56 protein-coding genes and 1 tRNA gene (2 of these 57 running past the window's edge) are annotated in these 54828 nt (G+C 74.7%); 19 read left to right on the top strand and 38 right to left on the bottom strand.

Annotated elements, in window-relative coordinates; all coding sequences use genetic code 11:
• The 3 genes in view from ASF47_RS06780 to ASF47_RS06770 are tightly spaced (at most 10 nt apart) and all read right to left on the bottom strand, a layout consistent with a single transcriptional unit that may run on beyond the window.
• Positions 1-607, bottom strand: partial view of a glycosyltransferase gene (locus ASF47_RS06780; RefSeq protein ID WP_082500141.1) — the 5' portion only. 215 nt of this gene lie to the left of the window's left edge; 607 of the gene's 822 nt are visible here — the first part of the coding sequence; its start codon is at positions 605-607; its stop codon lies beyond the left edge, outside the window.
• 10 nt (positions 608-617) lie between these two features.
• Complete coding sequence (locus ASF47_RS06775; RefSeq protein WP_056863245.1) at positions 618-1964, bottom strand: PIG-L family deacetylase; 1347 nt, start codon at positions 1962-1964, stop codon at positions 618-620.
• The gene (locus ASF47_RS06770) at positions 1958-3034 is read right to left on the bottom strand and encodes a hypothetical protein (RefSeq protein ID WP_056863244.1); all 1077 of its coding nucleotides are present in this window, start codon (positions 3032-3034) and stop codon (positions 1958-1960) included. The genes ASF47_RS06775 and ASF47_RS06770 overlap by 7 nt, the downstream gene beginning before the upstream one ends.
• A gap of 225 nt (positions 3035-3259) precedes the next feature.
• Here ASF47_RS06770 and ASF47_RS06765 point away from each other — a divergent pair, with 225 nt between their 5' ends.
• Positions 3260-4084: a sigma-70 family RNA polymerase sigma factor gene (locus ASF47_RS06765; RefSeq protein ID WP_056863243.1), complete on the top strand. Its 825-nt coding sequence runs from the start codon at positions 3260-3262 to the stop codon at positions 4082-4084.
• A 26-nt stretch (positions 4085-4110) separates the two neighbouring features.
• Here ASF47_RS06765 and ASF47_RS21000 read toward each other — a convergent pair whose 3' ends face one another.
• A complete protein-coding gene (locus ASF47_RS21000) occupies positions 4111-4734 on the bottom strand; it encodes a hypothetical protein (RefSeq protein ID WP_156697778.1) in 624 nt (207 codons plus the stop codon).
• Between the two features lie 129 nt (positions 4735-4863).
• Between ASF47_RS21000 and ASF47_RS06755 the strand changes: the two genes are divergently transcribed.
• From ASF47_RS06755 to ASF47_RS06740, 4 genes are all read left to right on the top strand, one after another.
• The gene (locus ASF47_RS06755; protein WP_056863242.1) at positions 4864-5535 is read left to right on the top strand and encodes an ANTAR domain-containing protein; all 672 of its coding nucleotides are present in this window, start codon (positions 4864-4866) and stop codon (positions 5533-5535) included.
• Entirely contained in the window at positions 5532-6233 is a 702-nt protein-coding gene (locus ASF47_RS06750) for a GAF domain-containing protein (protein WP_056863241.1), read from the top strand. Before ASF47_RS06755 ends, ASF47_RS06750 begins: the two co-directional genes overlap by 4 nt.
• 44 nt (positions 6234-6277) lie before the next feature.
• Entirely contained in the window at positions 6278-7015 is a 738-nt protein-coding gene (locus tag ASF47_RS06745; RefSeq protein WP_056863240.1) for a GAF and ANTAR domain-containing protein, read from the top strand.
• A gap of 125 nt (positions 7016-7140) precedes the next feature.
• Positions 7141-7911 carry an AfsR/SARP family transcriptional regulator gene (locus ASF47_RS06740; RefSeq protein WP_056863239.1) on the top strand — a complete coding sequence of 257 codons (771 nt, stop codon included), beginning with the start codon at positions 7141-7143 and terminating at the stop codon, positions 7909-7911.
• Between the two features lie 7 nt (positions 7912-7918).
• Here the strand turns inward: ASF47_RS06740 and ASF47_RS06735 are convergent, their stop codons facing one another.
• The 6 genes from ASF47_RS06735 to ASF47_RS06710 all read right to left on the bottom strand — a co-directional run bounded on the left by ASF47_RS06735 (position 7919) and on the right by ASF47_RS06710 (position 12616).
• A complete protein-coding gene (locus ASF47_RS06735; protein ID WP_056863238.1) occupies positions 7919-9187 on the bottom strand; it encodes a glutathionylspermidine synthase family protein in 1269 nt (422 codons plus the stop codon).
• Positions 9187-9648, bottom strand: a complete 462-nt coding sequence (locus ASF47_RS06730) for a DUF350 domain-containing protein (RefSeq protein ID WP_056863237.1) — start codon at positions 9646-9648, stop codon at positions 9187-9189. Before ASF47_RS06730 ends, ASF47_RS06735 begins: the two co-directional genes overlap by 1 nt.
• A 130-nt stretch (positions 9649-9778) precedes the next feature.
• On the bottom strand, positions 9779-10177 hold the full coding sequence (locus ASF47_RS06725; protein ID WP_056863236.1) for a hypothetical protein: 399 nt from the start codon (positions 10175-10177) through the stop codon (positions 9779-9781).
• Complete coding sequence (locus ASF47_RS06720) at positions 10174-10758, bottom strand: potassium channel family protein (RefSeq protein ID WP_056863235.1); 585 nt, start codon at positions 10756-10758, stop codon at positions 10174-10176. Before ASF47_RS06720 ends, ASF47_RS06725 begins: the two co-directional genes overlap by 4 nt.
• Positions 10759-10801: 43 nt before the next feature.
• Positions 10802-12055: a uracil-xanthine permease family protein gene (locus ASF47_RS06715; protein WP_056863234.1), complete on the bottom strand. Its 1254-nt coding sequence runs from the start codon at positions 12053-12055 to the stop codon at positions 10802-10804.
• Between the two features lie 117 nt (positions 12056-12172).
• Positions 12173-12616 carry an OsmC family peroxiredoxin gene (locus tag ASF47_RS06710; protein WP_056863233.1) on the bottom strand — a complete coding sequence of 148 codons (444 nt, stop codon included), beginning with the start codon at positions 12614-12616 and terminating at the stop codon, positions 12173-12175.
• A gap of 68 nt (positions 12617-12684) precedes the next feature.
• On the opposite strand from ASF47_RS06710, the gene ASF47_RS22180 reads away from it, so the two are divergent.
• Positions 12685-13185, top strand: a complete 501-nt coding sequence (locus ASF47_RS22180; RefSeq protein ID WP_082500089.1) for a MarR family winged helix-turn-helix transcriptional regulator — start codon at positions 12685-12687, stop codon at positions 13183-13185.
• Positions 13186-13216: 31 nt separating this feature from the next.
• On the opposite strand, the gene ASF47_RS06700 is transcribed toward ASF47_RS22180, so the two are convergent.
• Positions 13217-14848 carry an acyl-CoA dehydrogenase family protein gene (locus ASF47_RS06700; RefSeq protein ID WP_056863232.1) on the bottom strand — a complete coding sequence of 544 codons (1632 nt, stop codon included), beginning with the start codon at positions 14846-14848 and terminating at the stop codon, positions 13217-13219.
• Between the two features lie 95 nt (positions 14849-14943).
• Between ASF47_RS06700 and ASF47_RS06695 the strand changes: the two genes are divergently transcribed.
• Both ASF47_RS06695 and ASF47_RS06690 read left to right on the top strand, forming a co-directional pair.
• On the top strand, positions 14944-15669 hold the full coding sequence (locus ASF47_RS06695) for a PaaX family transcriptional regulator C-terminal domain-containing protein (RefSeq protein WP_235558664.1): 726 nt from the start codon (positions 14944-14946) through the stop codon (positions 15667-15669).
• A gap of 72 nt (positions 15670-15741) precedes the next feature.
• Entirely contained in the window at positions 15742-16677 is a 936-nt protein-coding gene (locus ASF47_RS06690; RefSeq protein ID WP_082500088.1) for an SGNH/GDSL hydrolase family protein, read from the top strand.
• Positions 16678-16680: 3 nt separating this feature from the next.
• Here ASF47_RS06690 and ASF47_RS06685 read toward each other — a convergent pair whose 3' ends face one another.
• Complete coding sequence (locus ASF47_RS06685; RefSeq protein WP_056863230.1) at positions 16681-18024, bottom strand: FAD-dependent oxidoreductase; 1344 nt, start codon at positions 18022-18024, stop codon at positions 16681-16683.
• A 1044-nt stretch (positions 18025-19068) separates the two neighbouring features.
• Between ASF47_RS06685 and ASF47_RS06680 the strand changes: the two genes are divergently transcribed.
• Entirely contained in the window at positions 19069-19716 is a 648-nt protein-coding gene (locus tag ASF47_RS06680; RefSeq protein WP_056863229.1) for a hypothetical protein, read from the top strand.
• Here the strand turns inward: ASF47_RS06680 and ASF47_RS06675 are convergent.
• Both ASF47_RS06675 and ASF47_RS06670 read right to left on the bottom strand, forming a co-directional pair.
• A complete protein-coding gene (locus tag ASF47_RS06675; RefSeq protein WP_056863228.1) occupies positions 19713-21926 on the bottom strand; it encodes a PAS domain-containing hybrid sensor histidine kinase/response regulator in 2214 nt (737 codons plus the stop codon). The genes ASF47_RS06680 and ASF47_RS06675 overlap by 4 nt on opposite strands.
• Before the next feature lie 62 nt (positions 21927-21988).
• Positions 21989-22618: a hypothetical protein gene (locus ASF47_RS06670; protein WP_056863227.1), complete on the bottom strand. Its 630-nt coding sequence runs from the start codon at positions 22616-22618 to the stop codon at positions 21989-21991.
• Between the two features lie 102 nt (positions 22619-22720).
• Between ASF47_RS06670 and ASF47_RS06665 the strand changes: the two genes are divergently transcribed.
• Entirely contained in the window at positions 22721-23095 is a 375-nt protein-coding gene (locus ASF47_RS06665; RefSeq protein ID WP_056863226.1) for an Hpt domain-containing protein, read from the top strand.
• Positions 23088-24296 carry a sensor histidine kinase gene (locus ASF47_RS06660; RefSeq protein WP_056863225.1) on the top strand — a complete coding sequence of 403 codons (1209 nt, stop codon included), beginning with the start codon at positions 23088-23090 and terminating at the stop codon, positions 24294-24296. Before ASF47_RS06665 ends, ASF47_RS06660 begins: the two co-directional genes overlap by 8 nt.
• A 10-nt stretch (positions 24297-24306) precedes the next feature.
• Here the strand turns inward: ASF47_RS06660 and ASF47_RS06655 are convergent, their stop codons facing one another.
• The 6 genes from ASF47_RS06655 to ASF47_RS06630 all read right to left on the bottom strand — a co-directional run bounded on the left by ASF47_RS06655 (position 24307) and on the right by ASF47_RS06630 (position 30331).
• The gene (locus tag ASF47_RS06655) at positions 24307-25080 is read right to left on the bottom strand and encodes a TauD/TfdA dioxygenase family protein (RefSeq protein WP_056863224.1); all 774 of its coding nucleotides are present in this window, start codon (positions 25078-25080) and stop codon (positions 24307-24309) included.
• A 72-nt stretch (positions 25081-25152) separates the two neighbouring features.
• Positions 25153-26205, bottom strand: coding sequence for a D-alanine--D-alanine ligase family protein (locus tag ASF47_RS06650; RefSeq protein ID WP_056863223.1), 1053 nt, complete (start codon positions 26203-26205; stop codon positions 25153-25155).
• Between the two features lies 1 nt (position 26206).
• The gene (locus tag ASF47_RS06645; protein WP_056863222.1) at positions 26207-27553 is read right to left on the bottom strand and encodes an ATP-grasp enzyme; all 1347 of its coding nucleotides are present in this window, start codon (positions 27551-27553) and stop codon (positions 26207-26209) included.
• Positions 27554-27556: 3 nt separating this feature from the next.
• Complete coding sequence (locus ASF47_RS06640; protein ID WP_200918978.1) at positions 27557-28378, bottom strand: O-methyltransferase; 822 nt, start codon at positions 28376-28378, stop codon at positions 27557-27559.
• Entirely contained in the window at positions 28371-29639 is a 1269-nt protein-coding gene (locus ASF47_RS06635) for a sedoheptulose 7-phosphate cyclase (protein WP_056863221.1), read from the bottom strand. Before ASF47_RS06635 ends, ASF47_RS06640 begins: the two co-directional genes overlap by 8 nt.
• Positions 29640-29662: 23 nt before the next feature.
• Positions 29663-30331, bottom strand: coding sequence for an HAD family hydrolase (locus tag ASF47_RS06630; protein ID WP_056863220.1), 669 nt, complete (start codon positions 30329-30331; stop codon positions 29663-29665).
• A gap of 276 nt (positions 30332-30607) precedes the next feature.
• Here ASF47_RS06630 and ASF47_RS06625 point away from each other — a divergent pair, with 276 nt between their 5' ends.
• From ASF47_RS06625 to ASF47_RS06615, 3 genes are all read left to right on the top strand, one after another.
• A complete protein-coding gene (locus ASF47_RS06625) occupies positions 30608-31414 on the top strand; it encodes a hypothetical protein (RefSeq protein WP_056863219.1) in 807 nt (268 codons plus the stop codon).
• 68 nt (positions 31415-31482) lie between these two features.
• Positions 31483-32373 carry a hypothetical protein gene (locus ASF47_RS21660; RefSeq protein WP_200918977.1) on the top strand — a complete coding sequence of 297 codons (891 nt, stop codon included), beginning with the start codon at positions 31483-31485 and terminating at the stop codon, positions 32371-32373.
• Between the two features lie 102 nt (positions 32374-32475).
• Positions 32476-33096 (top strand): TetR/AcrR family transcriptional regulator, encoded by a 621-nt coding sequence (locus ASF47_RS06615; RefSeq protein WP_235558663.1) that lies wholly within the window; start codon positions 32476-32478, stop codon positions 33094-33096.
• On the opposite strand, the gene paaE is transcribed toward ASF47_RS06615, so the two are convergent.
• Genes paaE through paaA form a run of 5 tightly spaced genes read right to left on the bottom strand, consistent with a single transcriptional unit; the run spans position 33054 to position 36878 of the window.
• Positions 33054-34118, bottom strand: coding sequence for a 1,2-phenylacetyl-CoA epoxidase subunit PaaE (gene paaE / locus ASF47_RS06610; protein ID WP_056863218.1), 1065 nt, complete (start codon positions 34116-34118; stop codon positions 33054-33056). The genes ASF47_RS06615 and paaE overlap by 43 nt on opposite strands.
• Positions 34118-34633 carry a 1,2-phenylacetyl-CoA epoxidase subunit PaaD gene (gene paaD / locus ASF47_RS06605; protein WP_082500086.1) on the bottom strand — a complete coding sequence of 172 codons (516 nt, stop codon included), beginning with the start codon at positions 34631-34633 and terminating at the stop codon, positions 34118-34120. Before paaD ends, paaE begins: the two co-directional genes overlap by 1 nt.
• Positions 34630-35604 (bottom strand): 1,2-phenylacetyl-CoA epoxidase subunit PaaC, encoded by a 975-nt coding sequence (gene paaC, locus ASF47_RS06600; RefSeq protein ID WP_082500085.1) that lies wholly within the window; start codon positions 35602-35604, stop codon positions 34630-34632. The genes paaD and paaC overlap by 4 nt, the downstream gene beginning before the upstream one ends.
• 12 nt (positions 35605-35616) lie before the next feature.
• The gene (gene paaB / locus ASF47_RS06595) at positions 35617-35913 is read right to left on the bottom strand and encodes a 1,2-phenylacetyl-CoA epoxidase subunit PaaB (RefSeq protein WP_056863217.1); all 297 of its coding nucleotides are present in this window, start codon (positions 35911-35913) and stop codon (positions 35617-35619) included.
• A complete protein-coding gene (gene paaA, locus ASF47_RS06590; RefSeq protein ID WP_056863216.1) occupies positions 35910-36878 on the bottom strand; it encodes a 1,2-phenylacetyl-CoA epoxidase subunit PaaA in 969 nt (322 codons plus the stop codon). The genes paaB and paaA overlap by 4 nt, the downstream gene beginning before the upstream one ends.
• A 130-nt stretch (positions 36879-37008) precedes the next feature.
• Here paaA and ASF47_RS06585 point away from each other — a divergent pair, with 130 nt between their 5' ends.
• Positions 37009-37320 (top strand): EthD family reductase, encoded by a 312-nt coding sequence (locus ASF47_RS06585; RefSeq protein WP_056863215.1) that lies wholly within the window; start codon positions 37009-37011, stop codon positions 37318-37320.
• A gap of 11 nt (positions 37321-37331) precedes the next feature.
• Here the strand turns inward: ASF47_RS06585 and paaK are convergent, their stop codons facing one another.
• Positions 37332-38639, bottom strand: coding sequence for a phenylacetate--CoA ligase PaaK (gene paaK, locus ASF47_RS06580; RefSeq protein WP_056863214.1), 1308 nt, complete (start codon positions 38637-38639; stop codon positions 37332-37334).
• Between the two features lie 191 nt (positions 38640-38830).
• Here paaK and ASF47_RS06575 point away from each other — a divergent pair, with 191 nt between their 5' ends.
• Positions 38831-39067 (top strand): hypothetical protein, encoded by a 237-nt coding sequence (locus tag ASF47_RS06575; RefSeq protein WP_056863213.1) that lies wholly within the window; start codon positions 38831-38833, stop codon positions 39065-39067.
• Here ASF47_RS06575 and ASF47_RS06570 read toward each other — a convergent pair.
• Positions 39055-39684, bottom strand: a complete 630-nt coding sequence (locus ASF47_RS06570; RefSeq protein ID WP_056863212.1) for a hypothetical protein — start codon at positions 39682-39684, stop codon at positions 39055-39057. The two genes, ASF47_RS06575 and ASF47_RS06570, sit on opposite strands and share 13 nt — an antisense overlap.
• An 88-nt stretch (positions 39685-39772) precedes the next feature.
• Complete coding sequence (locus ASF47_RS06565) at positions 39773-40114, bottom strand: nuclear transport factor 2 family protein (protein WP_056863211.1); 342 nt, start codon at positions 40112-40114, stop codon at positions 39773-39775.
• A gap of 79 nt (positions 40115-40193) precedes the next feature.
• Between ASF47_RS06565 and ASF47_RS06560 the strand changes: the two genes are divergently transcribed.
• Complete coding sequence (locus tag ASF47_RS06560) at positions 40194-40991, top strand: MerR family transcriptional regulator (protein WP_056863210.1); 798 nt, start codon at positions 40194-40196, stop codon at positions 40989-40991.
• A gap of 310 nt (positions 40992-41301) precedes the next feature.
• Here the strand turns inward: ASF47_RS06560 and ASF47_RS06555 are convergent, their stop codons facing one another.
• From ASF47_RS06555 to ASF47_RS06540, 4 genes are all read right to left on the bottom strand, one after another.
• Positions 41302-42594 (bottom strand): DUF3500 domain-containing protein, encoded by a 1293-nt coding sequence (locus ASF47_RS06555; RefSeq protein ID WP_056863209.1) that lies wholly within the window; start codon positions 42592-42594, stop codon positions 41302-41304.
• 129 nt (positions 42595-42723) lie between these two features.
• Positions 42724-43935, bottom strand: coding sequence for a formaldehyde dehydrogenase, glutathione-independent (fdhA, locus tag ASF47_RS06550; protein ID WP_056863208.1), 1212 nt, complete (start codon positions 43933-43935; stop codon positions 42724-42726).
• Between the two features lie 229 nt (positions 43936-44164).
• Positions 44165-44240, bottom strand: a tRNA-Thr gene (locus tag ASF47_RS06545).
• Between the two features lie 80 nt (positions 44241-44320).
• The gene (locus ASF47_RS06540; protein WP_056863207.1) at positions 44321-44506 is read right to left on the bottom strand and encodes a hypothetical protein; all 186 of its coding nucleotides are present in this window, start codon (positions 44504-44506) and stop codon (positions 44321-44323) included.
• Between the two features lie 105 nt (positions 44507-44611).
• Here ASF47_RS06540 and ASF47_RS06535 point away from each other — a divergent pair, with 105 nt between their 5' ends.
• Positions 44612-45538: a LysR family transcriptional regulator gene (locus ASF47_RS06535; RefSeq protein WP_056863206.1), complete on the top strand. Its 927-nt coding sequence runs from the start codon at positions 44612-44614 to the stop codon at positions 45536-45538.
• A gap of 16 nt (positions 45539-45554) precedes the next feature.
• On the opposite strand, the gene ASF47_RS06530 is transcribed toward ASF47_RS06535, so the two are convergent.
• From ASF47_RS06530 to topA, 4 genes are read right to left on the bottom strand one after another with little or no spacing between them, the layout of a single operon-like run.
• Entirely contained in the window at positions 45555-47144 is a 1590-nt protein-coding gene (locus ASF47_RS06530; protein WP_056863205.1) for an alpha/beta hydrolase, read from the bottom strand.
• Positions 47141-48301 (bottom strand): DNA polymerase III subunit delta', encoded by a 1161-nt coding sequence (locus ASF47_RS06525; protein ID WP_056863204.1) that lies wholly within the window; start codon positions 48299-48301, stop codon positions 47141-47143. Before ASF47_RS06525 ends, ASF47_RS06530 begins: the two co-directional genes overlap by 4 nt.
• A complete protein-coding gene (tmk, locus tag ASF47_RS06520) occupies positions 48298-48948 on the bottom strand; it encodes a dTMP kinase (RefSeq protein WP_056863203.1) in 651 nt (216 codons plus the stop codon). The genes ASF47_RS06525 and tmk overlap by 4 nt, the downstream gene beginning before the upstream one ends.
• 52 nt (positions 48949-49000) lie before the next feature.
• On the bottom strand, positions 49001-51802 hold the full coding sequence (gene topA / locus ASF47_RS06515; RefSeq protein ID WP_056863202.1) for a type I DNA topoisomerase: 2802 nt from the start codon (positions 51800-51802) through the stop codon (positions 49001-49003).
• 252 nt (positions 51803-52054) lie between these two features.
• Between topA and ASF47_RS06510 the strand changes: the two genes are divergently transcribed.
• Complete coding sequence (locus ASF47_RS06510) at positions 52055-52876, top strand: hypothetical protein (protein WP_056863201.1); 822 nt, start codon at positions 52055-52057, stop codon at positions 52874-52876.
• An 8-nt stretch (positions 52877-52884) separates the two neighbouring features.
• Here ASF47_RS06510 and ASF47_RS06505 read toward each other — a convergent pair whose 3' ends face one another.
• Entirely contained in the window at positions 52885-54375 is a 1491-nt protein-coding gene (locus tag ASF47_RS06505; RefSeq protein WP_056863200.1) for a DUF7059 domain-containing protein, read from the bottom strand.
• 62 nt (positions 54376-54437) lie between these two features.
• Positions 54438-54828, bottom strand: partial view of a sodium-translocating pyrophosphatase gene (locus ASF47_RS06500; RefSeq protein WP_056863199.1) — the final stretch only. Its footprint extends 1961 nt past the window's final position; 391 of the gene's 2352 nt are visible here — the last part of the coding sequence; its start codon lies off the right edge, out of view; its stop codon occupies positions 54438-54440.

The raw sequence follows: 54828 nt of genomic DNA, 5'->3' as shown, positions 1-54828 counted from the left end.
CCCGCGGCCCGCCGACGGGCACGACGCCCCCCGCCCGCAGCGCGTCGACGAGCGCGGAGTCCTCGTGCTCGGCGGCGTCGGGGAAGCCCCCGGCGGCGAGGTAGGCGTCGAGGCGCACGCCGAGGTTGGCGCCGTGGACGTGGTCGCCGGGCTCGGGCGAGGTGTGGTGGGCGCGCCAGGCCCGGGCCAGGTGCTCCTCGACGTCGCGGGGGTCGGGCACGACCCGCCCCAGCACGAGCCGGGCGCCGTGCTCGGCCAGCCGCACCTGGGCGGCGAGCCAGTCGGCGGGCACGACCGTGTCGCCGTCCGTCGCGGCGACCCAGGTGGCGGCCGGCGGGGCGCCCAGCAGGGCCGCGCCGTGCCGTACCCCGGCGGCCCGGGCCGCGCCCACCCGGCCGGCGTCGAGGGCGACCGTGCGCACGCCGTGGGACCGTGCCACCTCGGCGGAGGCGTCGGTGCAGCGGTCGAGCACCACCAGCGTCAGCAGGCTCAGGGCCGGACGGGCCACGGCCAGCAGGGCCGAGGCCGCGGCGAGCGCCTCCAGGCAGCCGGGCAGCAGCTCCTCCTCGTCGTGCACCGGCACCACGACCAGGAGCGCGTCGAGCACCGTGCCCGCCTCAGGCACGAGGGTCGGGCAGCAGGTCGGTGGGGCCGATCACGAGGATCTCGACGTCGCGGTCGACCCAGGTGCCGAGCACCTCGCCCAGCCCCGCCGCGGCGACGACGCGATGGACGTCGGGGCCGTCGAGCACCCACCCCTCGACGCGGTGGCGCCAGTGGCACAGCACCAGGACGCCGTCGTCGGTGAGGCAGGCCCGCACCCGCTCGACCAGCCCCTCGAGGTCACGGGGGCTGAGGAAGTAGCCGGTCTCGGAGAGCACGACGAGGTCGAAGTCGCCCTCGGGCCACTCCCCCGGCACGACGGCGGCCTCGAGCCGCACGCCGTCCAGAAGCGCCAGGCGGTCGCGCGCGTGGCCCAGCGCCGCCGGGCTCGCGTCGAGCGCGACGAGCTCGCGGCAGCGCGGGGCCAGCTCGGCGGTGAGCGCCCCGGTCGAGCAGCCCACCTCCAGCCCCCGCAGGAAGGAGGCGCGGGGCAGCGCGGCCAGCAGCAGGGACCGCTTGCGCTGCTCGTACCACCGCCGGTCGGTGCCCCACGGGTCGGCGTCGCGGCGGTGCACCTGCTCGAGCGCCTCGTCGGTGGCGCCGGCCTCCACGAAGAGCTCCTCGGCGCCGGTGAAGTGGGCCAGGAAGCCGGGCGCCAGCAGCGCCTCGTCGCCGGGCGCGGCGGACAGCGGGGCGACCTGGCTGCGGTGGGCGGCCATCGCCCGGGCCTTGGCCTCCCGGGCCACCGGGGAGGGCCGCACGGCCCGCAGGTCGGACCAGGGCGCCAGGTCGGGCCGGCCCCAGTGCCAGAACCACACGGGGTACTCCAGCAGGCGGGCACCGGTGCGCACCACCGCCGCGGCGGCGGCCCGCCCGGCGGCCTCGTGGTCGGGGTGCTGGTCCCCGCGCCACGGGGCGACGACCACCGTGTCGCGGCCGTCGCCGACCAGCCCGACCAGGGCGGCGACCACCTCGTCCTCGTGCGCGGCCACGGCGCCGTCGGGCAGGCCCAGCAGCCACGGGGTCGAGCCCGGCGCCAGAGCGTCGACCGCGGCGCGGACCTCCTCGCGCCGCAGCCCCGCCAGCTCGGCGGGGGTGTGGGTGGGCGAGTCGGGGTGGCTGGCCTCGCCGTCGGTGAGCACGACGACCCGCACCTCCACCCCGCGGGCGTGGGCCTCCGCCACCAGCGCTCCCGCCCCCAGCGTCTCGTCGTCGGGGTGGGCCGCGACGACCACCAGCACCGAGCCCGGTGCCGGGCCGAGCAGGCGGGCCGGGTCGAGCGCGCGCACCTGGCGGCGCCGCGGGTGGCAGCGCCACGACGGCGCCTCGGTGCCGGGGGCGTCGTGGGCGAAGGTCACCACGCCGTCGCCCCGTCCGCGCTCGTGCTCGGGGCCAGCAGCTCCCGGCCGAGGGCGGCCTGGTCGCGCTCGCCGTGGTGCTGGCGCACGTAGAGCCCCAGGTCGGCGACGCGCCGCGCGTGGCGGTGCTCGTGGGCCAGCGGGCCGGGCCCCAGGGCCCGGGCGACCCGCCCCGTCACCTCCTCCACGGCGTCGGCCACCACCTGGCGCGCCCGCAACGCGGCCAGCGCACCGCTCCCACCGGCGGCGCAGCCGGTGTCGACGTCGGTGGCGGCCTCGACGAGCACCGCCCGGGCCGCGGCCAGCGCCGCGTCCACCGCCCCGAGGTGCACCAGCGCCACCTGGTCGGGCTCGCGGCGAGCGCACTGCTCGCGCAGCCGCCGCGCGACCGCGACGGCCCCGCCGTACCAGACCGCGGCGACGCCGATGCCGCCCCAGCCGAAGCCGGCGCGCTCGAGGTACCAGCCCGGCCCGCCGACCTCGCGGGCCGGCACCCCGTCGAGCACGACGGTCGAGGTGACGGCCTCGGCCAGACCGAGCGAGGACCACGGTCCGTCCTCGACGAGCACGCCGGGATCGGCGAGCCGCACCGCGAAGAGCCCGCGGCGCTCCTCGTCGACCCAGGCGGTCACCAGGGCGTGGGAGACCTCGCGCGCCAGGGAGCACCAGGGCTTGCGGCCCGTCAGCCGGACCCCGCCGGTGGCCGGGTCGGGCACCGCCCGCAGCCGCGCTCCTGGTCCCTCGGCGGCCCAGACGCCCCACGAGGGCCTCCCCTCGTCCTCCTCCAGCAGGTCGTCGACGCCCGCGGCGGCCGGGCCGGCCTCGGCCAGCACCGCGACCGCGTCGAGGTGCGGCTCCAGCGCCCGCGCGGCGGTGAGGTCCTGGGCGGCCACCGTGGCCAGCACCTCCCAGCGCCGCAGCGTCTCCCCCGACCCCGGCAGCGGCACGTCGTCCTCGACCTCCAGCGCGAGGCGCACCATCGCCGCGACCCCCGCGTCGGCCACGTCGTACGCCGCGCGCGCCAGGTCGACCAGCGGGCGGGTGCCGGCGGCGTGCCCGCGGCTGAGCAGCACCGGCTCCGGCGCGGGCGACGCCGCGGGCGGGCCCGACCCCGGGAGGACGGACGGGCGCGGGGACAGGTGCCGGACGGGGTGCATGGGCCCCGGTTCCCCCCGCCCGCCCGGTCATGCACCGCACCCCTGCGGGTGGCGTCGCCGCCCGGCCCGCGTGGCTAGCGTCGGTGACCGGGCCCCGCTGGAAACACCGGCGATCCACCCCACACGCCGAAGGACCCGGTCATGCCCCCGACCTCCCTTCCCGACCCGGCCGACCCCACCCGCACCGCCCGCGTGCCCCGCGCCGAGCGCTCGCGGCGCACGGCGGAGCTGGTCGCGCGCAGCGTGGCCGGCGACCCCGAGGCCCGCCGCGAGGCGCTCGACGAGGTCGTCGTGCTCAACCGCGGCGTGGCCGAGGCCGTCGCCGCGCGCTACCGCGGGCGCGGGGTGGCCGACGACGACCTCGTGCAGGTCGCCTACGAGGGCCTGGTCAAGGCCGTGCGCCGCTTCGACCCGGCGGCCTCGGAGGACCTGCTCACCTTCGCGGTGCCGACGATCCGCGGCGAGGTGCTGCGCCACTTCCGCGACCTGGGCTGGGCCGTGCGGCCGCCGCGACGGGTCCAGGACCTGCAGCGCGCCCTCGAGCAGCAGGGCACCGCGCTGGCCCAGCGGCTGGGCCGTGAGCCGAGCACCGCGGAGCTGGCCGCGGCGTGCCGGGCCACGGAGCAGGAGGTCGACGAGGCCAGGGCGGCGCGCGGCTGCTTCCGGCCGACCTCCCTCGACCTGCCCGTCGGTGACGGGGGCGCCGGCGGCGACGGGGGCGCCACGCTGGGCTCGCTCCTGCCCGACGACTCCGACGACGGGCTGGCCGGGGCCGAGGCCCGGGCCGACCTGGGTCCTGTCGTGCGCACCCTCGACGCCCGGGACCGCCGTGTGCTGGCCCTGCGCTTCGTGATGGGCCGCAGCCAGCGGGAGATCGGCGAGGAGCTCGGGGTAAGCCAGGTGCAGGTGTCGCGACAGCTCAGCCGGATCCTCGGCACGCTGCGCCACGACCTCGGCGCGGCCTGAGCGCCGGGCCGGTGGTGCGCGCCCGGTCAGGCCCCACCGGCGAACCCCGAGGCCGCCGTCCAGGTCAGCCCGGTGCCCTCGGGCCCGTCCCACGTCACGAGCGGCCCGTCGGCGGCGGGCTCGATGGTCATGGCCTGCCAGCCGTCGAAGCCGAGGGTGGAGTCGACGTCCCACGTCGTCAGGTCGCCGGTGGCGGCCAGGGCCAGGGAGTCGCTGGGCGGGTCCCCGTCGTAGCAGTAGAGCCCGAAGTCGGCGATGACGGCGACCACGCCGTCCTCCTCGGTGACCTCGATGCCCTGGCAGGGGTCGGGCTCCTCGGAGCGGTGCAGCACCACGGGCGAGGTCCAGGCGCCCTCCCGCGGGGAGTAGTGCTGCTCCAGCAGCCGGTCGCCCGAGGCGGAGTACCACAGCCTGACCTTGCGCCCGTCGGGCAGCGAGACCTGGGCCTCGTAGTCCTCCCGGAAGGCGTCGTCGAAGGTCTCGGTGGACGGGGCGTCGTCGTAGACCGAGGTGTCGCGCGCGGGGTCGTAGGCCGTGGCCGGTCCCTCGGGGTCCCCACCGCCGCCCCCACCAGCCCCGCCTCCGTCGCACCCGGCCAGCGGCAGCAGCAGCACGAGGGCCGCGAGCACGAGCGGCCGACGACCGGTCACGGCTGCCTCCTCCTGGGTGGCTCGGGCACTGCGGGAAGGCTACCCCCGGACCCCGGGTGTGCGATGGTGGCGGATCAGGCCGCGCCCACTCCGGGGCGCACCGACGACCGACCAGGGGGGGCGGGCACCGTGACCTCACCCTGGCCCGACCTCGAGGACCTCTTCGGGCGCCTCGAGCGCTGCGAGGAGCTCGCCGAGGGCGCCGGCGAGGTGGCCCGCTTCGCCCGGGAGCGGCTCGGCACCGACCACGCCGGCCTCTCCCTGCACACCGAGGCGGGCGGCGCCACCCGGCTGGCCCTCACCGATCCCCTGGTGGCCGAGCTCGACGAGCTCCGGCTGCTGCTGCACGGGGGGCCCGGCGGCCGCGCGCTGCCGGAGGGGTCCGCGACGACCATCGCCGACACCCGGCACGACCCGCTGTGGCCCGACTGGAGCACCGCGGCCGCCGGGCTCGACGTGCTGTCGGTGCGCGTCCTGGGCCTGCCCGCGATCCGGGGGCACGCCGTCACCCTCGACCTCTACTCCCACCGGCCGCGGGCCTTCGAGCACGACGGCTGGGCCGACCTCGGCCGCACCGCGCTGCAGGCCGGACGGCTGCTGCGCCAGGTCGACCGGGTGCAGAACCTGCGCGAGGCGCTCACCACCCGCGCGCTCATCGGCCAGGCGCAGGGCATCGTGATGGAGCGCCACGCCCTCACCTCGGAGCAGGCGATGGCCTACCTCCGCCGGATGTCGCAGGAGTCGCAGGTCAAGGTGCGCGACCTCGCCGAGCGGATCGTCTCCGGGACGGAGCCCCGGTGACGCCGGTCGGACGGATCCTCATGTCGCTGATGGACGAGGCGGGCAGCGACCTCACCCTGCCCGAGCTGCTGTGCCGCTCGGCCAAGCGGGAGCTCGACGCCGTGGCGGTCGGGCTCGCCGTGATGGCCCCCGACGCCACCAGCGAGCTCGTCGCCGCCTCCGACCCGGCCGCCCACGAGCTCGAGGTGCTCCAGCTGACCCTCGGGGAGGGGCCCTGCGTGGAGGCCTTCCGCACCGGTCGGCTGGTGCAGCTCACCGAGCTCGGCGCCGGCGAGCAGCGGTGGCCGGCCTACTCCGCCCACCTGCGCGAGCGGGGGGTGGGCGCGGTCTTCGCCTTCCCGCTGCGCATCGGCGGCATCAGGCTCGGCGCCCTCGACGTCTACCGCACCCGCGCCGGGGCGCTCGACGACGACGACCTGTCGCTGGCGCTGCACTTCGTGGACGCCGCCGTCGTGGTGCTGCTCCACCTGCAGGACCCCGCCTCGCAGGGGGCCCTCGACGACCCGCGGCTCGACGACGCCGTCGACGGCTTCACCACGCACCCGGAGGTGCACCAGGCCACCGGCATGGTCTCGGTGCAGGCCGTGGTGAGCCTGCACGACGCGCTCCTGCTGCTGCGCGCTCACGCCTACGTGGCCGACAGGTCCATCATCGAGGTGGCGCGCGACGTCGTGGCCCGCAGGATCGACTTCCGGTGACCCGCCCGCCGAGCCTCCGCACCGACGACCGAGGAGGGACACCCGTGTCTCGTGAGCAACTGCTGGCCACCACGTTCGTCGAGCTCGCCGACACCCTCGGCGACGACTTCGACGTGGTCGACTTCCTCCAGAACCTCGCCGAGCGCAGCGCCGAGATCCTCGGTGCCGACGCCGCCGCCATCGTCCTGGCCGACCAGCGCGGCGCCCTGCGGGTCATCGCCACCACGACCCACGCCGCGCGCGACCTCGGGCTCGAGACCCTGGCCACGGCCGAGGGGCCGTGCCTCGACGCGTTCCGCTCCGGCGACGACGTCGTCAACGTGCCCCGCACCGAGGGCCTGCGACGCTGGCCGCGCTTCGTGCGCACCACCGAGGAGCTCGGCTACCCCTCCGTCCACGCCGTCCCGCTGCGCCTGCGCTCGGAGCGCCTCGGCGCGCTGGCGCTGCTCTACGCCGCGGCCACCGACCTCACCGACGACGACCGCGCCCTCGCCAGGGCGCTCACGGCGGTCGCGACGGTCGGGCTGCTCCAGGAGCGCACCCCCCGGCAGCGCGAGGTGCTGGCCGACCAGCTCCAGGCGGCGCTGAGCCTGCGGGTCGTGGTGGAGCAGGCCAAGGGCGTGGTGGCGGAGTGGGCCGACCTCGAGATCGAGGAGGCCTTCGCCCTGATGCGCGCCTTCGCCCGCGAGCACGCCCGCCCGCTGGGCACGGTCGCCACCGACGTCATCGAGGGACGGCTCGCGGTCGGGGACCTGCTCCCCCCGGAGCGGCCGACGACCTGAGGATCTCGCTGGGTGTCTCGGACCACGGTCCGTTTCCCCGGCGCCCGGAGGCGCGGCGGGGTTAGGATCGGGTCCGCGGTCAGACCGGTGCTGCGATCCCCCCTCCCCACGGAGCACCGCCTGCCATGCCCGGTCCCCGCCCCACCTCTCCCGTCCTCGTCCGCCTCCTCGGCGGCCTCGAGGTCGTGCGGCGCGACGGCACCGTCGTGCCCCCCGCGGCGTGGCGCACCGGCAAGACCATGGACCTCGTCCGGATGCTCGCCCTGGCCGACGGGCGGCCCGTGCGGGCGCGGACCCTCACCGACGCCCTGTGGCCCGCGTCCTCGCCCGAGCACGCCGGCGGGAGCCTGCGCACCGCGGCCAGCCAGATCCGGCGCGCCGTCGAGGCCGACTGCGTCGTGCGCCACCCCGAGGGGCTGGTGCTCGAGGGCGCGTGGGTCGACGTCGCCGTCTACCGCGACCACGCCCGCCACGCCCGGCTGGCCTTCCTCGACGCCCGGCTGGTCGACGTGCTCGACCACACGCGGCGGGCCGAGACCCTGTGGGCCGGCGACCTCAGCGCCTACGACGAGACCGCGGCCTGGGCACGGGCCGAGCGGGCGGCCCTGCGCGGCCTGCGCTCGGTGCTGCTCGCCGACGCGGCGGAGGCCGCCCTGCGCACCGGCGCCCTGCGCGAGGCCGTCGACCTGGCCCAGCAGGCCATCGCCGTCGACCCCGGCGCCGAGGCCGTCCACCGCACCCTCATGACGGCCTACGCCGAGCTGGGCGAGACCGCGGCGGCGCTGCGCACCTTCGAGGGCTACCGTCGCCAGCTCGCCGAGGAGCTCGGCGCCGACCCGTCGCCGCAGACCCGTGAGCTGCACCTGAGGCTGCTGCGGGGCGCCGGGACCGACTGAGCCCGGGTCAGCCCGGCGGCAGCGACGGCGGCGTGACCGGCGTACGCGTCGCCAGCCAGCCGCGCACGGTGGCGTCGTCGGGGCTGAGCCCGTCGCTGATGGCGTGGGGCACGACCCGGCTGAAGTAGTCGGTGACCATGCCGTCGGACTCGCGCACGATCATGCCGGCGGCCTGCCCGTCGACGACCCAGGAACCGAGCACCACGTAGTTGCCGCCGTAGACCGGCAGCGGGTAGTAGCGCTGGTAGACGAAGCCCTCGGCTCCGTAGGGGCCGGGCTTGGTCTGCTCGTGGCCGTCGGCCAGGTGCACGGTGACGTTGTCGCCCTCGCGGCCGTGCAGCGGCTTGGCCACCCACTCCTCGAGGTCGCGGGGCTCGTCGAAGTAGGCCGGCAGCAGCAGCCGGTGGCCCGGGTTGCGCTCCCACAGCACGGGCAGGATCGCCTTGGTGCTCAGCAGCACCTTCCACGCCGGCTCGAACCAGCGCACCGGGGTCGTCTCGGCCTCGTCGAGCAGCAGCCGGCCGAACTCCTCGCCCAGCATGTCCTCCCACGGATACAGCTTGAAGGCGTTGCGGATCGGGCGGTCGTGCACGTCGCGGAAGTCGCGGGTGTCGGGGTTCCAGCCGACCTCGCCGATGGGGTGGGCCATCACGGTCCAGCCGGCCTGCACGGCGCAGTCCATGAGGTAGTGGACGGTCATCTCCATCTCGCCGCCGTCGTACTCCCCCTCCCCGCCGAGGTCGTAGAGGAAGTGCAGGTGGTCGCCCTCGAGCTCACCGGAGACGAGCAGGTCGCGCCAGCGGGCCACCAGCCGGTCGTGGACGGAGTTCCACTGGTCGATGTCGGTCATGACGTCCTCGATCCAGCGCCACTGCACGACGCCGGTCTCGACCAGGCCGGTGGGGGTGTCGCCGTTGATCTCGAGCATCTTCACCGACCCTTCGGCGCCGTAGGCGAGGTCGAAGCGGGCGTAGACCGCGGGGTCGCCGCGCTCGATGGAGCGGCGCACGAGCGCGAGGCTGCCGGGCGGCAGGCCGAGGCGCTCGTCGGTCATCGTCGCGGCCATGTGGCCGGCCGCGTCGACGCACATCGCCCACAGCTCCTCGGTGGCGGCCTCGAGCAGCTCGACCTCGTCGAGGGTCACCTCGTACCACGCCGACTCGTTCCAGTAGGGCACCGTGCGGCCCTCGGGGGTCGGGGTGACGGGGAAGATCAGCCCCTGCTCGGTGACGATGCGCTCCCACTCCGGGCGCGGGCGCGACGCGTGGCGCCACATCAGGCGATGCTGGCGCAGACGATGAGCGCCACCGAGATCGCCGACGCAGCCGCGACGTAGGCCAGCGGGCGCACCGGGCCGGGCTCGCACACGATGGTGCGCAGGTCACCGGGGGTCAGCGCCTCGACGACGAAGAACATCACCGCGTTGAGGGCCACGCCGAGCAGGCCGAAGCACAGCGTCCAGACCAGGGCCCAGCCCAGCGACGTCTCGCCGTTGGTCCAGATCGCGGTGAAGAGCACCAGGGCGTTGGAGACCAGCCAGGAGGCGGTGACCAGCCCGGCCGAGCGCGAGGCGGCGTGCACCGACTCCGCGCCGGTCTCGTCGATGCCGCGCAGGTGGCTGCCGAGGTGGCCCGGGGTGACGAGGTCGAGCACGTAGTAGGCGACGACGAGCAGCACGCCCGCGGCCAGGGCGTAGACGATCGCGTGCCCGAGGGCGACGAGCAGGGCTTCCAGCATGAGTTCTTCCTAGGGGTTCGGTACGACGAGCAGGGCGGGTGCGTGGCGGGGCCGGGCGGGTCGGGCCGGGCGGGTCGGGCCGGGCGGGTCGGGCCGGGCGGGTCGGGCCGGGCGGGTCGGGCCGGGCGGGTCAGGAGGAGATGCCGCGGCTGACGCCGCCGAAGCCCCCGGTCTTGGTGACGCTCTTGACCGACGTGCCGCCGCTGCTGGGCAGGCCGCCGCGCTGGACGTTGCCGCTGAGCGAGGAGCCGTTGAAGGTGCCGCCGGAGACGGGGCTGCCGACACCCGGCACGCGGGAGCTGGCGCCGAGGTAGTACCAGAAGAAGCCCGACCCGGTGCCGTTGTAGTCGGAGTCGTCGTCGCACTCGTCGTCGTCGACGCGCTCCTGGGTGTCGGGGTCGACGCACACCGCGGCGTAGTCGGCGGAGGTCGAGCAGCCGGTGAGGCCGGCGGCCATGAGCGCGGTGACGCCGATCGAGACGCCGGCCGAGCGCATGCGGCGGGTGGTGGTGCCGGGGCGGGAGGTCATGGGCGGTCCTTCGTGCGAGAGGTGGCGGGCGCCGAGGTGGTGGCCGCGGAGGTGGCGGGCGTGCCGTGGAAGGTGGCGAGCATGCGGTCGTCGACGTCGTGGTGGGCGCTCTCGCGGGAGGCGGCCTCCCGCAGGTGCTCCTCGACCCAGGCGCTCCCGTGGACGTCGGTGAGGCTGGCCCGCAGCAGGTGCTCGAGGGTCTCGACGCGGTCGTGGAGCGACTCGACGGTCTCGGCCAGCGCGACCTGCTCGTCGTGGGAGAACTGGTCGCGGTCGACGACGAGGCCGGCGATGACGTGGCCGATCGCGATCGGCACCAGCAGGAGCATGGTGACGATGAGGACGCTGGCCACGCCGCGCCCGGCCGTGGAGGAGGGGTAGGAGTCGCCGTAGCCGACCGTCGACCCGGTGACGATGCCCCACCACAGCGACTCGACGGGGCCGCGGTCCTCCAGCACCGCGTAGGCCATCGAGCAGCCGACCCAGACGACGACGATGGCGACGACGAGGGCGAGGGGGGCGTTGACCAGCCGGCGCACGGGGGCGGTGACCCGCCGCGGGGTCTCGGTGACGGGCGTCATAGGCCACCTCCTGCCACCGGCGGGGGCACCTCAAACCCGCCGCTCACGCGCGCAGCCGCTCCAGCGCGGTGGCGCCGTGGTAGACGACGAGGGCGGCGACGGTGCCGAGCGCGATGCCGGTGACGAGCACGTCCTCGCCGCCGAGGGTGAGGTTCCCGATGCCGATCACCAGCGCGACGGCCGCGGTGAGCTGGTTGACCGGGCGGGAGAAGTCCACACGGTTGTCGATCCAGATCTTCACGCCGATGACGCCGATGAGGCCGTAGAGCGCCACGGTGACGCCGCCCAGCACGCCGGCGGGGATGGTGTTGACCAGCGCGCCGAACTTCGGCGACAGGCTGAGCACGAGCGCGACGACGCCGGCGACCCAGTAGGCCGCGGTGGAGTAGACCCGGGTGGCGGCCATGACGCCGATGTTCTCGCCGTAGGTCGTGGTGCCCGAGCCGCCCGCGGAGCCGGCCAGCGTGGTGGCGATCCCATCGGCGAGCAGGGCGCGGCCGGTGAGCCGGTTGAGCGACTCGTCGCCGGTGAGGTGGGCCACGGTGCGCACGTGGCCGACGTTCTCCGCCACGAGCACCAGCACGACGGGCAGGAAGGCCGGCAGCACGCTCCAGCTCGGCTCCGGGGCGAAGAAGTCGGGCAGGCCCACCCAGGCCGCGTCGCGCACCGGGCCGAGGTCGACGGCGCCGGCCAGCGCGGCCACGACGTAGCCGACGGCCACCCCGAGCAGCACCGAGAGGCGCGCGGCGAGCCCGCGCAGGCCGACGGCGACGACGATGACGGCGGCCAGCGTGATCATGGCCGTCCACGGCGCGAGCTGGACGTTCGCCGTGGCGGCGCCGGAGAGGTTGAGGCCGATGAGGGCCACGATCGCGCCCGTGACCACCGGCGGCATGAGCGCCTCGATCCAGCGGGTGCCGGTGACGAGCACGACCACGCCGACCAGGGCGAGGGTGAGCCCGACGGCCAGCACGCCGAAGAGGGCGTTGCCCAGGGTGCCGGTGGCCGTGGCGGCCTGGATCGGCGCGATGAAGGCGAAGGACGAGCCGAGGTAGCTCGGCAGCCGGTTGGCCGTGACGAGGAGGAAGAGCAGCGTGCCGACGCCGGAGAAGAACAAGGTGGTGGTGGGCGGGAAGCCCGTCAGCAGCGGCACCAGGAAGGTCGCCCCGAACATCGCGACGACGTGCTGGGCGCCCAGACCGATCGTGAGCGGCCAGGCCAGCCGCTCCTCGGGCCGCACGATCTCGTCGTCGGCGACGGTGCGGCCGTCGCGGTGCAGGGTCCAGGAGAGGCGCATGGGGTCATCGTCGCGTGTCGAGGACCCGCCGTGCCGACCGGGGCACCACGTGGACCGGGGCCGGCCGCCGCGGTGGTCGCGGCGACCGGCCCCGGGCCGGTGGAGCTGGTGGAGCGCTCAGTCCTCGAGCGCGGCGTCGAGGGTGATCTCGACACCGGTGAGGGCCTTGCTGACCGGGCAGCCGGCCTTGGCCGCGTCGGCGGCCTTCGCGAAGCCGGCGGCGTCGAGGCCGTCGACCTCGCCGCGCACGGTCAGGGTGATGCCGGTGAGCTTGAAGCCGCCGTTGGCGGAGTCGGGGCCGAGCGAGACGTCGGCCTTGACGTCGAGGGCCTGCGGGGTGCCGCCGGCCTCGGCGATGAAGGCCGAGAGCTGCATGGCGTAGCAGGCGGAGTGCGCGGCGGCGATGAGCTCCTCGGGGCTGGTGGTGCCCCCGGCCTCGTCAGCGGCGCGCTTGGGGAAGGAGACCTCGTAGGTGCCGACCTTGGAGCTGGAGAGCTCGACCTGGCCGGAGCCGTCCTCGAGGGTGCCGTTCCAGGCGGTGCGAGCGGTGCGCGTGGGCATGTGCTGTTCCTTTCGGTCGACGAGGATGTCTTGCACACAAGATACCTGCCCACGAGTAAGATGCAAGCATGTCCTCCACCACGTTCGGCACCACGTCCGGCACCACGTCGGGCACGACTTCCGGGACCGTCGCGGTCGGGCACGAGCTCGACGCCCTGCTCTGCTTCGACCTCTACGCCGCCTCGCGGGCGGTGACGGCCGCCTACCGACCGATCCTCGAGGACCTCGGGGTCACCTACCCGCAGTACCTCGTGCTCGTCGTGCTCTGGGGCCGCGACGAGTGCGCGGTCAAGGACCTGGCCGCCACCCTGCGCCTCGACCACGCCACACTGACGCCCCTGCTGCGCCGCATGGAGCAGGCCGGCCTGGTCACCCGCCGCCGCAGCACCGCCGACGAGCGGGTGGTGCTGGTCGCCCTCACCGCCGCCGGGGAGGCGATGCGACCGGAGGCCGAGCGGGTGCAGTGCCGGGTCGCGGAGGCGCTGGGGGTCACCGCCGAGCAGGCCGTGGCCCTGCGCGACCTGCTGCGCGGCGTCACCGCGTCGGCCGGCCGCTCCCTGGAGGGCTGACCCGGGTCCGGACGGGTCAGGGCACGACGGGTCAGGGCACCTCGACGAGCGCGCGCTCGACGACGGGGTCGAGGTCGAGACCGGGCGGCAGCGTGCCGAGCGCCCCACCCCAGTCGCGCCCCAGGCGCGAGGCGCAGAAGGCGTCGGCGACGGCCGCGGGGGCGTGCCGCACGAGCAGCGAGCCCTGGAGCACCAGCGCCAGCTGCTCCACCACGCGCCGCGCACGCACCTCGAGGTCGTCGAAGGAGGTCAGCTCCTTCTTCAGCCGGGCCAGGGCGTCGTCGAAGCGGCGGTCGGCGCCCGCGGCCAGCTCCACCTCGCCGAGGAACGCGTCGAGGGTGTGCGGCTCGCGCCCCAGGGCGCGCAGCGCGTCGAGGGCGGCGACGTTGCCCGAGCCCTCCCAGATCGAGAGCAGCGGCATCTCGCGGTAGAGCCGCGGCAGGTCGGAGTCCTCGATGTAGCCGTTGCCGCCGAGGCACTCCAGCGCCTCCCCCACCGCGACGGGCGCGCGCTTGCACACGTAGTACTTCGTCACGGCCAGGCCGATGCGGCGCAGCGCCGCCTCGCCCTCGTCGCCGCGCACGGCGCGGTCGTTGGCTCCGGCCAGGCGCAGCATCGTCGTCGTCGCAGCCTCCGACTCCACCGCCAGGTCGGCCAGCACGTTGCGCATCAGCGGCTGCTGCAGCAGCGGGCGACCGAAGGCCGCGCGGTGGCGGGCGTGGTGGGCGGCCTGCACCAGGCCCGCGCGCATGCCGGCCGCGGAGCCGATGACGCAGTCGAGACGGGTCATGTTGACCATCTCCACGATGGTGCGCACGCCGCGCCCCTCCTCGCCCACGAGCCAGCCGACGGCTCCGTCGTACTCGATCTCGCTGGAGGCGTTGGAGCGGTTGCCGAGCTTGTCCTTGAGCCGCACGAGGCGCAGCGGGTTGCGTGCGCCGCCCGGCAGGACCCGCGGCACGAGGAAGCACGACAGACCGCCCGGCGCCTGGGCGAGGGTGAGGAAGACGTCGGACATGGGTGCGCTGGTGAACCACTTGTGGCCGACCAGCAGGTGGGTGCCGTCGCTCTGCGGTGTGGCCGTGGTGGTGTTGGCGCGGACGTCGGAGCCGCCCTGCTTCTCGGTCATCGACATGCCCGCGATGAGCCCGCGCTTGGTGTCGGGGTCGCGCAGGACGGGGTCGTAGTCGCGCCCGGTGAGCAGCGGCTCGAGGCGCGCCGAGAGGTCGGCGTGCGCGCGCAGGGCGGGCACGACGGCGTAGGTCATGGAGATCGGGCAGGTGTGGCCGGCGTCGACGTTCCACACCATGAAGCGGCCCGCGCGCGCGACGTGGGCGCCCGGGCGGTCGTCGGCCCAGGCGGCGCCGTGCAGCCCGTGCGCGACGGCGGTGCGCATCAGCTCGTGGTAGGCCGGGTCGTAGACGACCTCGTCGATGCGGTGGCCGTAGCGGTCGTGGGTGTGCAGCACCGGGCGGTGGCGCTCGGCGAGGCGGCCGAGCTCCTGCGCCTCGGCGCTCCCGGCCAGACGGCCCAGGGCGGAGACCTCGCCGAGCGCCCACCCGGCCCCCTCGCGCTCCAGGCCCTCGCGCAGGGCGGCGTCGTCGCTGGTGTCGTGCCCGACCAGCGGCGGCACCTGGTTGAGCACCTCGTGGGTCGTGGTCATGGGCCCTCCTGGGATCGACGCGTCGGGCGACTGACATTACGTCTGGCGTGACAGGCGTGTCCAGAGGCGTAATGCTCCTGTGGTTGACTCGACCGGTGCCCGAGGTCAAGCCGCTCCCCGCCCGCTCGGTGGTGCTGAGCCTCCTGCTCGGGGCCCACCCGCGACCGCTGACCGGGGCCGAGCTCGTCGGGGCCGGCGAGCACCTGGGGATCGCGCCCGCCACGGTGCGCGTCGCCCTGAGCCGTGCGGTCGCCGCCGGCGACGTCACCCGCGAGGGCGCCGAGCACCGTCTGGGCCGCCGCCTGGTCGAGCGCCGCGAGCGCCAGGAGCACACCGCGCGCGCCGCAGCGTGGGACGGCGACTGGGAGATGGTCGTGGTCACCGTGGCCGGACGCCCCGGCACCGAGCGCTCCGCCCTGCGCTCCCGGATGGCCGCCGCCCGTCTCGCCGAGCTCCGGGAGGGGGTCTGGACCCGGCCCGCCAACCTCGAGCGCCCCACCCCCGCCGACCCGACCACCACCCTCTTCCGCGCCCGCCCCGACGACGACCCCGCAGCGCTCGCCGCCCGCCTGTGGGACCTCCGGGGCTGGGCGGAGGAGGCGGAGCGGACGACGGCCGCCCTCGCGGAGGCGGCCACGCCGGCGACCCGGCTCGCCCTCGCCGCGCGGCTGGTGCGCCACCTCGCCGCCGACCCCCTGCTCCCCGCCTCGCTCGAGCCGCACGCCTGGCCGGCCGCGCGGGCGCGTGCGGCCTACGACGACTACCAGCGCGACCTCGTGGCCGAGGTGCTCGGCGGGACCGTGGCCTCCTCGAGCCCTTGACGGGGGCGGGAGCGCCCCGTAGAACGCTGTGACGGGCACCACCTCGCCCGTCCCCCCGTCGACGGAGAACCGATGCGCCCACGCACGCCCGCCCGCCCTGCCGTCCTGGCACCCGTCCTGGCCGCGGTCCTCGCGCTGGCCGCGACCCTGCTCGTGACTCCCGCCACCGCCTCCGTCACCGGCTCGGTCACGGACCGCGACGGCCGGCGCGACCTGCGCGGCGCCCTGGTCGACGGGGGGCGCTACGTCGCCCTCGGCGACTCCTACAGCGCCGCCTCGGGCGTCCTGCCGCCCGACCCGACGGCGCCGCCCCAGTGCCTGCGCTCCACGCTCAACTACCCCCACCTCATCGCCGAGCGCACCGGTGCGCGCCTGGTCGACGTGACCTGCGGCGGCGCGGAGACCGGCGACTACGCCGAGGGCCAGTACCCCGGCGTCGCACCGCAGCTCGACGCGCTCAACCGGCGCACCCGCCTGGTCACGATGACCATCGGCGGCAACGACAGCGGCGTCTTCATCGGCTCGATCCTGTCCTGCGGCGCGCTCGGGGTGCTGTCGCTGGGCCAGGGCAGCCCGTGCAAGGACCAGTTCGGCTCGAGCTACGAGGACACGATCCGCGACACGACCTACCCCGCGATCGTGAAGGTGCTGCGCCAGGTCGCACGTCGCGCGCCCCGCGCCGAGGTCGCGATCCTCGGCTACCCGTGGATCCTGCCGCGCACCGGCGGGTGCTTCGACCAGATGCCGGTCGCCGAAGGCGACGTGCCCTACCTGCGCAGCCTCCAGGCCACGCTCAACGACGCCGTGCGCCGCGCGGCGGCGGCCACCGGCTCGACGTACGTCAACCTCAACCGGGTCTCCGAGGGCCACGACGCCTGCCAGGAGGCCGGCGTGCGCTGGATCGAGCCGGTGCTCCAGGGCACCAACCCGGTCATCGTGCACCCCAACGCGATCGGCGAGGCCCGCATGGCCGCGCGGGCCATGCGGGTCCTCGACCTGGTGCCGTAGCGGTCAGCCCTGGGAGATGCGCAGCATCTCCTCGCGCGGGACGACCTTGATCCGCTCGCGACCCGAGGCCTCGCCCAGCGAGACCTCGTGGGCGTCGAGACGCTCCCAGCCCTCCCAGGTGGTGACGGCGACGCCGCGGTCGAGCAGGAGCTCGACGATGCCCTCGGGATCGCTCACCTCGGGGGCGGGGGTCTTCTCGAGGTCGGAGAGCAGGTGGCGCACGGTCTCGCTGGCGTCGGACTTGGTGTGGCCGATGAGACCGACCGGCCCGCGCTTGACCCAGCCCGTGACGTAGAGCCCGGTGAGCTGGATGCCGTCCTCGTCGACGACCCGTCCGCCGTCGTGGCGCACCACGCCACGGACGTCGTCGAAGGGCACGTCGGCCAGGCTGGAGGAGCGGTAGCCGATCGCGCGGTAGACCGCCTGGACCGGGGTGTCGACGAACTCGCCGGTGCCGCGGGCGTTGCCGGTGCCGTCCATCTCGGTCTTCTCGGTGCGGATCGCGACGACCTTGCCGTCCTCGCCGAGGATCTCGACCGGGGCGTGGCACATGTGGATGTGGATGCGGTGCTGGGCGCCGGTCGGCTCGGCCTCGAGGTACTTGAGCAGGGTGTCGACCACGAGGCGGACGCCCTTGTTGCTGCTGATGCGCGACTGGCCGTCGTCGTCGATCTGGAAGCCCTCCTCCTCCACGAGCACGTCGATGCTCGGGGAGTGGGAGAGCTCGCGCAGCTCCATGGGGGAGAACTTGATCTCCGCGGGGCCGCGGCGCGCGAAGACGTGCACGTCGGTGGCCTGGTTGGCCTTGAGGCCCTGGTAGACGTTGTCGGCGATCTCGGTGGTCAGCTGCTCGTCGGCGGGCTTGGCCAGCATGCGGGCGACGTCGAGCGCGACGTTGCCAGCGCCGATGACGGCCACCGAGCGGGCGTCGAGCGGCCACTCGGAGGGCACGTCGGGGTGCCCGGCGTACCAGCTGACGAAGTCGGCCGCGCCGTGGCTGCCCTCGAGGTCGACACCGGGGATGTCGAGGGAGCGGTCCGACATGGCGCCGGTGGAGAAGATCACCGCGTCGTAGTGGCGCTTGAGCTCGTCGAGGGTGACGTCGCGGCCGTACTCGACGTTGCCGAGGAAGCGGATGGAGTCGCGGTCGAGCACGCGCCGCAGCGCCTTGACGATCTCCTTGATCCGCGGGTGGTCCGGCGCCACGCCGTAGCGGACCAGGCCGTACGGCGCGGGCAGCCGCTCGACCACGTCGACGCTCGCGCCTTCGTGCTCCTTGGTCAGGATGTCGGCCGCGTAGATGCCCGCGGGACCGGCACCGACCACGGCGACCCGGAACTTCCTCATGACTGCTCACTCCTGATGCGAGAGGGACGGCGCGCAGGTCGCGCACCGAGGACGGGCGCACCTGCGCCCTGCACCAGCATCACGGGCCCCGCCAAGCCGCAGTAGGGACCGATCCGCTGTGAGGTCACAGGATACGGCTGTGACCTAGGTCGCTCCCCCGGATCCGACTGTGACGTCGACCGTCACACCGCCGCGCGACGGTCGCCCGGGCGGCCCCACGACCCCGGTGGTCGAGAAGGGAGCCCGTCGAGACGCTCGCTGCGCTCGCTCCTCAGGAACCACGCCGGCGACCGTCGCTCCTCTGGACCGTCGCGTCGTGACCCGTCGGTGTCCGAGTGGTCGGTAGGGGTCTCGGGCACCCGGCCCCGGACGGTCGGTCGCCGCGAGCGCTGCAGACCCGCCACGCGCGGCTGCCTCCGGTCCCCGGCCGGCCAGCCCGAGAAGTGGCGGCGTACGACGGGTCGAGGGCTGCCGCAGGTGTCGTCTCCCGCCACTACGCACGCTCGGTCACCGCGAGCGCCCGCCAGCACCGGCCGGCCCCGCGGGGCTGCCCCCGGTCCCCGGCCGGCCAGCCCGAGAAGTGGCGGCGAACGACGGGTCGAGGGCCGCCGCAGGTGTCGTCTCCCGCCACTTCCCCGCACTCGGTCGCCGCGAGCGCCGCCGACCCGCCACGCGGGGCTGCCTCCGGTCGCCGGCCGGCCCGCCCGAGAACTGGCGGCATACGACTGGTCGAGGGCCGCCGCAGGTGCCGTCTCCCGCCACTACGCACGCTCGGTCACCGCGAGCGCCCGCCAGCACCGGCCGGCCCCGCGGGGCCGCCTCGCGTCGCCGGCCGGCCCGCCCGAGAAGTGGCTGCGTACGACCGGTCGAGGTCTTCGTGAGACCGGTGACCGACTCGACCCCACCACCGCCGGAGCCGTCGACCGCCCCACCTGGACCAGCCCCCACGGCTGGACCACGCCGGTCCGCACCGGCTGAGCCGAGCGGTCCAGGGAGGGTGAGGCAGGCTTGCCCCATGACGTGCCCCCTGACTGGTGAGGCCCGATGACGGGCGACGAGAGCCCGGCGGAGACCAGCGAGCGCCTCGCGGCCTGGCTGGAGCGGCTGGGGCTGGCCGACCAGCTGGGGGCGGCCGGACTGCCGACGCTCCACCGCGACGGCGACGGCCACGCGCGGTGGACCGACCCGCGCACCGGGGAGCCGCTGGGAGCCGACCAGCTCGCCGACCTCGACAGGCTGCTGCACGCCGAGGGCGACGAGCCCGAGCACGCCGTGCCGGTGCCGCTGGTGCAGCTGGCCCAGCAGGCGCGGGTGCGGGCCGAGCTGGTGGCGAGCCCGTGGCACGACTACGCGTCGCTGGCGGCCCTGCGAGGGGCGACGCTGGAGGCCACCCGCTTCGACGTGCACAAGGCGGCGGGTGCCCACCGCCTGCTCGTCGTCAGCCGGGAGCAGGCGATGGTGCCGGCCTTCCAGCTCGACGCGGCGGGGAGGGTGCGCGACGAGCTCGCCGCGGTGCTGACCACGTTGCTCGAGGCCGGCACCGACCCGTGGCGCGCCTGGGCGTGGCTGACCCGTCCCGCCGCCCTGCTCGGCGGCCTCGTGCCCGAGCAGGCCGCCGCCGACCCCGAGACCACCGACCTGGTGCACCACGTCGCCGTACGGCTCGCCGAGCGCGCCACCGCGACGGGCTAGCGGGCGGCGACCCCGGTGTGGGTCCGCACCACGTCGAGCAGGGAGGCGAGGCTGACCGGCTTGGTCAGGTAGCCGACCGCGCCGGCTGCGAGCATGCGGTCGCGGTCGGCAGGGAGGACGTTGGCGCTGAGTGCGACCACGGGCAGGCCGGGGTGCTCGAGGGCGACGACCTGGGTCGCCTCCATCCCGTCCATGACCGGCATCTGCATGTCCATGAGGACGAGGTCGAAGGGCTCGCCCCGGCCCGCGGCCGACCGCACCGCCTCCACCGCGGCGAGACCGTCGGGCACGACGACGGCGTCGAGGTCGCAGCGCCGCAGCATCGCCGTGATCACCTTCTGGTTGATCGGGTCGTCCTCGGCGACCAGCACCCGCAGCGCGGCTCCGACGTCGGCGGTGAGGGCGGCACCGACCGGGGGCGCCGCGGTCTCGGCGGCACCGACGGGCGCCAGGGGGAGCCGCACGGTGACGGTGGTGCCCTCCCCCAGCACCGAGGTCAGCGACATGTCGCCGCCCATCGCCCGGGCGAGACCGCGCGAGATGGCGAGGCCGAGCCCGGTGCCGCCGTGGCGCCGGGTGGCGGACACGTCGCCCCGGGTGAAGGGCTGGAAGAGCGAGGGGATGCGCCACTGCGGCACGCCGATCCCCGTGTCACGGACCTCGAGGACGACGGCGCCCTCGCTGTCGCGCGACACCTCGACGGCCACGCTCCCGGTGTCGGTGAACTTCACGGCGTTGCCCACCAGGTTGACCAGCACCTGGCGCAGGTGGACGACGTCACCGCGCACGCGGTCGGGCGCCGAGGAGGTACGCCGCACCTGCAGCTCCAGCCCCTTGCCCTGCGCCTCGCTGGCGAACATCGCCGCCACGTCGTCCACGGTCTCGACCAGCGACAGCTCCGCCTCCGAGGAGGTCACCCCGCCGGCGTCGAGCGCGGAGAAGTCGAGGATGTCGTTGACCAGGCTCAGCAGGTGCCGCCCGCTGCGCTGGGCGGTGAGGGCGAAGTCGCGCTGCTCGGGGTCGAGCTCGCCCGCGGCCAGGAGCTCGGTCAGGCCGAGCACCGCGTTGAGCGGGGTCCGGATCTCGTGCGACATCGTGGCCAGGAAGGCGGCCCGGTCGGCGGCTGTCGCCTCGGCCTCGCGGCGGGCGACCTCCAGCAGCGCCGACGCCTCGCGGCGCTCGGTGACGTCGGACTGCACGGCCACGAACCCGGTGAGCGCGCCGTCTCCCTGCGCGGCCTCCTCCCGCAGGGGGGTCACGTCGAGCGCGACCCACATCTCGTGCCCGTCGCGGTGGTAGTTGAGCACCTCGGCGGTGAAGCGCTCCCCGCGCCGCAGCCGCTCCCCCATCTCCCGCACCGTGGCGGGGTCCGTGCCCGGCCCCTGCAGGAAGTCACCCGGCGAGCGTCCCACCACCTCGGCCAGCGCCCAGCCCGTCTCGGCCTCGAAGGCGGGGTTGACCCAGATGATGCGCCCGCGCACGTCGGTCCAGACGACCATGGTCGAGGTGGCGTGCACGATGTGGGCGTAGCGCTCGAGGTCCTGGTTCAGCGTCACCAGGGCCTCGCGGTCGGCCTCGCGCTGCCGCGAGGCGCGCCGCGCCACGACCAGGCCGAGGACCAGCGCGAGCAGGCCGAGGGCGAAGGTCGCGAAGAGACCGCCGACCATGAGCCGCGCCCCCGACAGCAGACGCTCGGCGTCGTCGTTGGCCAGCCCCGCCTGGGCCTTGCGGTTGTTCTCGCCGTCGGAGACGAGCTGGTTGTAGGACCTCTCCAGCTCCATGACGTCCTGCCGCAGCGCCCGCACCGCCGGTCCCTCGGCGCCGGGGCGGTCCGCGACGTTGCCCAGGGCCTCGAGCCTGGGGAGGAGGTCGTCGTCCCAGCGCCGCTGGTCGGCGCGGGCGAGGGCCAGCAGGTCCTCGGCGCGCAGGGTCTGCTCCTGGTAGGACAGCGAGCCCTCCTGCACCCGCTGGCTCACCAGCTGCCCCTGGAGGTCGAGCTCGTCGGCGCTCGCGCCGTCGGCGAGCATGGTGTCGAGCAGCAGGAGCTCGCGCTGCACCTGGGTCAGGGTCCTGACGTTGGCGTCGACGATGGCCTGGGTGTCGCCGACGCGTCCCGAGAGCAGCCCGACCTGGCGCAGGGTCGCCACCGAGAGCACCAGGGTCACCACGAGCATCGACAGCGCCAGGGCCAGGAGCACCGCGCCGGGCACGCTCGGCGCCCTCCGGCTCCGGCGGCCGCGTGCAGGCGCTCCACCCGCGAGCGGCCGGGGGTTCATCGCAGGGTGATCCGGTCGAGCTGCCACACCCACCGGGCGTCGTACTCGGGGCTGTCGAGCTCGGGCGCGCCCTCGGTCGGGTAGACGAAGCGCGTCGGCCCGTAGCCCGCCACGTCCATGGGCTCACCGTCGGTGCGGGTCGCCAGCATGAGCGGGTACGCCGACGCGTCGGAGACCGGGACGTCGGCGGTGTAGTCGTTGATCGCGTGGGTCGCCATGACCGTCGCGTCACCGGCTCCGGACACCTCCAGCAGCGTGGCCACCAGCGGGCCGGAGAAGGTGCGGCGGCCACCGGTGGCCTGGTCGTCGTCGGCCTCGTAGGACACCGAGCCCAGCCGGTCGAGCAGGGCCCGGTCGAGCTCGAGCCGGTCGCCCACGTTGTGCACCGAACCGCCCGTGATGGTGAGCACCACGGGCCCGGTGGGCGCGGGCACCTCGTCGCCCGGCTCCAGCGTGGCCGGGGCCAGCGTCGTCACCTCGGCCACGGGCGGGGCACCGGCCGCGGAGCCCGGGGCGTCAGGTGCCTGCGAGCAGGCCGAGCCGAGCGCGAGCAGCAGCACCAGCGGAGCGGCCGCCCGGACCGTGGCGCGGGCGGTGCGGGAGAGTCGGGTCGTGAGGTCGTCCACGGGCCCATGATCGGCAGGCCGCACCACGCGCAGCAGCACATGCGGGCTCAAGAATTCGTCAAATTCCGCTCCACGACGCCGCCGTCGTGATGACCTTCTCCCATGCACCCTCCGTGCCCGTCGAGCGACGCCGACGCCGAGCCCCTGCTGGCCGCCGGCGACCTCGTCGAGGCCGTGGGCGCACCGCTCGCGCGGGAGGTGCTGGGCGACCTGGTCGCCGGCCTCGGCGCCCGCGTCGCGGCCGTGCACGACGCCGCGTCCGCGGGCCAGGAGGAGGAGCTGCGCAGGGCGTGCCACGCCCTGCGCTCGGCGGCCGCCCAGGTCGGCGCCCGGCGCCTGGCCGCGACGACGACCGCCCTGGAGCGGTCGGGGGCCGGCGCCGCGCTCCAGCGCCTCGACGAGGTGGCGGCCTCGACCGCGCAGGCGATCGGCTCCTGGCTGACCCGGTCCTCCTCCGACGCGCCGACCCGTGGCTGACACTGCGGCGCCGACCGGGCACGACGCGCTCCGTCGCCGCCTGGAGGCGGCCCGCGCCGACGGTCCGGTGAGCCGCGAGGGTCTCGGTGCGGTGGCCGCGGAGTGGCTGCGCGGCGCCCTGGGCACCGACTCGGCGTGGTTCCAGCAGCCGGGGGGCGGCTCGGACCCGGTCGCGGCCTGGGCCGAGCTGGGCGCCGAGCCCACCGACGACCGGCGCACCACGACGGCCAACCCCACGCTCCACGACCACCGCGGCCGGCCGCGTGCGATGGGCGCCCTCGGCGCCGTGTCCGTGCAGGGGGCAGGGGCAGCCGACCTGGGCCACCTGGTGACCTGGTCGCGGGCCCCACGGGCCTGGACGGCGGCCGACCGTCGACTGCTCCGCCGGGCCGCCGACGGCCTGGCCGTGGCGCTCGACGGGGTCACCGCCCCCTCCGAGGCCGAGCGGGCGGCCGAGGACCTCGACGCCCGCACGACCGCTGCGGTGACCCTGCTGTCACACGAGCTACGCACGCCCCTGACCGTGCTGATGGTGGCCGTGGAGATGCTCCTGGACGGACGCCCCGGTCCGCTGACCCCGCAGCAGCAGCGCGTCCTGGAGCGCATGCAGGCCGCCACGGAGCGTCTCGGGCGCGTCGCCACCGACGCGGTCGCCCTCGTCAGCGCGGGCACCGAGGCCGGTGACGCCGGCGCGCCCGACGGTCGCGGCGTCCGGCCCTCCTCCGACCTCGACGGCGTCCTCGACCTGGTGGCGCAGACCGCCTCGGGGCGCACCTACCGCCACGGGCACCGCATCGCCGTGCGCCGCGCCCCCACGCCCCCCGGCCTCCTCGTGCTGGCACCGGCGGCGGAGCTCCGCGAGGTGCTCGAGCGGGTGGTCGACAACGCGGCCAAGTTCTCCGCCGCGGGCACCGACGTCTTCGTGGCCGCGTGGCTCGCCGACGAGAGCACGGTGGAGATCATCGTCTCCGACAGCGGCCAGGGCATCCCGCCCCAGGACGTGGCCGCCCTCGGCCGGCCCTTCGCGAAGTCGTCGCTCTCGCTGCACCGGGAGGACCAGGGGCTGGGCCTGGGGCTCGCGGCGGCGCAGCGCATGGCCGAGGCCTGGGGCGGCTCGATCGAGCTCGACGCCCGGCCGGGCGAGGGCGTCACGGTCGTGGTGCGGATGCCGGGAGGCGTCCTGGCCGCGCCGCGGGGCTGAGCCGGTCGGCTCAGGCGGTCACGGCGTGGTCGGCGACCATGCCGCGGTGCATGACGCGGTCGCCGACGACGCCGGAGTGGTCGGCGCGGTGCAGCACGCAGGCGTTGTCCCAGATGACCACGTCGTGGGGGGCCCAGGTGTGGTCGAGGGTGTTCTCGGGGCGCGTGGAGTGCTCGTAGAGCCGCGCCACCAGCGATGCCGACTCCTCCTCGTCGAGCCCGCTGACCGCGGCGCACCGCGACAGCGTGGTGAGGTAGAGCGAGGGCCGACCGGTGACGGGGTGGGGCCGCACGACGGGGTGCTCGGCCGCGGACTCGTCGTCCTCCTCCAGCTCCACACCGGTGACGACGTGGGTGATCGTGCGGCCCTCGACCCGCTCGCGCAGGTCGGGGTCGAGCGACTCCAGCGCGAGGTACTGGTTGGTGAACTGCGTGGCCCCGCCCCGCTCGGGGATGCTCACGGCGCGCAGCGCGGTGTACGCCGGGGGCCGCGCGACGTAGCTGGTGTCGACGTGGAAGGTGCTGCGCGGCGGGGTCTCGCGCCCCACGTTGCTGATGAGGTTGAGGTCGGGGTGGCCCTCGACGGGCGTCTCGCCCCGGGTGAAGGTCAGCTCGCCCAGCGAGCGCAGGAACGCGAGGAACTCCTCGTTGCCCACCTCCTGGCCCGGCAGCACCACCACCCCGTGCTCGGCCAGCAGACCCGGCAGCGCGGCGCGCAGGCCGGGGTCGTCGAGGGCGACGTCGCTGACGCGGGCGCCGACGGGGTGCAGGATCTGGGTCTCCACGGGGTTCTCCTCGGGGTCGGGCGGTCGGTCGGGTCGGGCGGTCGGGTCGGGCGGTCGGGTCAGGCCGTCGGGTCAGGGGTGGGCGAGGGCGTCGTCGGCGGCGAGGCGGAAGAGCTGCGGCAGGTCGATGCCGGCCGCCCGCGCCATCACCGCGACCACGCTGGTGCGGGCGTAGGAGCAGTAGAGGCCGGCCTCCAGGAACCACGGCTCGCCGTCGGGGTCGATGCGGAAGTCGAAGAGGCCGTAGTGGCGGCAGCCGAGCGCGCGGTAGGCCCGCCGCGCGGCAGCCCAGACCCGCTCGCAGACCGGGTCCTCGGGGTCGACGATCCAGGCGTGCTCGGCGTCCTTGGCCACCAGGGCGAGGTCGCCGTCGTCGGCGCGGCGCAGCTTGTCGGCCTGGTCGCGCACGGGCTTGGTGTCGGTGTCGACGGCGTACTCCTCCAGCGGCAGGCACACCAGCTCGCCGTCGACCTCGACCACGCCGCAGCGCACCTCGCGCCCCAGCGGCACGTAGGTCTCGACCAGCGCGCGCCCGCCGTGCTCGCGGGCGGCCCCGACCGCCGCGGCGAGGTCGGCCGGGTCGTGGACCAGGGTGACCCCGACCGAGTTGTCGGCCGCGACGGGCTTCACCACGACCGGCAGGGCCAGGTCGGCCGCCCCGGCCTCGGGGCCGCCGGGCACGACGTAGGCCTCGGGCACCCTGACGCCGGCGGCGGCGACCACCGCGCGGGCCAGCGCCTTGTCGGCGCCCAGCGCCATCACGGCCGGCCGGTTGCCGACGTACGGCAGGCCGAGCAGCTCCAGCAGCGCGCGGTGGTGGGTCATGCCCGAGAGGCAGAACATCTGCGGCACGACCAGGTCGACGCCCAGCCCGGCGACCACGCCGACGGCCTCGGCGAAGGGCACCGGGTCGGCGGCGGCCAGCGCGGCCGGCGACAGGTCGGCCGGGAAGCGCCACGACCCGTCGGGGCTGACGTGGGCGACGAGCGCGACGTAGCGCTCGGGGTCGGCGACGGCGGTGAGGCAGTCGCGGGCGTAGAGCAGGGAGACGTCGGCGAGGAAGTCGTCCTCGGCGGAGCCGGCCAGGTGGAGCACCCGCAAGGGTCCGGTGCTGTGCTCTGCCATGTCAGTCGCCTCCCGGCTCGACGAGCTTGCCGATGTTGAGGTCGACCTTGGTCCACGGCCGCAGCCGGCGCAGGTTCTGCAGCAGCAGCGACGGCACGTGCACGTGGTGGAGCATGAGGAAGGGCAGCGGGTCGGCGGGGTCGAGCACGGCGTCGCGGCCCCGCGCGAGGGTGCGCAGCCGGCCCGGCAGGGTGCGCGGGTGGCGCAGCCCCTGCCACAGCTCGTGGTAGGTCCAGTGGGTGGGTCGACCGCCCCGGGGCGGCTCGACGGCGGGGGCGTCGTCGTCGAGGTAGGCCGCCGCGACGCCGGGGTGACCGTGCAGCAGGGTGATCGCGGAGTGGGTGCGCGGGTTGCACTCGATGGCGCGCACGACGCCCTCGGCGTCCTCGATGAAGTCGAAGGACAGCTGCCCGGTGAGGCCGTGGGCCGCGACGTAGGTCTCGACCCACTCCCGGATGGCGGGCTTGTCGACCATCTCGTAGGTCAGCTGCCAGGCCGAGGAGCGGCAGCAGATGTAGACCTGGAGCCGACCGTCGCGCACGGTGCCGTGGGTGCAGTACTCCTCGCCCTCCACGAACTCCTGGAGGATGAAGGGGTGCCCCGGCGAGATCGGGAGCCGCGCCAGGTGGGCGGCCGTCTCCTCGCGGGTCGCCAACGGCAGGCGGGTGAGGTCGAGGCGCCGCACGGGGTCGTAGGGGATCGACTTGAGGATGTAGGGCCGCGCGGAGCGCGAGAAGTCGAAGTCGAGCACCTGCTGCGGGTCGGTGATCCGGTGGGTGTCGGGCACCGCGAGGCCGAGCGCGGCGGCCGACTCGGCGAAGAGGTGCTTGTCGTCGACGCGGCGCAGGTCGTCGGGGTCGAGGTGGACCACCTCGCAGTGCGGCTCCAGGACCCGCTTGGCCTCGGCGTCGGCGATGCTCGCGGCCGGCGAGCAGACCGGCACGTAGACGTCGACGCCCTCCTGCCGCACCACGCGCAGCAGCGCCGCGGCGTAGTCGGGCGAGGAGATGTCGGGCACGACGTGGAAGGCGTCGACGGCGCGCGAGAAGCGGTGGCCGGTGAGCCGGTAGCGCCGGGTCTCGACCATGACGACCCGGTGCCCCGCGAGGTGCATCAGCCGCGCGATTTCCAGCGCCTTGGTCATCTTCCCCCCGCTGACCAGCACCGTACGTCGCTCCGCCGCGGCCGCGCCGGGGTCGGGTCGGGCGCCGCGGGCGGCCCGCCCGCGCGCGGCGGCGACGCCGGTGACGACCAGGTCGACCGGCAGCGTGGCCTGCAGCAGGGCCAGCGCGCCCATGGTCTTGGCGAGGGTCACCGCGCCGGTCGCGGCGCTCGAGAGGGCGGCCACGGCTCAGACCCGCCGGGCCAGCGTCAGGCCGTCGCGCAGCGGCACGAGCACCTGCTGCACCCGGTGGTCGGCGGCGAGCGCTGCGTTGAGGTCGGCCACGGCGCGGCCGTTGGCGCTCGTGGCGCCGTCGGGGCCGCCGGCCCAGGGCTCGCCCTGCAGCAGGGTGTTGTCGAGGGCCAGCAGACCGTCCTCGGCGAGCAGGCCGGTGTCGAGGAGGAGGTCGACGTAGTCGGCGTAGCCGGTCTTGTCGGCGTCGACGAAGACCAGGTCGAAGACCTCGCCCGCGTCGGCCAGGCGGCGCAGCGTGTCGAGCGCCGGGCCCACCTCGACCCGGATGCGGCCGCCGGCCGGGGAGGCCGCGAAGCACTCGGCGGCCAGGGCGGCGACGGCGGCGTCGAGCTCGCACGCCACCACCTCGCCGCCCTCGGGCAGCGCCTCGGCCATGGCGAGCGCGGAGTAGCCGGTGAACATGCCCACCTCGAGCACCCGGCGGGCGCCGCCGGTGCGCACGAGCAGCTGGAGCAGCGCACCCTCGACGTGGCCGGAGAGCATCTCCTGCTCCAGGTACACGCCCCCGCTGCGCCCGCTCCAGTCCTCGGCTCGGGTGCGCGCGGTCAGCGCGGCCAGGGCAGGTGACTCGGGGCTGGTGCCGGCCTCGAGGTAGGGCTCCAGGCCCCCGGCGACCGCCCGGGCCCGGGCGAGGTCGGCCCGCACGTCGTCGGGCACTCCCGCGACGTCGGCCAGGCCGGCCTCGACCCGCTCGAGCAGCGCGGCGACGATGCCGACCGGCGTCACCGGCCGCGGGCCGGGCACCCGCTCAGGCACCGGCCGGGGTCTCGGCGCGGGTGTACTGGTCGACGCCCTCGCCGCCGCGCGGCAGCGACGCGCAGACCCGCTTGTGCTCGGCGAGGATCTCGACGAGCTCGGGCACGTCGAGGTCGTTGACGAAGTAGCAGGTGCCGATCGGGCGCGGCACGGCCGCGCGCAGCAGGCCGTCGCGGGTCTGCAGGATCGAGGCCGTCGCCCTCTCCAGCACCTCGGGGGTGAAGAGCGGGCTGTCGACGGCCAGACCGAGGCCGCTGAAGAGGGCCAGCACCCGGTCACGCTGGTCGGCGCCGATGTAGCCGCGCTGCTCGGCGATCGTGGCCGAGAAGGCCATGTCGATGCTGATCGCGTGGCCGTGGAAGAAGGGCGGCGAGGGGGTCAGCTCGAGGGTCGGGCTCCAGGTGTGGCCGTAGGCGATGACCCGGTCGAGGTCGAGCTCGTGGAGGTTGGGCACCTCGAGCTCGAGCATGGTGCGGATGGCGTCGTAGGTGATCCGGTCGGAGACCTCGCGCAGGTGCTCGCCGTCGGCGGCGTGGCCGAAGGCGGTGTGCAGCAGGTCCTCGCCGTACTTCTCCAGCGCCTCGAAGGTGTCGAGGTGGGCCACGGTGGCGATCTTGATGATCTCCGCGATGCCGTTGCGCACCTGGTCGACGGGCAGGGTCTCCAGCAGCGAGAAGTCGAGGAGCACCTTCTTTGAGGCGTGGTAGGCGCCGAGCCGGTTCTTGTGCTTGCCGTGGTTGGCGCCGACCTTGATCGAGACGCTCGCGTCGATGAGGCCGATCAGCGTCGTCGGGATGCGCACGTAGTCGGTGGAGCGCTTGTAGGAGGCGCACGCGAAGCCGGCCACGTCGGTGGTCAGTCCGCCGCCGACGACCAGCACCTGCTCCTTGCGCATCAGCCCGAAGTCGGCGAAGGCGTCGACGATGCGCTCCAGCGTGCGCAGCGACTTCGCGGTCTCCGCGATCCGCACCGGCACGGTGGTGAGGGCGATGTCGTGGTGGGCGAAGTACGCCGCCATCCGCTCGCCGTGCAGGCGCTCGACGGCCTCGTCGACGACGGCCAGGCAGCGGCCGAAGTCGCGGAAGGTGTCGGCGAGCTCGGCGTTGGCCGGGTCGAAGACGCCCGGCACGATCACCAGGGAGTAGTCGATCTTCTCGTAGGCCTCCACGTGGAAGGCGGTCTCGGTGGCCTCGAGCCGGGCCAGCGGGGCGCCGGGCTCCTGCGCCGGCACGGGGGTGGGCACGTCGGTGGTCTGGGTCATCTCGGCTCCTCTGGTCGCCGGGGTCAGGCGGTCTGGGTGAAGGACTGGAGGTCGGCCAGCTCGAGGCGGTCGCGGCGGGCGGTCGCGCGCTCGAAGTCGTGGCCGGCGGTGTTGGCGTTGGGGAAGGCCACGACGCTGAGGCCGGCGCGGGCGGCCGCCTCGACGCCGCCGAGGTTGTCCTCGACCGCCACGCAGGAGCCGGCCGGCTCGCCCAGGGCGGCCAGCGCGAAGGTGTAGGCCTCGCCGTCGGGCTTGGGCTGCTCGACCTGGGTGCGGTCGACGACGAGGTCGAGGTCGTCGAAGGAGATCCGGTCGGCCACGGCGCGGCCCAGGGCCATGACGTTCTCACGCGACGTCGTGGTCACCAGCGCGACCTTGTGGCCGGCCTCGCGCGCCGCGGTGATGGTCTCGACCACGCCGTCGCGGGGGGTCAGGTCGGCCTCGCCCAGCAGCTGCTGGAAGATCTCCGACTTCGTCTGGTGCACCGCGTCGGCGTCGACGTCGGCGCCGGTGCTGCGCGCGTGCTCGGCGATCCGGTCGCGGCCCCCGCTGGTGGCCAGCATCTCGGCGTACTCCTCCTGGCCCCACTGCCAGTCGAGGCCGTGGGAGGCGAAGGCCCGGTTGAAGGCCTCGCGCTGCAGCTCGGAGGTGTCGGCGATGGTGCTGATGGAGCCGAAGAGGATGGCGGTCATCGTGGGTGTCCGATCTGTGGCGGGGGTCTGCTGGGTGGTGCGGATCCCTTCGATCGTCGGCGGGCCCCGGGGGGCCCGGGCTCCCCCCTTCGGGCGCGCTTGCCTGGCTCCCCCACCCCTTCGGGCAGGGCAGGGCAGGGTCGACGGTCCGGGCCGACCATCTGCGCCGACCATCTGGACCGACCATCTGGACCGACCATCTGGGCCGACCATCTGGGCCGAGGCTCTGTGCCGAGGGGTGGGGCGGTCGGTGAGAGACGTGCCTAGCCTCGGGGCATGGCCACCTCGACCTCGCACCCCCGCACCTCCGGCGGCTCGGCCGCCCCGACCTCCGCGCGCCGCGGCCCGGCCGGCTCGCGCGGCCTGGCCTGGGCCGTGCTGGCCGGCGCCGTGCTGCAGGTCGTGGCGCCCGTGGTGCAGTCGCTGGGCCTGGGCTCCTCCCCCGGCGAGGGCGCAGGGGCCGACCTGCTCATCACCCCCGTGGGCTGGGCGTTCTCGATCTGGGGGGTCATCTACACCCTGGCCCTGGCCCAGGCCGTCGCCGTGCTCGTGCGGGGTGCCGACTCCGTGCCGCGCGCGCTCCAGGTCGCGCAGGTCGTGCTCTACCTCGGCGGCACGGTGTGGATCGTCTGTGCCGCGGTCGACAGCAGCGTCGCCACCGCCGTCGCGCTGCTGGTCATGGCCGTCGCCGGGGTCGCCGGCGCCCTCGTGGCCGCGCCTGGCGCCCTTCCCGCCGGGTGGTTCGGCGCGCTGACCCGCGCCGCCGCCGGGCTCTACGGCGGCTGGGTCACCGCCGCCCTCTTCCTCAACCTCTCGACGGCCGCGGTGGCGCTCGACCTCGCCGACGTGGCCGACCTCGGCTGGCAGCTCGGCGCCCTCGCCGTCGCCGCGGCGACCCTCGTCGTCGTCACCCTGGCCACCCGCGGCCTGGTCGCCTATGCCGTCGCCGGCGGCTGGGCCCTCGTCGGCATCGCGGTCACCGGCTCCGCCGACGGCACCACCGCCGTCGTCGTCACCGCCCTGGTCGCCCTCGCCGTCCTCGCGGGTGCCACGCTCCTCGCCCGGCGCCGCGCGTCGCGCTGAGGCCCTCCTGGCCCTCTCACCCCCTCCGGTGGTCCGCTCGCGGCGGTGACGGGCGCAGGGTGGGCACCATGCGATCCCTCGTCCGCGGTCTCGTCGCCGGCGCTGCCGGCACGACCGTCCTCAACGCCACGACCTACCTCGACATGGCCCTCACCGGCCGCTCGGCGAGCAGCGCGCCCGCCGACACCGTCACCGCCGCCGCCGACCTGGTGCACCTCGACCTGCCCACCGCCGGCAGCCGCGAGGAGGCGTACGGCGCCCTGGCCGGGCTCGGCGTCGGGGTCGGCGTGGGTGCGGTCGCCGCGCTCGTCCGCTCGGCCGGGGTGCGGCTGCCGTGGCTGGCCGAGTCGGCCGTCATCGGCTTCGGCGCGATGGCCGCCACCGACGGTCCGATGGCGGTGCTCCAGGTCACCGACCTCACCACGTGGTCGGCCACCGACTGGGGTCGCGACGTCGTGCCTCACCTGGTCTACGGCGCCGCGGTCGCGTGCGCCCTGCGGGTCACCGAGCCCGACGACGAGCGCGACGACGAGGGCCCGGCGCGCCCGGGACGGCTGCTGCTGCGCAGCCTCGCCATCGGCCTGGCCACCGGCGCGCGCAGCTCCTGGGGTCTCGTGCCGCCGGGCCTGGTCGCCGGGAAGGCGCCGCTGGCGCTCGCGGGTGGCCTGGTGGGCACCGAGCTGGTCTTCGACAAGCTGCCCTCGACCCCGTCGCGCGTGGGCGGGCCGACCGTGGCGCGGGTGCTGAGCGCGGCCGGCGGCGCGGGGGTGCTGGCCCGTCACGAGGGCGCGGCCGGCGTGTGGCCGGCCGTGGCCGCGGGCGCCGTCGGCGCCGTGGCCGGCACGGTCCTCGGCTCGGTGTGGCGCGACCTGTGCGCCGACCGGTCCTGGGAGGCCGCGGGGGCCGTCGTCGAGGACGCCGTCTCGGCCGCGCTCACCGCCTACGCCGTGGCCACCTGACCGCGGCCCGACCGCGGCGGGTCGTGAGACGCTGGCGCCATGGCCGGCCCCCCACCTGACGCTCCCGTGCGGCGGGGTCGTCCCGGATACGACCAGGCGACCGTGCTGCGGCGTGCGATCGAGCTCTTCAACCGGCAGGGCTACGACGGCACCTCCATGGGCGACATCGCCCAGGAGCTCGGCCTGACCAAGTCGGCGATCTACCACCACGTGCCCAGCAAGGAGCACCTGCTCAGCGCCGCGCTCGACGAGGCGCTGGGCGAGCTCACCGCGGCGATCGAGGAGGCCGCCGACGCGAGCGCCGGCACCACGGCCACCCAGCGCCTCCACGACGTGGTGCACCGCTCGGTGCGCATCCTCGTCGACCACCTGCCCGCCGTGACCCTGCTGCTGCGGGTCCGGGGCAACAGCGAGGTCGAGCAGGCCGCCCTCGCCCACCGCCGCGTGCTCGACGACCGGCTGGCCGGGCTCGTGGCCGCGGCCGCCGAGGAGGGCTCGGTGCGCGCCGACCTCCCTCCCGAGCTGCTGAGCCGGCTGCTCTTCGGGCTCGTCAACTCCCTGGTGGAGTGGTATCGCCCCGGCGGTCCGCTCGACACCGACGCCCTGGCCCGTGCCGTCGGCGCCATCGCCTTCGACGGGCTGCGCGGCCCCGCGTCGCCCCCGCCGGAGGGGCCCGCGGGTCAGGCGTCGAAGTCGACCGTGACCGCGTCGCCCACCGGGTAGCCCTGGCAGGTGAGCACGTAGCCGCGGGCCAGCTCGTCGTCGTCGAGGGCGTAGTTGCGGCGCAGGTCCACCTCACCGGCGGCCACGTGGGCCCGGCACGTGCCGCACACCCCGCCCTTGCACGCGAAGGGCAGGTCGCTGCGGGTGGCGGCAGCGCCGTCGAGGATGCTCTGGCCGCGTCGCTGGGGGGCGGTGGTGGTGCGCCCGTCGAGCACGAGGGTGACCTCGCTGGTCTCCCCGTCGGCGGCCGGCCCGGCCTCCTCGCGCACGACCTCGGGCGGCGCCTCGTCGACGTGGAAGAGCTCCACGTGCACCCGGTCGGCGCCGACGCCGAGCTCGGCGAGCACCGCGCGGGCGTCGGTGACCAGCCCGAAGGGACCGCACAGCCAGACGTGGTCGAGCGCCTCCACCGGCACCAGCGCCCGCAGCAGCCTCCGGAGCCGGTCGGCGTCGAGCCGCCCCGAGAGCAGCTCCACCTCGCGGGGCTCGCGGCTGAGCACGTGGACGACGTCGAGGCGTGCGGCGTACCGGTCCTTGAGGTCGGCGAGCTCCTCGGCGAACATCACGGTGCTCGCGCGGCGGTTGGCGTAGACCAGGGTGACGCGCGCGTCGGGGTCGGCGAGCACGGTCGCGGCGATCGAGAGCATCGGGGTGATGCCCGAGCCGGCCGCGACGCACAGGTGCCGGGCCGGGCGGGCGGGGTCGGCGCGCAGGGCGCCGGTGGGGGTCTGCACCTCGACGACGTCGCCGACCGCGACCTCGCGCACCAGCCAGGTGGAGAAGAGCCCGCCGGGGATCTCGCGCACGCCCACCCGCGGCGCCGCCCCCGCCGGCGCGCAGATCGAGTAGCTGCGGCGGTGCTCCTCGCCGTCGATCGTGCGGCGCAGCGTGAGCGCCTGCCCCGCCGCGAAGTCGTACGCCGTGCGCAGCGGCTCGGGCACGGCGAAGGTGATGGCCGCGGAGTCGTCGGTCAGCGGGTCGACGGCGGCGACCCTCAGCTCGTGGAAGCGGGCCCGCGCCATCAGATCTCCTTCACGTGGTCGAAGGGCTCGAGGCACCCCTCGCAGCGGTACATCGCCTTGCAGGCCGTCGCCCCGAACTCCGAGGTCAGCGCCGTGCGCCCCGACCCGCAGCGGGGGCACACCACCTGCCGGCGCGTCGGCAGCAGCCGCAGCACGGTGGGGCCCTCGGTGGCCGGGGCCGCGCCGGGCGGGGAGATCCCGTGCGCGCGCAGCGCGGCGCGACCGCGCTCGGTGATCCAGTCGCTGGTCCAGGCCGGGGCCAGCCGCACCCGCACGTCGACGTCGGCGAAGCCGTGCTCGCGCAGGCGGTGCACCAGGTCGTCGCGCATGGTGGCCAGGGCCGGGCAGCCGGAGTAGGTCGGGGTCACGGTGAGCACCACCGTCCCGCCCTCGACCGCGACCTCGCGCAGCACACCGAGGTCGGCGAGCGTGAGCATCGGCATCTCGGGGTCGGTGACCTCCTCCGCGGCCCGGCGGGCGAGCGTCGCGGCGCCTGCGTCGACCACGGCGCTCACCAGCGCCCCGCGGGGTGGGCCCGGGCGACGACCTGCATCTCGGCGAGCATCCGGCCGAGAGCCTCGGTGTGGCGCCCGTCGCGGCCGGCGCCGCGCCCCAGCGGACCGGTCGGGGGCACGGTGGGCCGGTCGAGCCCGCCCACCGACAGCACCTGCTCGAGCAGCACGTCGACGCCGGTGGCCAGCCCGGCGGGGTCGACCCCGAAGCCCTGCTCGGCCGCGGTCGCCTCCACCGGGTGGGTGCGGAAGAGCTCATGGTGCAGCGGCCAGACCACGTCGAGGCCGGCGCGCATCCGTCGGCGCGACTCCTCGGTGCCGCGGGCCAGCGTGACGCACCAGCGGGCGGCGTGGTCGCGGTGGTAGGCGACCTCCTTGACCCCCTTCGCGGCGATCGCGGCGAGCACGGGGTCGATGCTGTCGCGCAGCTGCTCGAGCAGCGCCAGGCGGTGGGTCGCGAAGAGCAGCAGGCGGGCGGCGGTGACCGCGAAGTCGCCGTTCTCCCCCTCGACCAGGCGCACGTTGCGGAAGTCCGCGTCGTCGCGGAAGAAGGCGAGTGCGTCCTCGGGCGGCACCGGCGACCCCGCGGGCAGCGTCGGCACCACCGACGGGTCGGCGGCCGCCGCTCGCGCCAGCAGCAGGCGCGCCTGGCCGAGGAGGTCGAGGGCGATGTTGGCCAGCGCGATGTCCTCCTCCAGGTCGGGGGCGTTGCTGGCCCACTGCGAGAGCCGGTGTGAGTAGACGAGCGCGTCGTCGCCGAGCATCAGGCAGTAGGCCGCGAGCGCTGCACCGTCGACGCCGGCGGCCGGCGTGGTGTCGACGCCCGCGAGCGGGTCCTCGAAGTCCTGGCCGAACGCCCACTGCGCGCTGTCGTCGCCGAGCAGCCCGTCGTAGGCGCTGGCGTGGTCGCTGGCGTGGTCGCTGGCGTGGTCGCTGGCGTGGTCGCTGGCGTGGTCGCTGGCGTGGTCGGTCATGGGGGCCGCCTCCTACATGTGGGGGACGTCGTCGGGGATGTCGTAGAAGGTCGGGTGGCGGTAGACCTTGTCGCCGGCGGGGGCGAAGAGCGGGTCCTTCTCGTCCGGGCTCGACGCGGTGATCGCGTCGGCGCGCACGACCCAGATGCTCACGCCCTCGTTGCGGCGGGTGTAGACGTCGCGGGCGTTGTGCACGGCCATCTGGTCGTCGGCGGCGTGCAGCGAGCCGACGTGCACGTGGTTGAGGCCGCGCTTGCCGCGCACGAACACCTCGTAGAGCGGCCACTCCCCCTGCGGCGCCCCGCTCACGAGACCGCCTCCTGCTGCTCCTGCTCCTGCTCCTGCTGCTGGCGCCCGGCGAAGGCGCTCGCGGCCTCGCGGACCCAGGCGCCGTCCTCGTGGGCACGGCGGCGGTGGGCCAGGCGCTGGGCGTTGCACGGCCCCGACCCGCTGACGACGTCGCGGAACTCCGCCCAGTCGGGCTGGGTGAAGTCGTGGCCGCCCTTCTCGTCGTTCCAGACCAGGTCGGGGTCGGGCAGGGTGACGCCGAGGGCCCGCGCCTGCGGCACGGTCATGTCGACGAACTTCTGGCGCAGCTCGTCGTTGGTGTCGCGCTTGATGCCCCAGGCCATGGACTGCGCGGTGTGGGACGAGTCGGCGTCGGGCGGGCCGAACATCATGAGCGCCGGCCACCAGAAGCGGTCGACCGACTCCTGCACCATCGCGCGTTGCTCGTCGGTGCCGCGCATCATCGTGGCCAGCAGCTCGAAGCCCTGACGCTGGTGGAAGGACTCCTCCTTGCACACGCGGATCATCGCGCGGCCGTAGGGGCCGTAGGAGGTGCGGCACAGCGGCACCTGGTTGCAGATGGCCGCGCCGTCGACCAGCCAGCCGATGGTGCCGACGTCGGCGTAGGACAGCGTGGGGTAGTTGAAGATCGAGGAGTACTTCTGCCTGCCCTCGATCAGCTTCTCCGTCAGCTCCAGACGGGAGACGCCGAGGGTCTCGCAGGCGGAGTAGAGGTAGAGCCCGTGGCCGGCCTCGTCCTGCACCTTGGCCAGCAGGATCGCCTTGCGCCGCAGCGAGGGGGCGCGGGTGATCCAGGCGCCCTCGGGCTGCATGCCGATGATCTCGGAGTGCGCGTGCTGCGCGATCTGGCGCACGAGCGTGGCGCGGTAGCGCTCGGGCATCCAGTCGCGCGGCTCGATGCGGTCGTGGCGCGCGAGGGTCGCCTCGAAGGAGGCCTGCTCGGCCTGCGCGGGTGCCGTCGTCATGGGACCTCCTGGTTGACAGACCGGCTGATTTACAGACCGACCGGTCAGGAATAGTCTGTCACGCAGCCCGACGCCGTGCAACGGGCCCGACCGCACCCCCGGACCCGCACCCCGACCCGCAGGAGAGCGCATGTACCGCGTGACCATCCAGTACGCCGTGCCCGAGGACCCCGAGGCCTTCGACCGCCGCTACGCCGAGGGCCACGTGCCGCTCGTGCTGCCCGTGCCGGGCCTGCGCTCCTTCACGTGGTCGAAGGTCCGACCGATGGGCGGCGACCCGGCCGCCGGGCCCTACCTGGTGGCCCAGCTCGACTTCGACGACCGCGAGGCGATGACGGCGGCACTGTCGTCGCCCGAGATGGCCGCCGCGGGCGCCGACGCCGACGAGATCGGCGTGCCGCGCACGATGTTCGCCGGCGAGGTCGTCCCCGAGCTCGGCTGACCCGCCCCTCCTCAGCGGACGGGGCGGCGGTCGACCAGGCGCCGCATCTTGCCCACCGAGCGCTCCACGCTCCCGGGGTCGACGACGTTGACCTCGACGCTCACCCCGATCCGGCTCTTCACCAGGTGCTCGACGCGGCGGCCGGCCTCGGTCGCCGCGGCCGGGTCGGCCGCCTCGCGCCGCTCCACGACCACCCGCATCGTGTCGAGGGTGCCGGTGCGCTCGAGCACGCACTGGAAGTGCGGTGAGAGCTCCGTGGTGGTGAGCACCAGCTCCTCCACCTGGGTCGGGAAGAGGTTGACGCCGCGCAGGATGATCATGTCGTCGGTGCGTCCGGTGACCTTCTCCATGCGCCGCATGGTGCGCGCGGTGCCGGGCAGGAGCCGGGTCAGGTCGCGGGTGCGGTAGCGCAGCACCGGCATGGCCTGCTTGGTCAGCGAGGTGAGCACGAGCTCGCCCTTCTCGCCGTCGGGCAGCACGTCCCCGGTCACGGGGTCGATCACCTCGGGGTAGAAGTGGTCCTCCCAGACCGTCAGACCGTCCTTGGTCTCGACGCACTCGCTGGCCACGCCGGGCCCGATCACCTCCGAGAGCCCGTAGATGTCGACGGCGTGCATGTCGAGACGCTCCTCGATCTCGCGGCGCATGTCGTCGGTCCACGGCTCGGCGCCGAAGATGCCGACCCGCAACGAGGTCGACCGGGGGTCGACGCCCTGGCGCTCCATCTCCTCGACGATGGCGAGCATGTAGGAGGGGGTGACCATGATGAGGTCGGGGCGGAAGTCGACGATCAGCTGCACCTGGCGCTCGGTCATCCCGCCCGAGACCGGCACGACGGTGCACCCCAGCCGCTCGGCGCCGTAGTGGGCACCGAGGCCGCCGGTGAAGAGGCCGTAGCCGTAGGCGTTGTGCAGCACGTGGCCCGGTCGGCCGCCCGCGGCGCGGATGCTGCGCGCCATCACCGCGGCCCAGGTGTCGACGTCGTCGCGGGTGTAGCCGACCACCGTGGGTCTGCCGGTCGTGCCGGAGGAGGCGTGCACCCGCACCACCTGCTCGCGCGGCACCGCGAACATCCCCCACGGGTAGTTCTCGCGCAGGTCGGCCTTGGTGGTGAAGGGCAGCCGGGCGAGGTCGCCGAGGTCGCAAACGTCGTCGGGGTGGACGCCGGCGCCGTCGAGTGCGGCGCGGTAGTGCGGCACGTGGGTCCAGGCGTGGCGCACGCTGCGGCGCAGCCGCTCGGTCTGCAGGGCGCGCAACTCGTCGAGCGAGGCCGTCTCGATCGGGTCGAGGTCGTCAGGGCGGGCGATGGGCTCCGGCATGGGTCCACAGTGCGTCGACCGCACCCGCCCGGTCCACCCGTCACGGGGTCGAGGTTTGGTCCGGGTCTCCACGGGAACGGTGTGCGTATCACGGACATTTCACGTTTCCTTGACTGCCGCCCCCGCGGCGCACGACCCCGATCGGCGCCGACGTCCCCCCGTTGGGCGTCCGGTCGGGAGGCGCTCCCGCGGTGCACGCGCCGCGGGAGCGCCGGTCGTGCGGCACGCCCCACCCGCCCAGGAGACGTCGCATCGAGATCCACGCCACCGCCGGTCCGCTCGGAGCGGACCGGCCCGCTGACTGCTACGTCCTCGTCGGCGACGACTACGCCTCGGTGCTGACCGACCTCATGGCGGCGGTGCCGAGCGGCTGGGTGCTCCTGTCGGTCGACGTCGTGCCCGACCCGGGCGAGTCTCAGAACCGGTAGGCGAAGCGCTCGAGGTCCTCGGCGTGGGCCGTCTCGACCAGGTGGCGGGTGGTCACGTCGTAGGAGCGCCAGTAGGCGCGCTCACGGTCGGTGACGTTGGTGGGCGGCACCGCCAGCTCGAGGCCCACCAGCTCGCGCAGATCGCGCTCGAGGTGCTCCATACGCAGCACGACGTCGGCCTCGCGCACGTGGCCCTCGTTGATCCGGCGGGGCGTCGCGTCCCGCCCGATCGCCGCGGTGACCCAGGCGCCGAAGTCCGTGGTGACCGCGTCGACGATGCGGTCCACCGCGCCGGGGGTCTGGTGCACCCACGACGTGGGGTCGCGCAGCTCGTGGACCCAGCGGGTGCGGGTGCGCTCGTGCTCCGCGACGTAGAAGTCGAAGGGGTTGCGGGTCGTGGTGACCACCCGCAGGCCGTGGTCGGCGGGCAGCAGCCCGGCGGCGACGAGCTCGCCGACCGTGCCGTGCTTGACGTCGACGCCGTGCCGGCGCACCTCCCCGGCCGCCGGCACCTCCTCGACCCCGGGCCGGGCGAGGAGGGCCTCGCGCAGGGCCGTGCTCCCGGTGCCGGGGGCGGCGGTCACGAGCAGGCGGGCCGTGCGGTCGACCAGGGCCATCAGGGACCGACGCTGTGGGGGCTCATGGCGCCAGCCAACCGCAGCGCCCACGTCACCGCCTCACCCCGGGACCCGAGGCCGGGGCGAGTCAGGGAGCGATGTCCAGCCGGGCGATGAGGTCGCCCGACAGCAGGAAGCGGTAGCGCAGGTCGGCGACGCCGCCGGGGAAGTCGCCCTCCAGCCGCACCAGGACCACCCAGCGCCCCGCGTCGTGGCGCTCCGCGCCGCGCACCCGGGTGGTGTAGGTGAACTCCGAGCCGGCCCCCTCCAGGAAGCCGCGGACGCGCTCGGCGCCGGTGAAGACCTCGTCCTGGTCGGTCACCTCGGCGTCGGGTGCGAAGGTGCGGGCGGCGGCGTCGACCTCGCCGGAGGTGTGCGCGGCGAGGTAGGTCCGGATCACGGCGGGCAGGGTGCTCGGGGTCGTCGTCATGGGGCCCACCCTGAGCGCTCCGCCCGGGAGAGGGGCAAGGGCTGGCACCTCCCCCAGGGGGAGGGGGCACACTGCCGGGGTGCTGACGATCGGTGAGTTCTCGCGCCTGACGCACCTGAGCGTGCGCACCCTGCGGCGCTACCACGAGGCGGGGCTGCTGCTGCCCGACTCGGTCGACACGACGACCGGTCACCGCCGCTACACCGCCGAGCAGATCCCGACCGCGCAGGTCATCCACCGGCTGCGCGAGCTCGACGTACCGCTCGCCGACGTCCAGCGCATCGTGGCCTGCCCCGACCCCGGCGACCGTGCCACCCTCGTCGGCGACCACCTCCGCCGCCTCGAGGCCGAGCTGTCCCGCACGCGTGCCGCCGTCGTGTCGCTGCGGCGGCTGCTGCGCCCCGACCCCGCCCCGGTGGCGGTGGAGCTGCGCTCGGTCAGCCCCACCGTCGTCGCCGCCGTCGCGGCCGAGGTCGGGCTCGACGACGTCCTGGCGTGGTACGCCGGCGCCGCGGCCGAGCTCGCCGCCGCGGTGCGCGAGCCGACCGGCCCGCCCGGCGGGCTCTACGACAACGCGCTGTTCGAGACCGGCCGGGGGCGCGCCCTGGTCCACCGGCCGACGGCGCGACCCCCGACGGTCGGGCGCGTGCGTCCGGCGACGCTGCCGGCCGTCGAGCTCGCCGTCGCCACCCACGTCGGCCCGCACGACGACATCGACGTCACCTACGGCGAGGTGGGCGCCTGGCTGGTCGCCAACGCCCTCACGGTCGCGGGCCCGGTCCGCGAGACCTACCTCGTCGGCCCCGCCGACAGCTCGGACCCCACCGCCTGGCGCACCGAGATCGGCTGGCCCGTCTTCCGGGTCGGGGCGGGCTGAGCGCGGCGGTCCGTGCGCGGGTCGCGGGAGGCCTCCAGCGCCCGGTCGGTCCCAGGTCGTCCGCCGGCGTCCGCGCGCCCGCCGTGGGGCCGCAGGGTGCAGCGCATGACCTGGGTCCCCCGGTGCACGTCCTACGACGGTGTCGCGGTCGCCCCCGCCGGGCCTGGATGGGCACATGGACCGCACCAGGACGAGCCGGGGACCGGGCACCCTGGAGGCGGGGGCACCCGGTCGCACCCTCGCCGTCGACGTCGTACGGGTGTCGGCGCTGCTGAGCCTGGCCGCGGGGCGGCCCGGGCCGGCTGCGATCTCAGCCTGCGCTCGACGAGGCGTCGGCGGGCGGCGTACCGCCGTCGCCCGGGGGCGTCCCTCCCATGTCTCCGCCGCCCGTGCCGCTCGCGGCCTGCTGGGTGACGCTGCCGGCGTAGTCGTCGGTGGGGTCGCGGTAGATGGTGTGCACGTGGCCCCACCCGGAGGTGCTGACGCCCTCGACGTCGGCGCCGGCCGAGCCCTGCTGGGCCTGGAAGGCGACGTAGACGTCGGGTCCGGAGATGGAGAAGTTGATGCCGTCACCGGTGGACATGTCGTAGGTCGTCTCGCCGGACCACGCGATCACGGTGTCGTCGAGCGTGGCCTCGATCTCGGCGAGCTCGGTGGTGGTGGTCTGCTCGTCGGCCATGCCGGCCCAGTTGGCGATGAGGTCGAGCAGCAGGTCCTTCTGCTCCTCGGTCAGGTCGGCGCCGGTGAGACCCTCGCCCGTGGCGAAGTCGCAGGTGTCGCCGGGCGCGCACATGCTGACGTCCCCGGAGGTCAGGGTGGCCTGCTGCTCGTCGGTGAGGCTGTCGAAGAACGCGAAGGCATCGGTGTAGATGCCGTCGAAGGGCTGGACCTCGTCGCCGTCCTCGTCGGTGTAGACCGCAGGCTGCACCCCGAGGTGGGTGGGGGCGAAGGTGATGGCGCCCGTGCCGTCGTCGGCGGCCCCGTCGAGGGTGGCGTTGATGCCGAGGTGGTGACCACCGAACTGCACCTCGAAGGCGCTGGTGTCGGAGGGGTCGCCGAAGAACGCGATGTAGTACTGCCCCAAGGACGCCTCGGTCGAGGAGCTGTTCTCGTGGAGGTAGACGTCACCGTTCATGATGCCGGTGACCGTCTCGTAGGCCTCGTCGCTGAGCAGGCTCTCGAGCACCTCCAGCGCGGCGGCCTGCTGCTCGTCGGTGAGGTCGGCGAGGTCGAGCCCGGCGCGCTGGACGAAGGTGACCGGGAAGTTCGACCACGACGTCGTCTTGGTCTCGTCGTCGTAGGCGTACAGGACCGCGTCCTGCTGCTCCTCGCTCAGGGTGTCGAGGAACGCCTGGGCGGCGGCCGCAGTGTCGGAGATCGTGCCGGCGGTCGTGGTGGCGTCCTGGGTGGTGCTCGCCGTGGAGACCGGGCTGACCGACCCCGAAGAAGCGCTGGCGGACGTCGAGGTGGAGGAGGCGGAGTCGGCGGCTGTGGAGTCGGTGGAGGTCGCGCACCCACCGAGCGCCAACACGCTGACCAGCGCCATCGAGGCGATGCCGGCGAGCCGGCGACGGCGGGGGGACGTGGAGGTCGAGATCGTCATGACGCGAGTCTCGGCTCCCCGCCTGTGGCGATCTTGTGTCCTCTCTGTGCCGTCTCGACGACTCGCGAGCGGCACCGCGAGTCGGCAGCGGTGGTCGCCGCGGGGGGCGACCACCGCTGCCGTGCTGTGTCAGGCGACCATGCCGTGCGGGTCGATGACGTACTTCTTGGCCGACCCGGCGTCGAACTCCTGGTAGCCCCGGGGGGCGTCGTCGAGGCTGATCGTGGTGGCGTTGACCGCCTTCGCGATGTGGGCCTTGTCGGCCAGGATCATGTTCATCAACTGGCGGTTGTACTTCTTCACCGGGCACTGACCGGTGACGAAGGCGTGGGACTTCGCCCAGCCCAGCCCGAGCTTCACCCCGATCTGGCCCTCCTTGGCGGCGTCGTCGACGGCGCCGGGGTCACCGGTGACGTAGAGGCCCGGGATGCCCAGCGAGGCGCCCGCCCGCGAGACGGTCATGATGTCGTTGAGCACCGTGGCCGGCGCCTCGGCCGCTCCCTCGCCGTGGCCGCGGGCCTCGAAGCCGACGGCGTCGACGGCGGCGTCGACCTCGCGCTCGCCCAGCACCTGCTCGATCAGGTCGGCCAGGTCGTCGCCCTTGCTCAGGTCGACGGTCTCGCAGCCGAAGCTCGCCGCCTGAGCGAGGCGGTCGGCGTTCATGTCGCCGACGATCACCGCGGAGGCACCGAGCAGCTGCGCGGAGAAGGCGGCCGCGAGCCCGACGGGTCCGGCGCCCGCGACGTACACGGTGGAGCCGGTGGTGACACCGGCGGTGTAGGCGCCGTGGTAGCCGGTGGGGAAGATGTCGGACAGCATCGTGAGATCGAGGATCTTCTCCAGCGCGGCGTCCCGGTCGGGGAACTTCAGCAGGTTGAAGTCGGCGAACGGGATCATGACGTACTCCGCCTGGCCGCCGTGCCACCCGCCCATGTCGACATAGCCGTACGCCGCTCCGGCGCGGGCCGGGTTGACGTTGAGGCAGATGCCGGTCTTGCCCTCGTTGCACATGCGGCAGCGGCCGCAGGCGATGTTGAAGGGCACCGAGCAGATGTCGCCCTCCTTGACGAAGAGGACGTCGTCGCCGACCTCGACGACCTCGCCGGTGATCTCGTGACCGAGGGTCTGGCCCACGGGGGCCGTCGTGCGGCCGCGGACCATGTGCTGGTCACTGCCGCAGATGTTGGTGGTCACGAGCTTCAGGATCACCGCGTGCGGTGCCCGCTGCTTGATCCCCATGGACTTCGAGACCTCTCCCGGGATCTCGAGCTTGGGGTAGTCGATCGACTCGACGGCGACCTCTCCGGGACCCTTGTAGACGACGATCCTGTTTCCGGACATCTTCACTCCTCACCTGGTGCACGGCGCGGCCCCACACGGACATGTCCTGTAACGCACGTCACGGCCGTCCCTCCACACAACCACCCCGACCCTGACGTGCACCAGGCCGATCGGGGTGAGCCGGCTCGACGGCGGGGTCGCGCTCCCGTCGCACGACTGCGAGCCGGTCCCGCCGAGACCGGGAACGACGAAGCCCCCGACCGCATCACTGCAGGTCAGGGGCTTGTGGTGGAGCCGCCTGTCGGAATCGAACCGACGACCTTCTCATTACGAGTGAGACGCTCTACCGACTGAGCTAAGGCGGCGCGCTGCCGGATCGGTCAAGGACCGGGGCCGGACAACCCGCCGAAGTATACGGACGGACCCGGCAGGCGCCGAAATCGCCTCAGGCGGCGAGGACCTTCTCGCCGCGCGCACGGCTCGGCACGAGGTCGAGCGGGGCGGTCTGCTCGGCGCCGCACCAGCAGGTGAAGGTGGCCAGGACGCCGTGGTCGGAGTCGGCGACCGCGGTGATCTGGGAGGGGAAGATGAGCTGGCGCTTGTCGCAGGCGCTGCAGAGGTGGGTGAGCACGGCGGGTCCTTCCTGAGGCATCGGGTGGGGTGGTGTCTTGATTCTCCGTCGCACCGGGCCATAGGGGTAGGACCACCTCCCGTCAGATGCCATAGGCTGCACCTTGTGCTCAGTGTGCACCAGCTCACATGCTTCCTGGCCGCCTACGAGGAGGGCTCGCTGACCCGCGCCGCCGAGCGCCTTGGCTACGCGCAGCCGTCGGTCTCCGAGCAGATCCGCACCCTGGAGAGATCGCTGGGCGTGCAGCTGTTCCGGCGCGTCGGACGCGGCGTCGTGCCCACGACCGTGGCCGACGAGATGCGACCCCACGCCGAGCGCGTGCTCGCCGCCCTCGACGAGACCCAGAAGGCCGTGCAGGGGGTGAAGTCCTTCGAGACCGGCACCATCCGCTTCGGCATGTTCGGCATCGCCCGCCTCTACGCCGGGGCCGGCCTGGTCGCCGACGTCCTGGCCCGCTACCCCGGGGTGCGCGTCGAGCTCATCGGGCAGAACTCCACCGAGGTGCAGGAGGACCTGCGCCGCGGCCGGCTGGAGGCCGCGATGCTCGCGGTGCACAACGTCTCCAGCGAGGGCATGAGCGTGACGCCCGTGGCGCGCGAGGAGCTCGTCTACGTCAGCGCCGACCCCGAGCGGCTCACCACCCCGGTCACGGCCCACCGCCTGTCGCAGGCCTCCCTGGTCATGCCCGAGACGACCTACCGCGCCGTCGACTCCACCCGTCAGACCCTGCGCCAGATGCTGCACGAGACCGGCCGCAACCCGCAGACCCGCATCGAGGTCGAGGACATCGAGACCGCCGTCGAGCTGGTCGGGATGGGCCTGGCCGACACCGTCATCCCGCGCGGTGCCGCCGAGCAGCTGCTCCCCCGCCTCGCGCCCGACGCCGGGTGGGTCTCGTTGCGCCCGCGCCAGTTCGACACCTTCGCCGTGGTGCACCGCGCCGACGCCGTGCTGTCACCGGCCGCGCGACTGATGATCGAGCTGGCCACGGCGCGCATCCGCGCCGTGGCCGAGCCGATCCACCGCCGCTGAGGTCAGCGGGACTGCCTCAGCACTCGAGCCCGTCGTCGGGCACGGTCCCCTCGACCAGGTAGTCCTCGACCGCGGTGTCGACGCACTCGTTGCCGGAGTTGTAGCCGGTGTGACCGTCGCCGTCGCGGGTGACGAGCACCCCCGAGTCGAGCTGCTCGGCCAGCGCCTGCGCCCACTCGTAGGGCGTCGCCGGGTCACGGGTCGTGCCGACGACCACGATGGGCGCCGCGCCCGCCCCGTCGATCTGCGGGGCGGGCTCGGAGGCCTCGACCTCGATGCCCGCGCAGCCCACCAGGCCCCACGCGAAGACCCGCCCGAAGGTCGGCGAGGCCTCCTCGAAGTCGGCGTACTGCGCCGGGACGTCCTCGGGGGCGAGGGCGGTGGGGTCGTCGAGGCAGTTGATGGCGTAGATGGCCTCGGCGGAGTTGTTGAGGTAGTCGCCGCTGAAGGAGTCGCGCGAGGCGTAGGCGTCGGCGAGCAGCATCAGCGTCGTGCCGTCGCCGTCGAGGGCCTGCTCGAGGCCCTGGGTCAGCAGCGGCCAGTAGTCGCGCACGTAGAGCGGGGTCACGACGCCGTAGAAGGCGCTGCCGACGGTGAGCTCGCGGTCGTCGGAGGTCGGCAGCGGCTGGGCGTCGATGTCGTCGAGCAGGTCGGTGATCGTGGTGAGGCCCTCCTCGACCGAGCCGCCGAGCGGGCAGTCGTCGCCGGACACGCAGTCCTCGACGTAGGCGCGCAGGGCGGTCTCGAAGCCGCGCGCCTGGCCCAGCGACGACTCCCGGGTGCTCAGCGAGACGTCGACGGCGCCGTCGAGCAGCAGGCGGCCCACCCGCTGGGGGAAGAGCTCGGCGTAGGTCGCACCGAGCTTGGTGCCGTAGGAGGCGCCGAGGTAGGTCAGCGTGGTCTCGCCCAGCGCGGCGCGCAGCACGTCCATGTCGCGCGCGGCCTCGACGGTCGTCACGTGGCCCACCAGGGCGTCGGAGCGCTCGACGCAGCCGGCGAAGAAGCCGTCGAGGTCCTCGACCAGCGCCTGCTCCTCGGCCGCGTCGTCGGGGTCGGGGTCGGCGGCGAGGAAGGCGTCGAGCTCCTCGTCGGAGAGGCAGTCGACCGGGTCGGAGCCGCCGGTGCCGCGCGGGTCGAAGCCGACGATGTCGAAGGCGTCGAGCAGCGGCTGGCGGAAGGCCTGGGTGCCGGCCGCGGCGTAGGAGGTGCCGGGCGAGCCGGGTCCGCCGGGGTTGACCACGAGCGAGCCGACCCGCTGGCCGGGCTCGTCGGCGGGGTCGCGCAGCAGCCGCAGGTCGATGGTCTCGCCGTCGGGCTCGGCGTAGTCGACGGGCACGGTGAGCGTGGCGCACTCCATGTCGTCGTCGTCCTCGCAGGCCGCCCAGTCGATGCTCTGCCCGTAGTACGCCGCGAGCGCGGGGTCGGGCGGCTCGGTGGCGTCGGCCGACGGCGTCGACGTGGGCGCGGGGCCCGTGCGCTCGGGCCCGTCGGCGGAGTCGCCGCCGTCGCGGGCCGAGAGGCCGTAGCCGATCGCGACGCCGGCCGCGCCCAGCACGAGCACCACCGCCAGCACGATCGCGACGATGCGGGTGGTGGACGGGCTCATCGACTGCTCCCCTCGGGCGCCTGCAGGGCGACCATCATGGCTTCCAGCGCCAAGGCCGGTGGCACGTTGAACTCCAGCATCTGCTCGCGCGCCTCGAAGATCGCGGCGATCCGGCGCAGGTTGTGCTCGGGGCTGGAGGTGCGCACGATCTCCTCCACGTCGGCGCGGATGTCCTCGTTGACCAGGTCGCCGGGCGCGCCCGAGGCGAGCGCGATCGCGTCGCGGTAGACCGAGACGAGGTCCATGAGGCCCCGGTCGACGACGTCGAGGTGGCGCCGCTTGGCCCGGGTCTTCTGCCCCTTCTCCAGCGCGGCGAGGGCGGGTCCGTACTCCCGCGGGCGGCGGCCGCGCTCGACCACGCCGTAGGAGGCGTCGAGGTCGCTGCGCTCGCGGGCGTCGAGGTCGCCGGTCTGCACCTCCGCCTCGTCCTTGGCGACCTGGGCGAGCTCTCCGGCGGCCCGCATGGCCGCGCCCAGCGACGTGACCCGGCGCGCCAGGGAGACCACCTCGTGGCGGCGGGCGCGGGTGCCCTCGTCGCGCGCCAGCGCCCGGGCCCGGCCGATGTGACCCTGGCTGGCGCGGGCGGCGTAGGCCGCGAGGTCGGGGGCCACGCCGTCGGTGCGCTCGAGGAAGGCCGCGACGTCGCGGGCCGTCGGGGTGGTGAGGGTCAGCAGCCGGCAGCGCGAGCGGATGGTCGGCAGCACGTCGTCGACGGTGGGGGCGCACAGCATCCACACCGTGCGGTCGGTGGGCTCCTCGATCGCCTTGAGCAGGGCGTTGCACGCCTGGTCGGTGAGGCGGTCGGCGTCCTCGACCACCAGGATCTGCCAGCGCCGGCCCACCGGGGACAGCGCGGCCCGGCGCACCAGGTCGCGGACCTCGTCGACACCGATCGAGAGCTTCTGGGTGCGGATGACCGCCACGTCGGCGTGCGACCCGGCCAGCACCGTGTGGCACTGGTGGCACTGACCGCAGCCGGCCTGCTCCGGGGCGCGGTCGCACTGCAGGGCCGCGGCGAAGGCGACGGCGGCGTTGGAGCGACCCGACCCCGGCGGACCGGTGAACAGCCAGGCGTGGCTCATGCCGTGGCCCGCGGCCGCGGTCTGCAGGGCCTCGACCGCACGGGACTGGCCGACCAGCTGCTCCCAGACGGTCATGCCCGCACCGCCTGCGCCAGCAGCGGCTCGACGCGGCGGCGCACCGCGGCGGCGATCTCGTCGCGGTCGGCGCGCGCGTCGAGGACGAGATAGTGCTCGGGGTCGGCCGCGGCCATCGTCGTGAAGGCCGCGCGCACCCGCTCGTGGAAGTCCAGCGACTCGCCCTCGATGCGGTCGCGCCCCTCGAAGCGGCCCAGCCCCGCGGCCGGCTCGAGGTCGAGCACCACGGTCAGGTGGGGCCGCAGGTCGCCGGTGGCCCACCGCGCGACCCGCTCCACCTCCGCGACCGGCAGGGTGCGCCCCGCACCCTGGTAGGCCAGCGTGGAGTCGACGTACCGGTCGGTGACGACCACCTCGCCGCGCTCGAGGGCCGGCAGCACCACGGTGTCGACGTGCTCGGCCTTGTCGGCGGCGTAGAGCAGGGCCTCGGTGCGGTCGGAGAGGGCGCCGGTCTCGGGGCTGAGCACGATGCGGCGCAGCTCGCGCCCGACCGGGGTGTCACCGGGCTCGAACGTCGACACCACGGTGTGGCCGGCCTCCTCCAGCCAGGCCCGCAGGAGCGCCGACTGGGTCGACTTGCCCGACCCCTCGCCGCCCTCGAGGCAGACGAAGACGCCGCGCGGGGAGAAGACGCCGGGAGAGCTCACGCGAGGAACCTACGTGGCCGGGCCGACAGCCGCCGACGCCGGTCCACGCCGATCAGGCCTTCTCGGCCGTCGCCTTCGTCGCCGCCTTCTTCGCGGTGGTCGTCGTGGTCGACGTCGTGGCCTTCTTGGCGGCGGTCTTGGTCGCGGTCTTCTTTGCGGCGGTCTTGGTCGCGGTCTTCTTGGCCGTCGTCTTCTTGGCGGCGGTCTTGGCCGCCGTCTTCTTCGCCGGGGCCTTCTTCGCGCCCTTCTTGGCCGCCTTCTTGGCCGGCCCCCGCTCGCGGCGCTCGGCCAGCAGCTCGGCGGCGCGCTCGAGGGTGATGGCCTCCACCGAGTCGTCCTTGCGCAGGGTGGCGTTGTACTCCCCGTCGGTGACGTACTCCCCGAAGCGGCCCGACTTCACCACGACCGGCTGGCCCGAGACCGGGTCGTCGCCGAGCTCCTTGAGCGGCGGGGCCGCGGCGGCACGTCCGCGCTGCTTGGGCTGGGCGTAGATCTTCAGCGCCTCGTCGAGGGTGACGGTGAAGAGCTGCTCCTCCGCGGTCAGCGAGCGCGAGTCGCTGCCCTTCTTCAGGTAGGGCCCGTAGCGGCCGTTCTGCGCCGTGATCTCCTCGCCGTCCTCGCCCACGCCCACCACGCGGGGCAGCGAGAGCAGGCGCACGGCGTCGTCGAGGGTGATCGTGTCGAGCGACATGGTCTTGAACAGCGAGCCCGTGCGGGGCTTGGCGCTCTTCTTGGCGTCCTCGGGCAGCGCCTCGGTGACGTAGGGGCCGAAGCGGCCGTTCTTGGCCACGACCTGCAGACCGGTCTCGGGGTGCACGCCGAGCTGGATCTCCTCGCCCGCGGGGTTGGCGAAGAGCTCGGTGGCCTTCTCCAGCGTCAGCTCGTCGGGCGGGAGGTCGTCGGGCACGTTGGCGCGCTTGCCGACCGGGTTGCCCTCGTCGTCGGGGCCCTCGAGGTAGGGCCCGTAGCGGCCCACGCGCAGGTGGATGCCGGAGTCGGGCCCGCCCACGGGGAAGGTCGCGAGCTCGCGGGCGTCGATGTCGCCGAGCTCGTCGACCAGTCGCTTGAGACCGACCACGTCGCCGCTGCCGTAGTAGAACTCGCCGAGCTCGGTGTTGCGGTCCTTGCGGCCCGCCGCGATCTCATCGAGCACGTCCTCCATCTCGGCGGTGAACTCGTAGGAGATCTGGCGCGGGAAGTGCTCCACGAGCAGTCGCACGACCGAGAAGGCCAGCCACGCCGGCACGAGCGCGGTGCCCTTCTTGTAGACGTAGCCACGGTCGGTGATGGTCTTGATGATCGCGGCGTAGGTCGAGGGACGCCCGATCTCGCGCTCCTCCAGCTCCTTGACCAGCGTGGCCTCGGTGTAGCGGGCCGGGGGCTTGGTCTCGTGTCCGGAGGCGGAGAGCGAGGCGGCGCTGAGCGCGTCGCCCTCGCTGAGGTTGGGCAGGCGGGTCTCGGCGTCGTCCTTGGCCGCGCCCTCGTCGGTGCCCTCGACGTAGGCCTTGAGGAAGCCGTGGAAGGTGATGGTGCGGCCGGAGGCGGAGAAGACCACGTCCTGGCCGGTGTCGGCCGCGCCGCCCAGGCGCACCGTGACGGTGTTGCCGACGGCGTCCTTCATCTGCGAGGCGACGGTGCGCATCCAGATCAGCTCGTAGAGGCGGAACTGGTCGCCGGTCAGCCCGGTCTGCGCCGGGGTGCGGAAGGTGTCGCCCGCCGGGCGGATCGCCTCGTGGGCCTCCTGGGCGTTCTTCACCTTGCCGGCGTAGACCCGGGGGGCGTCGGGGAGGTAGTCGGTGCCGTAGAGCTCGCGCACCTGGGCCCGCGCCGCGTCGATCGCCCCGCCCGAGAGGGTCGAGGAGTCGGTGCGCATGTAGGTGATGAAGCCGTTCTCGTAGAGCCGCTGGGCCACCGACATCGTCGAGGAGGCGCTGAAGCCGAGCTTGCGGCTGGCCTCCTGCTGCAGCGTCGTGGTGCGGAAGGGCGCGTAGGGAGAGCGACGGTAGGGCTTGGACTCGACCGAGCGGACCTCGAAGGGGGTCTCCTGCAGCGCCGAGGACAGGGCCTCGGCGGCGGCGCGGTCGAGGTGGACGACCTTGCCCTGGGCGCTCGACTTCAGCACGCCGTCCTGCCCGAAGTCGGAGCCGCGGGCCACCCGGGAGCCGTCGACGGAGTGCACCTTGGCCGGGAACATCCGCTGCTCGTGCTTGCTGCCGGCGTCGAAGGTGCCCTCGAGGTCCCAGTAGGACGCGACGCGGAAGGCCATCCGCTCGCGCTCCTTGTCGACGACCAGCCGGGTCGCCACCGACTGCACCCGCCCGGCCGACAGGCCCGACATGACCTTCTTCCACAGCACCGGCGAGACCTCGTAGCCGTAGAGGCGGTCGAGGATGCGGCGGGCCTCCTGCGCCTCGACGAGGTCCATGTCGAGGTCGCGGGGGTTCTCGGCGGCCGCGAGGATGGCCGGCTCGGTGATCTCGTGGAAGACCATGCGCTTGACGGGGATGTTCTTCGGCTTCAGCTCGTCGAGCAGGTGCCACGCGATGGCCTCGCCCTCGCGGTCCTCATCGGTGGCGAGGTAGAGCTCGTCGGCCTCCTTGAGCAGGCCCTTGAGCTTGCGCACCTGCTCGCGCTGGCGCTGCGGCACGACGTAGTGCGGCTCGAAGCCGTTCTCGACGTCGACGGCGAGACGGCCCCAGGGCTTGTCCTTGATCTTCGCCGGGGTGTCGGCGGCGCTCTGGGGCAGGTCGCGGATGTGACCGACCGAGGACTCCACGACGTAGCCCCGGCCGAGGAAGCCACCAATCTTCTGGGCCTTCGCCGGGGACTCGACGATCACCAACTTGTGTGCCACGCGACCAGCCGTTCTGAGCTCGGGGGATGCACGAGGGCCACCAGACGGGGCCCACGGCGGCTCACGGTAGCGCGTGACCCCCACGATCCCCGCCGCGGTCCGCACGAGGCCCCGCCGGCCCGCGGCTGCGCCGCGCCCTCCTCCACAGCTCCCGGCCCCGTACGCCGGGGCCCTGTGGACGAGCGCTGCGGAGGGTCGGCGCGGCGTGCCAGCGTGGTCCCTCCGACACCGACGACAGCCTGGGAGGACCCCGTGCAGGACCCCGACATCTGGGAGAGCGACCGACGGCAGGGCTGGTTCGAGCCGTCCGCGGCGCCGCGCCACCCGCGGCCCGGAGGGGTCGGTGAGCACCGCCTGACCCACCTGGTGCTCGTCGACGGCCGCCTGGTCGACGCCTGGAGCGAGCCGGTGGAGCACACCGACTGGGAGCACGTCGCGCGGCGGCACGACCAGGAGCGGCGGCCCCTGCCGCCACCGCCTCCCCCACCCCCGCCGGCGCACGAGCAGGTGCAGGCCTGGCTGGAGCGGGTCTGCGGGGGGCGCGAGGCCCTGGAGGCCCTCGACGACCTCCCGCTGGACGACGACGGCACCGACCTGCCCGACACCCTCGAGGACCTGCCCCTCCGGCGCCGCGCCGAGGGAGTCGGGGAGCTCCTCGACGCCGTGGCCGCCGCGCACCTCGACGTCGAGTCGTCCTACGCCCTGCGACGGGCCCTGGTGGCGCTGAGCGTCCTGGAGCCGGAGGTCGTCACGGGCGCGCGGTCGGCCGCGCACCTCGCCGGGGGGCTGTGCTGGGCCGTGGGCCGGGCCAACGGGTGGTTCCACCCCCACGGGTCGCTGCGCCTGACGATGGTCCAGGACGCCCTCGCCCTGCCCGGCTCGCCCGCTGCGGTCGGCGGGCTGGTCCGGCGGGCCCTCGTGGGCCTGCGGTGGGGCGACCTGGAGGGGCGCGAACGACCGCGGGAGGCGCCCGACCTGCTGCCGCTGGGCAGGCCCGACCTGCTCACGGCCGCGACCCGGGTCCGTCTGACGCGGCTGCGCGAGCGGGCTCGCGAGGCGCGCGAGGCCGCCTGACCGGGCGCTCAGGCGACGAGGAACCCCTCGCGGACGAGCTCGGCGACCACGGGGAGGTACTGCGCGCGCAGGTCGGCCGCGTCGCGGTCGAGCAGGTCGGCGACCGCGTCGAGGATCTGGCCGATGCTCAGCTCGCCGTCGCAGGCTCCCGCCAGGGCGGCCTCGACGGTGTCGACCTTCCGCGCGCGACGCAGCCCGCGCTGCTGGCGCAGCACGATGGTCTCGGGATCCTCCGCGCCCGGCGCGCCGACGGTCTCCTGGAGCACGTCGACGCGCAGCACGAGTCGGCTGCCGGCCCCGACGACGACGTCGGCGGCCCGGCCCCAGTCGCGCACGGCGGGCGCCACCGGCTGCTCGACCTCGTAGGGCCAGTCCAGCAGCGTCCGCGCGGCGGTGTCCGGCGCGGCCGACGCCCCGCGGCGCAGGTTGATCCAGCCGAAGCCGACGGCCTCGACCCCCTGCTCGTCGAACCACGACAGCCAGGTGTCGTAACGACGCCGGTAGTCCTCGGCGCTCGCGCCGCCGGTGCTCGGGTGCTGCCCGGCGTCCTTGAGCCACAGCTCGACGTAGGCCGCGGGGTCGAGGACCTCGCGCTGCACCACCAGCGCGTCGCAGTCGTCGGCCACCCAGCCGGCGAGGCGCTCGTCCCACGGCGTGTCGCGGGCGATGACCCAGTTGGCCAGCACCTGGCACCAGCCACCCTCGGTGAGGTGGTCGGGGGCGGCCCGCACGATGTCCTCCACCACCCGGTCACCGGGCAGACCGGAGTCGCGGTAGACCAGCCGCTCGCCGGTGGCGGGGCTGATGACGAAGGGCGGGTTGGTGGCGATCAGGTCGAAGCGCTCCCCCGCGACGGGCTCGAAGAAGGACCCGTCGCGCACGTCGACGCGGTCGGCGACGTCGTTGAGCGCGGCGTTGAAGCGAGTCAGGCGCAGGGCCTTGGCGTTGACGTCGGTGGCGACGACGCGGCCGCTGTGGCGCGCGAGGTGCAGCGCCTGCACCCCGCACCCGGTGCCGAGGTCGAGGCTGCGGTCGACCTCCTCGCGCAGGGTGAGCTGGGCCAGGGAGGTCGAGGCCGGGCTGATCCCGAGCACGTGGTCGCCGCCGACGCGCTGCGGCAGGCCGTCGAGACCCGGCGTGAGGTCGCTGACGACCCACAGGTGCGCGGTCTCGTCGGCGTGGTCGGTGGCGTAGGGGCGCACGTCGAGGCGCGCCGCGACCTCGCCCACCGACTGCTCGACCAGACCCTGCGCGGCCATCGCGTCGAGCAGCCCCGGCAGCGCGCGCTCCGCGGCGTCGCGCGAGACGGCGGTCTGGAGCAGGAAGAGGCGCACCAGGGTCGCCAGCGGCGAGCCGTCGCCCGTCGCGAGCAGCCCCGGGGTCGTCTCGTTGCGGGCCAGGGCGTCGTGGGCCTGGCGACCCAGCAGGCCGGCCACGGCGTCGTAGGTGAAGTCGGCCCTGACGAGGGCCTCGCGCAGGAGGTGGGGAAGGTCGCTCACGCAGGCGAGCGTAGGCCCCGACGAGAGCGACCCGCCCGGTCGGGGACCGGGCGGGTCGGTGCTCACAGCTCGCGCTGGACGGTGGGCGTCGGGTCGACGTAGCCGTCGGTCGGGGGCGGCGGTGGCGCGCTCGGCGGCGCCGGCTCGTCGCCCATCGCGGTCTCGCGCTGCTTGGAGATGTAGACCGCGACCGCGATGACGACGACGGCGGCGACCGCGATGGCGACGCGCAGGACGTCGTTCTGGTCCTTGCCCACGCTGAGGGAGACCACCGCGCTGGCGATGAGCAGGGAGACGAGGTTCATCACCTTGATCAGCGGGTTGATCGCCGGGCCGGCGGTGTCCTTGAAGGGGTCGCCGACGGTGTCGCCGATGACGGTGGCGGCGTGGGCCTCGGAGCCCTTGCCGCCGTGGTGGCCGTCCTCGACCAGCTTCTTGGCGTTGTCCCAGGCC

It is taken from the genome of Nocardioides sp. Leaf285 (assembly GCF_001422955.1).
Taxonomy (GTDB): domain Bacteria; phylum Actinomycetota; class Actinomycetes; order Propionibacteriales; family Nocardioidaceae; genus Nocardioides; species Nocardioides kribbensis.
This window is presented reverse-complemented; position numbering and strand designations above follow the sequence as displayed.

What these genes read in the sequence shown, in the direction of transcription:
- ASF47_RS06765 (WP_056863243.1), top strand. Translation starts at nt 3,260, where the DNA reads ATGCCCCCGACCTCCCTTCCCGACCCGGCCGACCCCACCCGCACCGCC.
- ASF47_RS06740 (WP_056863239.1), top strand. Translation starts at nt 7,141, where the DNA reads ATGCCCGGTCCCCGCCCCACCTCTCCCGTCCTCGTCCGCCTCCTCGGC.
- ASF47_RS06735 (WP_056863238.1), bottom strand. Translation starts at nt 9,187, where the DNA reads ATGTGGCGCCACGCGTCGCGCCCGCGCCCGGAGTGGGAGCGCATCGTC.
- ASF47_RS06730 (WP_056863237.1), bottom strand. Translation starts at nt 9,648, where the DNA reads ATGCTGGAAGCCCTGCTCGTCGCCCTCGGGCACGCGATCGTCTACGCC.
- ASF47_RS06725 (WP_056863236.1), bottom strand. Translation starts at nt 10,177, where the DNA reads ATGACCTCCCGCCCCGGCACCACCACCCGCCGCATGCGCTCGGCCGGC.
- ASF47_RS06720 (WP_056863235.1), bottom strand. Translation starts at nt 10,758, where the DNA reads ATGACGCCCGTCACCGAGACCCCGCGGCGGGTCACCGCCCCCGTGCGC.
- ASF47_RS06715 (WP_056863234.1), bottom strand. Translation starts at nt 12,055, where the DNA reads ATGCGCCTCTCCTGGACCCTGCACCGCGACGGCCGCACCGTCGCCGAC.
- ASF47_RS06710 (WP_056863233.1), bottom strand. Translation starts at nt 12,616, where the DNA reads ATGCCCACGCGCACCGCTCGCACCGCCTGGAACGGCACCCTCGAGGAC.
- ASF47_RS22180 (WP_082500089.1), top strand. Translation starts at nt 12,685, where the DNA reads ATGTCCTCCACCACGTTCGGCACCACGTCCGGCACCACGTCGGGCACG.
- ASF47_RS06700 (WP_056863232.1), bottom strand. Translation starts at nt 14,848, where the DNA reads ATGACCACGACCCACGAGGTGCTCAACCAGGTGCCGCCGCTGGTCGGG.
- ASF47_RS06690 (WP_082500088.1), top strand. Translation starts at nt 15,742, where the DNA reads ATGCGCCCACGCACGCCCGCCCGCCCTGCCGTCCTGGCACCCGTCCTG.
- ASF47_RS06685 (WP_056863230.1), bottom strand. Translation starts at nt 18,024, where the DNA reads ATGAGGAAGTTCCGGGTCGCCGTGGTCGGTGCCGGTCCCGCGGGCATC.
- ASF47_RS06680 (WP_056863229.1), top strand. Translation starts at nt 19,069, where the DNA reads ATGACGGGCGACGAGAGCCCGGCGGAGACCAGCGAGCGCCTCGCGGCC.
- ASF47_RS06665 (WP_056863226.1), top strand. Translation starts at nt 22,721, where the DNA reads ATGCACCCTCCGTGCCCGTCGAGCGACGCCGACGCCGAGCCCCTGCTG.
- ASF47_RS06650 (WP_056863223.1), bottom strand. Translation starts at nt 26,205, where the DNA reads ATGGCAGAGCACAGCACCGGACCCTTGCGGGTGCTCCACCTGGCCGGC.
- ASF47_RS06635 (WP_056863221.1), bottom strand. Translation starts at nt 29,639, where the DNA reads ATGACCCAGACCACCGACGTGCCCACCCCCGTGCCGGCGCAGGAGCCC.
- ASF47_RS06630 (WP_056863220.1), bottom strand. Translation starts at nt 30,331, where the DNA reads ATGACCGCCATCCTCTTCGGCTCCATCAGCACCATCGCCGACACCTCC.
- ASF47_RS06625 (WP_056863219.1), top strand. Translation starts at nt 30,608, where the DNA reads ATGGCCACCTCGACCTCGCACCCCCGCACCTCCGGCGGCTCGGCCGCC.
- ASF47_RS21660 (WP_200918977.1), top strand. Translation starts at nt 31,483, where the DNA reads ATGCGATCCCTCGTCCGCGGTCTCGTCGCCGGCGCTGCCGGCACGACC.
- paaE (WP_056863218.1), bottom strand. Translation starts at nt 34,118, where the DNA reads ATGGCGCGGGCCCGCTTCCACGAGCTGAGGGTCGCCGCCGTCGACCCG.
- paaC (WP_082500085.1), bottom strand. Translation starts at nt 35,604, where the DNA reads ATGACCGACCACGCCAGCGACCACGCCAGCGACCACGCCAGCGACCAC.
- paaA (WP_056863216.1), bottom strand. Translation starts at nt 36,878, where the DNA reads ATGACGACGGCACCCGCGCAGGCCGAGCAGGCCTCCTTCGAGGCGACC.
- ASF47_RS06585 (WP_056863215.1), top strand. Translation starts at nt 37,009, where the DNA reads ATGTACCGCGTGACCATCCAGTACGCCGTGCCCGAGGACCCCGAGGCC.
- paaK (WP_056863214.1), bottom strand. Translation starts at nt 38,639, where the DNA reads ATGCCGGAGCCCATCGCCCGCCCTGACGACCTCGACCCGATCGAGACG.
- ASF47_RS06570 (WP_056863212.1), bottom strand. Translation starts at nt 39,684, where the DNA reads ATGGCCCTGGTCGACCGCACGGCCCGCCTGCTCGTGACCGCCGCCCCC.
- ASF47_RS06565 (WP_056863211.1), bottom strand. Translation starts at nt 40,114, where the DNA reads ATGACGACGACCCCGAGCACCCTGCCCGCCGTGATCCGGACCTACCTC.
- ASF47_RS06555 (WP_056863209.1), bottom strand. Translation starts at nt 42,594, where the DNA reads ATGACGATCTCGACCTCCACGTCCCCCCGCCGTCGCCGGCTCGCCGGC.
- fdhA (WP_056863208.1), bottom strand. Translation starts at nt 43,935, where the DNA reads ATGTCCGGAAACAGGATCGTCGTCTACAAGGGTCCCGGAGAGGTCGCC.
- ASF47_RS06530 (WP_056863205.1), bottom strand. Translation starts at nt 47,144, where the DNA reads ATGAGCCCGTCCACCACCCGCATCGTCGCGATCGTGCTGGCGGTGGTG.
- ASF47_RS06525 (WP_056863204.1), bottom strand. Translation starts at nt 48,301, where the DNA reads ATGACCGTCTGGGAGCAGCTGGTCGGCCAGTCCCGTGCGGTCGAGGCC.